51 protein-coding genes, 1 tRNA gene, 1 other RNA gene and 1 CRISPR repeat array (2 of these 54 cut by a window edge) are annotated in these 57,671 nt (G+C 46.6%); of the genes, 41 read left to right on the forward strand and 12 right to left on the reverse strand.

Annotation, left to right across the window (positions count from 1 at the left end):
- The 18 genes from tpiA to MHM93_RS02530 all read left to right on the forward strand — a co-directional run.
- Window positions 1-533, forward strand: the 3' portion of a protein-coding gene (tpiA, locus tag MHM93_RS02445) for a triose-phosphate isomerase (protein ID WP_053910336.1). Its footprint begins 211 nt before the window's first position; only the last 533 of its 744 coding nucleotides appear in the window; the start codon falls outside the window, past its left edge; the stop codon is at window positions 531-533.
- Between the two features lie 6 nt (window positions 534-539).
- A complete protein-coding gene (gene secG / locus MHM93_RS02450) occupies window positions 540-893 on the forward strand; it encodes a preprotein translocase subunit SecG (RefSeq protein ID WP_053910337.1) in 354 nt (117 codons plus the stop codon).
- An 8-nt stretch (window positions 894-901) separates the two neighbouring features.
- A tRNA-Leu gene (locus MHM93_RS02455) sits at window positions 902-987 on the forward strand.
- A 442-nt stretch (window positions 988-1,429) separates the two neighbouring features.
- Window positions 1,430-1,885 carry a ribosome maturation factor RimP gene (gene rimP, locus MHM93_RS02460; protein ID WP_022945699.1) on the forward strand — a complete coding sequence of 152 codons (456 nt, stop codon included), beginning with the start codon at window positions 1,430-1,432 and terminating at the stop codon, window positions 1,883-1,885.
- Between the two features lie 39 nt (window positions 1,886-1,924).
- The gene (gene nusA, locus MHM93_RS02465) at window positions 1,925-3,424 is read left to right on the forward strand and encodes a transcription termination factor NusA (protein ID WP_022945698.1); all 1,500 of its coding nucleotides are present in this window, start codon (window positions 1,925-1,927) and stop codon (window positions 3,422-3,424) included.
- A gap of 25 nt (window positions 3,425-3,449) precedes the next feature.
- A complete protein-coding gene (gene infB, locus MHM93_RS02470) occupies window positions 3,450-6,119 on the forward strand; it encodes a translation initiation factor IF-2 (protein ID WP_239447866.1) in 2,670 nt (889 codons plus the stop codon).
- 78 nt (window positions 6,120-6,197) lie between these two features.
- A complete protein-coding gene (gene rbfA, locus MHM93_RS02475) occupies window positions 6,198-6,587 on the forward strand; it encodes a 30S ribosome-binding factor RbfA (RefSeq protein WP_022945696.1) in 390 nt (129 codons plus the stop codon).
- Between the two features lie 5 nt (window positions 6,588-6,592).
- The gene (gene truB, locus MHM93_RS02480; RefSeq protein WP_239447868.1) at window positions 6,593-7,528 is read left to right on the forward strand and encodes a tRNA pseudouridine(55) synthase TruB; all 936 of its coding nucleotides are present in this window, start codon (window positions 6,593-6,595) and stop codon (window positions 7,526-7,528) included.
- A gap of 128 nt (window positions 7,529-7,656) precedes the next feature.
- On the forward strand, window positions 7,657-7,926 hold the full coding sequence (rpsO, locus tag MHM93_RS02485; protein WP_026111212.1) for a 30S ribosomal protein S15: 270 nt from the start codon (window positions 7,657-7,659) through the stop codon (window positions 7,924-7,926).
- Window positions 7,927-8,190: 264 nt separating this feature from the next.
- Window positions 8,191-10,320, forward strand: coding sequence for a polyribonucleotide nucleotidyltransferase (pnp, locus tag MHM93_RS02490; protein WP_053910340.1), 2,130 nt, complete (start codon window positions 8,191-8,193; stop codon window positions 10,318-10,320).
- Between the two features lie 88 nt (window positions 10,321-10,408).
- Window positions 10,409-11,287: a lipoprotein NlpI gene (nlpI, locus tag MHM93_RS02495; protein WP_022945693.1), complete on the forward strand. Its 879-nt coding sequence runs from the start codon at window positions 10,409-10,411 to the stop codon at window positions 11,285-11,287.
- Window positions 11,277-12,491, forward strand: coding sequence for a hypothetical protein (locus MHM93_RS02500; RefSeq protein WP_239447869.1), 1,215 nt, complete (start codon window positions 11,277-11,279; stop codon window positions 12,489-12,491). Before nlpI ends, MHM93_RS02500 begins: the two co-directional genes overlap by 11 nt.
- Window positions 12,492-12,725: 234 nt before the next feature.
- Window positions 12,726-15,518, forward strand: coding sequence for a monovalent cation/H+ antiporter subunit A (locus MHM93_RS02505; RefSeq protein ID WP_239447871.1), 2,793 nt, complete (start codon window positions 12,726-12,728; stop codon window positions 15,516-15,518).
- Window positions 15,518-15,856 (forward strand): Na+/H+ antiporter subunit C, encoded by a 339-nt coding sequence (locus tag MHM93_RS02510; RefSeq protein ID WP_022945690.1) that lies wholly within the window; start codon window positions 15,518-15,520, stop codon window positions 15,854-15,856. Before MHM93_RS02505 ends, MHM93_RS02510 begins: the two co-directional genes overlap by 1 nt.
- Window positions 15,857-17,383, forward strand: coding sequence for a monovalent cation/H+ antiporter subunit D (locus tag MHM93_RS02515; RefSeq protein WP_022945689.1), 1,527 nt, complete (start codon window positions 15,857-15,859; stop codon window positions 17,381-17,383).
- On the forward strand, window positions 17,384-17,920 hold the full coding sequence (locus MHM93_RS02520; RefSeq protein ID WP_022945688.1) for a Na+/H+ antiporter subunit E: 537 nt from the start codon (window positions 17,384-17,386) through the stop codon (window positions 17,918-17,920).
- Window positions 17,914-18,183 carry a K+/H+ antiporter subunit F gene (locus tag MHM93_RS02525; RefSeq protein ID WP_022945687.1) on the forward strand — a complete coding sequence of 90 codons (270 nt, stop codon included), beginning with the start codon at window positions 17,914-17,916 and terminating at the stop codon, window positions 18,181-18,183. Before MHM93_RS02520 ends, MHM93_RS02525 begins: the two co-directional genes overlap by 7 nt.
- A gap of 8 nt (window positions 18,184-18,191) precedes the next feature.
- The gene (locus MHM93_RS02530; RefSeq protein WP_022945686.1) at window positions 18,192-18,521 is read left to right on the forward strand and encodes a Na+/H+ antiporter subunit G; all 330 of its coding nucleotides are present in this window, start codon (window positions 18,192-18,194) and stop codon (window positions 18,519-18,521) included.
- 68 nt (window positions 18,522-18,589) lie between these two features.
- Here MHM93_RS02530 and MHM93_RS02535 read toward each other — a convergent pair whose 3' ends face one another.
- Both MHM93_RS02535 and MHM93_RS02540 read right to left on the reverse strand, forming a co-directional pair.
- Window positions 18,590-18,994 carry a phosphate ABC transporter substrate-binding protein gene (locus MHM93_RS02535; protein ID WP_239447873.1) on the reverse strand — a complete coding sequence of 135 codons (405 nt, stop codon included), beginning with the start codon at window positions 18,992-18,994 and terminating at the stop codon, window positions 18,590-18,592.
- A 15-nt stretch (window positions 18,995-19,009) separates the two neighbouring features.
- Window positions 19,010-20,089, reverse strand: coding sequence for a porin (locus MHM93_RS02540; RefSeq protein ID WP_239447875.1), 1,080 nt, complete (start codon window positions 20,087-20,089; stop codon window positions 19,010-19,012).
- A gap of 226 nt (window positions 20,090-20,315) precedes the next feature.
- Between MHM93_RS02540 and MHM93_RS02545 the strand changes: the two genes are divergently transcribed.
- From MHM93_RS02545 to MHM93_RS02565, 5 genes are all read left to right on the forward strand, one after another.
- Window positions 20,316-21,941 carry a HAMP domain-containing methyl-accepting chemotaxis protein gene (locus MHM93_RS02545; RefSeq protein ID WP_235419699.1) on the forward strand — a complete coding sequence of 542 codons (1,626 nt, stop codon included), beginning with the start codon at window positions 20,316-20,318 and terminating at the stop codon, window positions 21,939-21,941.
- A 293-nt stretch (window positions 21,942-22,234) separates the two neighbouring features.
- Window positions 22,235-23,128 (forward strand): alpha/beta hydrolase, encoded by an 894-nt coding sequence (locus MHM93_RS02550; protein ID WP_239447877.1) that lies wholly within the window; start codon window positions 22,235-22,237, stop codon window positions 23,126-23,128.
- Between the two features lie 468 nt (window positions 23,129-23,596).
- Entirely contained in the window at window positions 23,597-24,022 is a 426-nt protein-coding gene (locus tag MHM93_RS02555; RefSeq protein ID WP_239447879.1) for a hypothetical protein, read from the forward strand.
- A gap of 129 nt (window positions 24,023-24,151) precedes the next feature.
- Window positions 24,152-24,517, forward strand: a complete 366-nt coding sequence (locus MHM93_RS02560; RefSeq protein ID WP_239447881.1) for a hypothetical protein — start codon at window positions 24,152-24,154, stop codon at window positions 24,515-24,517.
- 127 nt (window positions 24,518-24,644) lie between these two features.
- On the forward strand, window positions 24,645-25,076 hold the full coding sequence (locus tag MHM93_RS02565) for a hypothetical protein (RefSeq protein WP_239447883.1): 432 nt from the start codon (window positions 24,645-24,647) through the stop codon (window positions 25,074-25,076).
- A 173-nt stretch (window positions 25,077-25,249) separates the two neighbouring features.
- On the opposite strand, the gene MHM93_RS02570 is transcribed toward MHM93_RS02565, so the two are convergent.
- Window positions 25,250-25,657: a substrate-binding domain-containing protein gene (locus MHM93_RS02570; RefSeq protein WP_045978152.1), complete on the reverse strand. Its 408-nt coding sequence runs from the start codon at window positions 25,655-25,657 to the stop codon at window positions 25,250-25,252.
- 10 nt (window positions 25,658-25,667) lie between these two features.
- Window positions 25,668-26,858, reverse strand: a complete 1,191-nt coding sequence (locus MHM93_RS02575; RefSeq protein WP_239447885.1) for a porin — start codon at window positions 26,856-26,858, stop codon at window positions 25,668-25,670.
- Between the two features lie 389 nt (window positions 26,859-27,247).
- Here MHM93_RS02575 and MHM93_RS02580 point away from each other — a divergent pair, with 389 nt between their 5' ends.
- From MHM93_RS02580 to MHM93_RS02610, 7 genes are read left to right on the forward strand one after another with little or no spacing between them, the layout of a single operon-like run.
- A complete protein-coding gene (locus tag MHM93_RS02580; RefSeq protein WP_053910352.1) occupies window positions 27,248-28,507 on the forward strand; it encodes an HlyD family efflux transporter periplasmic adaptor subunit in 1,260 nt (419 codons plus the stop codon).
- Window positions 28,508-28,531: 24 nt separating this feature from the next.
- Window positions 28,532-29,266 carry an ABC transporter ATP-binding protein gene (locus MHM93_RS02585; protein ID WP_138547854.1) on the forward strand — a complete coding sequence of 245 codons (735 nt, stop codon included), beginning with the start codon at window positions 28,532-28,534 and terminating at the stop codon, window positions 29,264-29,266.
- A gap of 2 nt (window positions 29,267-29,268) precedes the next feature.
- Entirely contained in the window at window positions 29,269-30,582 is a 1,314-nt protein-coding gene (locus MHM93_RS02590) for an ABC transporter permease (protein ID WP_239448001.1), read from the forward strand.
- A gap of 10 nt (window positions 30,583-30,592) precedes the next feature.
- Window positions 30,593-31,798 carry an FtsX-like permease family protein gene (locus tag MHM93_RS02595; protein WP_239447887.1) on the forward strand — a complete coding sequence of 402 codons (1,206 nt, stop codon included), beginning with the start codon at window positions 30,593-30,595 and terminating at the stop codon, window positions 31,796-31,798.
- A gap of 49 nt (window positions 31,799-31,847) precedes the next feature.
- Entirely contained in the window at window positions 31,848-33,173 is a 1,326-nt protein-coding gene (locus MHM93_RS02600) for a sigma-54 dependent transcriptional regulator (RefSeq protein WP_239448003.1), read from the forward strand.
- A complete protein-coding gene (locus MHM93_RS02605; protein ID WP_239447889.1) occupies window positions 33,173-34,486 on the forward strand; it encodes an ATP-binding protein in 1,314 nt (437 codons plus the stop codon). Before MHM93_RS02600 ends, MHM93_RS02605 begins: the two co-directional genes overlap by 1 nt.
- Window positions 34,487-34,528: 42 nt before the next feature.
- Window positions 34,529-35,251: a Sir2 family NAD-dependent protein deacetylase gene (locus MHM93_RS02610; protein WP_239447891.1), complete on the forward strand. Its 723-nt coding sequence runs from the start codon at window positions 34,529-34,531 to the stop codon at window positions 35,249-35,251.
- A gap of 50 nt (window positions 35,252-35,301) precedes the next feature.
- Here the strand turns inward: MHM93_RS02610 and MHM93_RS02615 are convergent, their stop codons facing one another.
- The 4 genes from MHM93_RS02615 to MHM93_RS02630 all read right to left on the reverse strand — a co-directional run bounded on the left by MHM93_RS02615 (window position 35,302) and on the right by MHM93_RS02630 (window position 38,354).
- Window positions 35,302-36,567, reverse strand: a complete 1,266-nt coding sequence (locus tag MHM93_RS02615) for a hypothetical protein (protein ID WP_239447893.1) — start codon at window positions 36,565-36,567, stop codon at window positions 35,302-35,304.
- Between the two features lie 10 nt (window positions 36,568-36,577).
- Window positions 36,578-37,090, reverse strand: coding sequence for an outer membrane beta-barrel protein (locus MHM93_RS02620; protein ID WP_045978143.1), 513 nt, complete (start codon window positions 37,088-37,090; stop codon window positions 36,578-36,580).
- Window positions 37,091-37,234: 144 nt separating this feature from the next.
- Window positions 37,235-37,768: a porin family protein gene (locus tag MHM93_RS02625; protein WP_239447895.1), complete on the reverse strand. Its 534-nt coding sequence runs from the start codon at window positions 37,766-37,768 to the stop codon at window positions 37,235-37,237.
- 160 nt (window positions 37,769-37,928) lie between these two features.
- Window positions 37,929-38,354 (reverse strand): hypothetical protein, encoded by a 426-nt coding sequence (locus MHM93_RS02630; RefSeq protein WP_239447896.1) that lies wholly within the window; start codon window positions 38,352-38,354, stop codon window positions 37,929-37,931.
- Between the two features lie 249 nt (window positions 38,355-38,603).
- Here MHM93_RS02630 and MHM93_RS02635 point away from each other — a divergent pair, with 249 nt between their 5' ends.
- From MHM93_RS02635 to cas6f, 8 genes are all read left to right on the forward strand, one after another.
- The gene (locus MHM93_RS02635) at window positions 38,604-39,539 is read left to right on the forward strand and encodes a general glycosylation pathway protein (RefSeq protein WP_239447898.1); all 936 of its coding nucleotides are present in this window, start codon (window positions 38,604-38,606) and stop codon (window positions 39,537-39,539) included.
- Window positions 39,540-39,595: 56 nt separating this feature from the next.
- Complete coding sequence (locus MHM93_RS02640) at window positions 39,596-40,777, forward strand: response regulator (protein ID WP_239447900.1); 1,182 nt, start codon at window positions 39,596-39,598, stop codon at window positions 40,775-40,777.
- Window positions 40,778-41,106: 329 nt separating this feature from the next.
- Window positions 41,107-42,120, forward strand: a complete 1,014-nt coding sequence (cas1f, locus tag MHM93_RS02645) for a type I-F CRISPR-associated endonuclease Cas1f (protein ID WP_239447902.1) — start codon at window positions 41,107-41,109, stop codon at window positions 42,118-42,120.
- Complete coding sequence (cas3f, locus tag MHM93_RS02650; protein WP_239447904.1) at window positions 42,117-45,506, forward strand: type I-F CRISPR-associated helicase Cas3f; 3,390 nt, start codon at window positions 42,117-42,119, stop codon at window positions 45,504-45,506. Before cas1f ends, cas3f begins: the two co-directional genes overlap by 4 nt.
- Entirely contained in the window at window positions 45,491-46,849 is a 1,359-nt protein-coding gene (gene csy1 / locus MHM93_RS02655; RefSeq protein WP_239447906.1) for a type I-F CRISPR-associated protein Csy1, read from the forward strand. The genes cas3f and csy1 overlap by 16 nt, the downstream gene beginning before the upstream one ends.
- Window position 46,850: 1 nt before the next feature.
- The gene (gene csy2, locus MHM93_RS02660) at window positions 46,851-47,843 is read left to right on the forward strand and encodes a type I-F CRISPR-associated protein Csy2 (RefSeq protein ID WP_239447908.1); all 993 of its coding nucleotides are present in this window, start codon (window positions 46,851-46,853) and stop codon (window positions 47,841-47,843) included.
- Window positions 47,844-47,861: 18 nt separating this feature from the next.
- On the forward strand, window positions 47,862-48,845 hold the full coding sequence (csy3, locus tag MHM93_RS02665) for a type I-F CRISPR-associated protein Csy3 (protein ID WP_239447910.1): 984 nt from the start codon (window positions 47,862-47,864) through the stop codon (window positions 48,843-48,845).
- A gap of 9 nt (window positions 48,846-48,854) precedes the next feature.
- Complete coding sequence (gene cas6f, locus MHM93_RS02670; RefSeq protein ID WP_239447912.1) at window positions 48,855-49,493, forward strand: type I-F CRISPR-associated endoribonuclease Cas6/Csy4; 639 nt, start codon at window positions 48,855-48,857, stop codon at window positions 49,491-49,493.
- A gap of 148 nt (window positions 49,494-49,641) precedes the next feature.
- Window positions 49,642-50,390: direct repeats of the CRISPR family, unit length 28 nt; unit sequence CTTCACTGCCGAACAGGCAGCTTAGAAA.
- Window positions 50,391-50,724: 334 nt separating this feature from the next.
- On the opposite strand, the gene ssrA is transcribed toward cas6f, so the two are convergent.
- Window positions 50,725-51,082: a transfer-messenger RNA gene (gene ssrA, locus MHM93_RS02675) on the reverse strand.
- Window positions 51,083-51,338: 256 nt separating this feature from the next.
- On the opposite strand from ssrA, the gene MHM93_RS02680 reads away from it, so the two are divergent.
- Window positions 51,339-52,964 carry a FapA family protein gene (locus tag MHM93_RS02680; RefSeq protein ID WP_239447914.1) on the forward strand — a complete coding sequence of 542 codons (1,626 nt, stop codon included), beginning with the start codon at window positions 51,339-51,341 and terminating at the stop codon, window positions 52,962-52,964.
- Between the two features lie 13 nt (window positions 52,965-52,977).
- Here MHM93_RS02680 and rnt read toward each other — a convergent pair whose 3' ends face one another.
- On the reverse strand, window positions 52,978-53,658 hold the full coding sequence (gene rnt, locus MHM93_RS02685) for a ribonuclease T (RefSeq protein WP_152440516.1): 681 nt from the start codon (window positions 53,656-53,658) through the stop codon (window positions 52,978-52,980).
- A gap of 180 nt (window positions 53,659-53,838) precedes the next feature.
- On the opposite strand from rnt, the gene MHM93_RS02690 reads away from it, so the two are divergent.
- On the forward strand, window positions 53,839-54,705 hold the full coding sequence (locus MHM93_RS02690; RefSeq protein WP_239447915.1) for an OmpA family protein: 867 nt from the start codon (window positions 53,839-53,841) through the stop codon (window positions 54,703-54,705).
- A 16-nt stretch (window positions 54,706-54,721) separates the two neighbouring features.
- Here MHM93_RS02690 and MHM93_RS02695 read toward each other — a convergent pair whose 3' ends face one another.
- Together MHM93_RS02695 and mnmC are read right to left on the reverse strand one after the other, a co-directional pair.
- The gene (locus MHM93_RS02695; RefSeq protein ID WP_022945659.1) at window positions 54,722-55,072 is read right to left on the reverse strand and encodes a hypothetical protein; all 351 of its coding nucleotides are present in this window, start codon (window positions 55,070-55,072) and stop codon (window positions 54,722-54,724) included.
- A 63-nt stretch (window positions 55,073-55,135) separates the two neighbouring features.
- Entirely contained in the window at window positions 55,136-57,112 is a 1,977-nt protein-coding gene (mnmC, locus tag MHM93_RS02700) for a bifunctional tRNA (5-methylaminomethyl-2-thiouridine)(34)-methyltransferase MnmD/FAD-dependent 5-carboxymethylaminomethyl-2-thiouridine(34) oxidoreductase MnmC (protein WP_239447916.1), read from the reverse strand.
- A 186-nt stretch (window positions 57,113-57,298) separates the two neighbouring features.
- Between mnmC and fabB the strand changes: the two genes are divergently transcribed.
- Window positions 57,299-57,671: the 5' portion of a beta-ketoacyl-ACP synthase I gene (gene fabB, locus MHM93_RS02705; RefSeq protein WP_022945657.1), read on the forward strand. It continues 842 nt past the right edge of the window; only the first 373 of its 1,215 coding nucleotides appear in the window; the start codon lies at window positions 57,299-57,301; its stop codon lies beyond the right edge, outside the window.

A 57,671-nucleotide genomic window follows, 5' to 3' on the forward strand; every position in this document is an offset into this window, starting at 1 on the left:
CCGGGGAGACCCAAGCGGCGCTGGCTAAACAGCTAGGTGTCACTTACACCTTAGTTGGGCACTCTGAGCGTCGCCATGTTTTTGGTGAGTCTGACGAGGACGTAGCAAATAAGTTTGCTATGGCGCAACAGCAGGGCCTTATCCCTGTGCTGTGTGTCGGAGAGACCGAGCAGCAACGTGAACAGGGTGAAACAGAATCAGTGATTAGTGCTCAAATTGACGCGGTAATCCAAAAATTAGGTGTGGCTGCATTATCACAATCTGTGATAGCATACGAGCCGGTTTGGGCTATAGGCACAGGTAAAACTGCATCGCCGCAGCAAGCTCAAGACATACACCAGTTTATTCGTGATAAAATTGCCCAGCAAGATCAGGGCCTATCACAAGGCTTACGCATATTGTATGGCGGTAGCGTAAACGAAAAGAATAGTGAAGAATTATTTGCACAACAAGATATAGACGGCGGCCTTATCGGCGGTGCAAGTCTAAAAACAGGCGCTTTTGTCAGCATCTGTGAAAGTGCAAAAGGATAATATTAAATGTACGAAATTCTATTAGTAATTTATTTGATTGTTGCAATTGCACTGGTTGGTTTCGTGCTAATTCAACAAGGTAAAGGCGCTGATATGGGGTCTTCATTTGGTGCAGGTGCATCGGCAACCGTTTTCGGTTCGTCAGGTGCTGGTAACTTTATGACTAAGACAACCACAGTATTAGCAACTATCTTCTTTGTGCTAAGCATCGTGCTGGGTAACTTAACTGCGGGTCAAATTAAAAAGACCGACGAGTGGGAAAACCTAGAATCAGCACCTGCTGCACAGACGGTGACTGAAGAAGCATCTGATGTACCAGTAGAAGAGCCTAAGAGCACGAATCCAGACGTGCCAAACTAAAAAATTAAGCCGTGGTGGTGGAATTGGTAGACACGCCATCTTGAGGGGGTGGTGAGCTATGCTCGTGCGGGTTCAAGTCCCGCCCACGGCACCAAATTAAAAAAGCCAAGCATTTGCTTGGCTTTTTTATTGTAAAGGCCTTGTTAATACTGGCCTTTAGTCATGCTAGGTGGTTGCTAAATATAAACCTTACCTCTATAATAGTCGCCACGAATGAGGTGATGCAGCCGTATCTCTCATGCAGCAGATTTTCAAACAAGGTTCTCTTTACGTTGGCTTTGTTTTATTTGATGTTCGCGCATTCTTAGTAATGCGCGTTTTGCGTTTAGCCAAGGCAACTTTGCTAAACGTCGCAGCGGTTTTTATCGTGCAGATATAGCCCGCAGCCAAGCTTGGCCCTAGGCCGCTCAGAAGATCAGGAGATCTTCGTACTACGAATATCTCCGGTGTGACGCCCCGCTTGGTTCGGGGCGTTGTTGTATCTGTACTTGAAAAATGGGGCTTAAGCCCTTTTTTTGTTTCTATGGAGGAGTTTCGTGACAAAGCTCGAGCAAACATTAACTGACATGTTAACACCGGCAGTTGAAGCCTTAGACTTCGAGCTACTGGGGCTTGAATTTATTCAAGCGGGTCGCCATTCCACATTACGTGTGTATATCGACCATCCAGATGGCATTACTGTGGATAATTGTGCAGATGTAAGTCGACAGGTGAGCGCGATTCTCGATGTAGAAGACCCCATTACCAACGAATACGACTTGGAAGTGTCATCGCCAGGCGTTGATCGTCCACTGTTCAAACCAGAACATTACCAACAAGCAGTGGGTGAAGAAGTACGCTTGCGTACCAAGCTTCCACAAGATGGTCGCCGTAATTTTAAGGGCGACTTAGTAGCAGTTAATGGTGATATGGTCACTATCAACGTTGATAATCAAGAGTTTATGTTGATGATCAGCAACGTTGAGCGTGCCAATATCATCGCCAAATTTTAATTTCAGTGCGAAAGGAATAGGGCAAGCGAGGCAATACCTATGGCAAAAGAAATCCTATTGGTGGCGGAAGCCGTTTCCAATGAAAAAGCGGTCCCCAAAGAGAAAATTTTTGAAGCATTAGAGTTCGCACTAGCGACCGCAACAAAGAAAAAACATGACGGTGATATCGATGTGCGTGTATCTATCGACCGCAAAACCGGTGAATACGATACGTTCCGTCGTTGGCAGGTGGCTGAGGCGCTAGAAGATGGCAGCCTAGAACACCCATACCGCGAGATTACCCTAGAAGCGGCGCAGGTAGAAGAGCCTGAAATCCAGCTTGGTGATTTTGTTGAAGAACAGATTGAATCTATTAAGTTTGACCGTATTACCACGCAAATGGCGAAGCAAGTTATCGTCCAAAAAGTGCGTGAAGCAGAACGCGCCTTAGTGGTTGAAGCGTATAAAGATCAAGAAGGTGAGTTAGTCACTGGCGTGGTGAAAAAAGCCAGCCGCGACGCCATCGTGCTTGATTTAGGCAACAATGCCGAAGCCGTTATTTATCGTGAAGATATGTTACCGCGCGAAAACTTCCGCCCGGGTGACCGTGTTCGTGGTTTACTCTATGCAGTGCGCCCCGAAGCGCGCGGCGCGCAATTGTTCGTCACTCGCTCTAAACCTGAGATGCTGATGGAACTATTCCGCATTGAGGTGCCAGAGATTGGCGAAGAAATGATTGAGCTACGCTCAGCAGCGCGTGACCCAGGTTCACGTGCCAAAATTGCAGTAAAATCGAATGATAAGCGCATTGACCCTGTGGGTGCATGTGTCGGTATGCGAGGTGCGCGTGTGCAAGCTGTCTCTACAGAGCTTGGCGGCGAGCGCGTGGACATCGTGTTATACGATGATAACCCCGCACAATTCGTTATTAATGCGATGGCACCTGCTGAGGTCGCATCCATTGTTATGGACGAAGATTCGCGCTCAATGGATATTGCTGTTGAGGCCGATAATCTCGCACAGGCCATTGGTCGTAACGGACAAAACGTACGTTTAGCGAGCCAACTTACTGGTTGGGAACTGAACGTGATGACGGTTGAAGATATGGAATCTAAAAACCGTGAAGAATCAGACAAACTTATCAACCTATTCACTGAAGGGTTGGATATTGATGATGACTTCGCTGAATTATTAATCGGCGAGGGCTTTTCAACGCTTGAAGAAGTGGCCTATGTACCTACTAGCGAGTTCCTAGAAATTGATGGTCTTGATGAAGAGACTGTTGAAGAGCTACGTAACCGCGCTAAAGATGCATTAACAACGAAAGCGTTGAAAGACGAAGAATCGCTAGAAGGTGCTGAGCCAGCGGAAGACTTATTGAATCTTGAAGGACTTGATCGCCACCTTGCCTTTGTCATGGCAAGTAAAGGGGTGATTACTTTAGAAGATCTAGCTGAGCAAGGCATTGATGAACTAGTTGAAATTACCGAGCTTTCCGAGCAGGAAGCGGGCGACCTGATTATGGCCGCGCGTAACGTTTGCTGGTTCGGTGACGAGTAATTTATTAACGGAGGTAACAAAGAATATGGCAGAAGTAAGTGTAGCAAAACTGGCCGAGGACATTGGTACAACTGTTGATAAATTGCTCCAGCAATTAGACAGTGCCGGTATTAAAAAAGGCGCTGACGACCATGTCTCTGAGTCAGAAAAAGCACAACTACTCGATCACTTGTCGAAGCAACATGGCGGTGCGGGTTCAACTGGCCCCGAGCGCATGACCCTGCAGCGTAAGAAGAAAAGTACGCTCAGCGTGACAGGTTCAACGGGTAAGGCGAAAGCCGTACAAGTAGAAGTGCGCAAAAAGCGCACCTACGTGAAAAAGAGCGCGCTAGAGGAGCAGCAGGAGCAAGCTCGTTTAGAAGCAGAGGAGCAAGCGCGTAAAGAGGCCGAGGCAAAGGCCAAAGAAGAAGCAGAGCGTAAGGCCAAAGAAGAAGCCGAACGCAAAGCAAAAGAAGAGGCTGAACGCAAAGCGAAACAAGAAGCTGAGCGTAAGGCTAAAGAAGAAGCGAAGCGTAAAGCTGAAGCACAGCGCAAAGACAGTCATGATTCTGCAAAGGACGAGGAGCAAACTCAGAAAGAACGTGAAGAAGCTGAGCGCTTACAGAAAGAAGCAGAAGAGGCAGCATTGAAGAAAGCCGAAGAAGAAGCGAAACGTCAAGCCGAAGAAGCCCGCCGTCTAGCGGAAGAAAACGAAGCGCGTTGGAAGAAAGAAGAAGAGGAACGTAAGCGCCGCGAGGAAACTGCGGACCATCACCTCACAACCTCGACCTATGCCCGTGAAGCAGAGGACGAATCAGACGCGCGCGAAGAGAAAAGTGCACGTCGTAAAAAGAAAAAGCCAAAGGGTAAAACCGAGGCTCCAGCTAAGCTTAAAGGCAAGAAAGGTAAGCTGAAAGCGCCCACGTCTTTACAGCATGGCTTTAAAAAGCCGGTAGCGGATAAAAAAGCGGAAGTACGCATTGGTGAAACCATCACCGTTGCTGAGTTAGCATCACGTATGGCGGTGAAAGGCGCTGAAGTGGTGAAAACCATGATGAAGATGGGTGACATGGTAACCATTAACCAAGTTATCGATCAGGAAACAGCTCAACTGGTGGCAGAAGAAATGGGTCACAAAGTAGTGATCACCAAAGAGAACGAGCTTGAAGAGCGCGTATTGAGCGATCGCTCTGAAGGCGGTCAGGCTGAATCGCGTGCACCGGTTGTAACAGTAATGGGTCACGTTGACCATGGTAAAACCTCGACGCTTGACTACATCCGTAAAGCCAAAGTGGCATCGGGTGAGGCTGGCGGTATTACCCAGCACATTGGTGCTTACCACGTTGACACCGACAACGGCATGATCACCTTCTTAGATACACCAGGGCACGCGGCCTTTACTTCAATGCGTGCACGGGGTGCAAAAGCAACGGATATCGTTATCCTTGTTGTTGCTGCCGACGATGGTGTAATGCCGCAAACCAAAGAAGCAGTACAGCACGCTAAAGCAGCAGAAGTACCGTTGATTGTTGCGGTGAACAAAATCGATAAAGAAGGCGCGGACCCAGATCGCGTTAAGAATGAGCTTGCCGCGTTAGATGTTATCCCAGAAGAGTGGGGCGGCGAAACGCAGTTCGTTCATATCTCAGCGAAAACGGGTGAAGGTGTTGATGAGCTTCTTGAAGCTGTCTTGATGCAGTCAGAAATCCTTGAGCTGACCGCTATTCCTGAAGGTATGGCCTCGGGTGTGGTGATTGAATCACGTCTAGATAAAGGTCGTGGTCCAGTGGCAACCGTTCTTGTTCAAGAAGGTATGCTTAAGCAAGGCGATATCGTTCTTTGTGGTCTTGAATATGGCCGTGTTCGTGCAATGCGCGATGAGAATGGTAAAGAAATCAAAGAAGCGGGCCCGTCAATTCCAGTCGAGATTTTAGGTCTCTCTGGTGTGCCTGCAGCCGGTGACGAAGCCACTGTGGTACGCGATGAGCGTAAAGCGCGTGAAGTAGCGCTTTATCGTCAAGGCAAATTCCGCGAAGTGAAGCTTGCTCGTCAGCAAAAAGCGAAACTGGAAAACATGTTTAGCAATATGTCTGAAGGTGACGTGAGCGAAGTGAATATTGTCCTTAAGGCCGACGTTCAAGGTTCTATCGAAGCTATTGCCGATTCACTGACTAAGCTTTCTACTGAAGAAGTTAAAGTGAAAATCGTGGGTAGCGGTGTTGGTGGTATCACCGAGACTGATGCATCACTTGCCGCCGCATCAAATGCGATTGTCGTTGGCTTTAACGTTCGTGCTGACGCTTCTGCACGTAAAGTGATTGAAAGCGAAAGCATTGACCTGCGTTACTACAGCGTTATCTATGACCTGATTGAAGAAGTGAAGCAAGCCATGACCGGTATGCTACAGCCTGAATTCAAGCAGGAAATCATTGGTCTTGCCGAAGTACGTGATGTATTTAAGGCACCGAAGATTGGCTCTGTCGCTGGGTGTATGGTAACCGAAGGTGTGGTTAAACGTTCTAACCCAATTCGCGTTCTTCGTGATAACGTCGTTATCTATGAAGGTGAGCTTGAGTCGCTACGTCGATTCAGAGATGACGTTCAAGAAGTCCGTAACGGTATGGAATGTGGTATCGGCGTTAAGAACTATAATGACGTTAAGGTCGGTGACCAAATTGAGGTATTCGAAGTCGTTGAAGTACAACGCTCGCTGTAAACCTCACAGTTAGTCATAAAAAGTATGGGGGCCTTGTGCCCCCATTTGTGCATTGTGTAATCAATAGAAGTGGTGGAAATGAGAGAATTTTCTCGCACAGAGCGTGTAGCGCAGCAAATCCAAAAAGAAATCGCGGTGATCATCCAGCGCGAAGTGAAAGACCCGCGTTTAGGTATGGTGACCGTGTCTGCGGTGGAAGTATCCCGTGATTTGTCCTACGCCAAAATTTTTGTCACCGTCTTTAACCAAGATGACGACACTAAAGCGAAACAAAGCATGCGTATTTTGAACGATGCCAGCGGCTACATTCGTTCTTTGTTAGGCAAGCGTATTCGTGCCCGCATTATCCCTGAATTGCGTTTCGTGATTGATAATTCGCTGCTCGAGGGGATGCGTATTTCTAACTTGGTCGACACCGTAATGCGTGAAGATCAGGATAAGCGCAACAACAGCGACGAAGAAGAGTAAGCGCTATGGCCAGACGGACAAAAGGCCGCCCGGTCGATGGCGTACTATTGGTTAATAAGCCGCAAGGGATCTCCAGTAACCGTGCGTTACAACAAGCAAAAGGTATTTTCTTTGCGCAAAAAGCAGGCCACACCGGCGCGTTAGACCCTCTTGCTACGGGGATGTTACCGGTGTGCTTCGGTGAAGCGACCAAGTTTTCACAGTTTTTACTCGACACCGACAAAACCTATGTGGTTCGGGCTAAACTAGGCGAGCGCACGACCACCTCCGACGCCGATGGTGAAATTGTGCAAACCCGAGAAGTGGATGTCTGTGAAGCGGATTTACGAGAACAGGTTGCCAGCTTTATTGGGGAGTCGGATCAGTATCCGTCGATGTACTCGGCACTGAAATACCAAGGCCAACCACTGTATAAATATGCCCGTGAAGGCATTGAAGTACCGCGTAAATGCCGCCGTATTCATGTCTACAGTTTGACTTTAGATGAGTTCGATAGTGAGCGCAACGAGATACAAATGACCGCGCACGTATCCAAAGGCACCTATATACGTACGATTGTTGATGACTTAGGTGAGCTACTGGGATGTGGTGCCCATGTGATTATGCTTCACCGCTCTAAGGTAGGTCATTATCCGGCAGAAAAAATGGTGACGTTAGAGACGTTGCAGCAGCTACTCGACGAGGCCAAAGCCAAAGACATCGCCCCAGCAGAGGTACTCGACCCCTTGCTGTTGCCCATGGATACTGTGGTGCAAGATTTACCAAGCATCGAGCTTGACGAACAACAAGCCACTGCTTTTGCCCACGGGCAAACTGTGGTTGTCGGCGAGCAGGTTGCGCCGGTATGTGCGGTGCGCTGTAAAACACGCTTTCTAGGCGTTGGTGAGCGTAACCAACACGGCCACTTAAAGGCCAAACGTGCTGTGGCAATTACCAGCTAGGGAAGCGGCGCACCCTATAAAGCGCTTGTAGTTCTCGCGTAAATTGTTAAAATAGCGCGCTCATTTGGTGGGGCTGGATTAGTGATCGGCTCTTACCGTATTAAAACACTCATTTTTTGGAGTAATTTATGTCACTAAGCAACCAAGAAAAAGCAGATATCATCGCAAAATTCGCACGCGCTGAAGGCGACACAGGTTCACCTGAAGTACAAGTAGCTTTGCTAACTCACGATATCAACAAGCTTCAAGGCCACTTTGCTAACCACAAGCAAGACAACCACTCACGTCGTGGTCTGCTTCGCAAAGTAAGCCAACGCCGTAACTTGCTTAACTACCTAAAAGGTAAAAGCATCGAGCGTTACACTGCACTAATTCAAGAACTTGGCCTACGTCGCTAATTCTTTGAAATCAGTTTACAAAAAGGGGCTATCTAGCCCCTTTTTTTGTGTGCTTTTGGCGAGTATACTAGGCCCTGTCTAAGTCGGTAGGGCAATGTATGGCCGTCGGCTAAGATGGCACCATATTGCCAATTGTAGTAAATAAAGGCATTCCAGCGTGAGTGTGGTTATTTACTGTAATTGGTAAGGTGCTTGAGAAAACCAAACTTTAGTCTGCTTAGTACGATTAAGTAGGGCTAAATGCAACTTAAAGGAAATAATTAAGTGCAACCAATTATTAAAGAATTTCAATACGGTGAACACACTGTAACGCTAGAAACGGGTGCGATTGCACGTCAAGCAGACGGTGCCGTACTTGCTAGCATTGGCGATACCTCGGTACTTGTGACTGTGGTTGGTAAGCGTGAAGCAAACCCAGGTCAAGACTTCTTTCCTCTGACTGTTAACTACATTGAAAAAATGTACGCAGCGGGTCGTATCCCTGGTGGTTTCTTGAAGCGTGAAGGTCGTCCATCAGACGGCGAGACACTGATCGCGCGCTTGATTGACCGTCCAATCCGCCCACTGTTCCCTGATGGCTTTGTGAACGAAGTGCAAGTTATCGCAACCGTTGTTTCAGTAGACCCTGAAATTCAACCAGATATCGTAGCGCTGATTGGTACTTCAGCGGCGCTTGCGCTTTCGGGTATTCCATTCAATGGTCCAATCGGTGCGTCTCGTGTAGGCTTTATCGACGGTCAATATGTCCTTAACCCAACACTTACTGAGCTAAACGAAAGTAAGCTAGACCTTGTTGTTGCTGGTACTGACAACGCGGTACTGATGGTTGAGTCGGAAGCTGAAACATTGCCAGAAGACGTGATGTTAGGCGCCGTGGTTTACGGTCATGAGCAGTCACAAGCCATTATTACTGCAATTAACGAATTTGCTAGCGAAGCGGGCAAGCCTGTATGGGATTGGACTGCACCAGCGAAAGACGAGTCGCTAGCGGAAAAAGTGGCTGCCATCGCGGAGGCGAAAATCGGTGAAGCGTATCACATCACTGACAAAGTAGCGCGTAAAGATGCGCTAAGCGCAGCGAAAGCGGAAGTAATCGAGAAGCTTAGCGCTGAGCTGGGTGAAGACGAAAGCTTAGATGAGCAAGAAGTATCGGGTGTATTCGGTTCACTTGAGAAGAAAATCGTACGTGGGCGCATCATTGCCGGTGAAAAACGTATTGATGGCCGTACTCCTGAGATGATCCGTGCCCTAGATGTTAAAACCGGTGTGCTTGCACGTACGCACGGCAGCGCTATTTTCACCCGTGGTGAAACTCAGGCACTTGTTACTGCAACTCTGGGTACAGAACGTGACGCACAGATGATTGATGCCATTACGGGTACCTCAACTAACCGCTTCATGTTGCACTACAACTTCCCTCCATTCTGTGTTGGCGAAACAGGCTTTGTAGGCTCACCTAAGCGTCGTGAAATTGGTCATGGTAACCTTGCGAAGCGTGGTATTGCGGCTGTTCTTCCTACGCTTGAAGAATTCCCTTACTCAATCCGTGTGGTATCAGAGATCACTGAATCGAACGGTTCATCTTCAATGGCCTCGGTATGTGGTACTTCGCTGGCGCTAATGAATGCCGGTGTACCAACTAAGGCGTCTGTAGCGGGTATTGCTATGGGTCTTGTTAAAGAAGGCGACAACTTTGTTGTTCTTTCTGACATCTTAGGTGACGAAGACCACCTAGGCGACATGGACTTTAAAGTAGCCGGTACTTCTGAAGGTATCACTGCATTGCAAATGGATATCAAGATTGAAGGTATCACTAAAGAAATCATGCAAATTGCGCTTAACCAAGCACAAGCTGCCCGTTTGCATATTCTTGGAGTGATGGATGAAGCCATTTCTTCACCAGCGGCTGAGCTTTCAGATTACGCACCACGCATTTACACGGTGAACATTCCACCGAAGAAAATTGCTGACGTAATTGGTAAAGGCGGTGCAACAATCCGTGCGTTAACTGAAGAAACTGGCACTACTATCGAAATCGATGATGACGGTACGGTTAAGATCGCAGCCACCGATGGTGAAAGCGCACGCGCTGCAATCGCTCGCGTAGAGCAGTTAACTGCAGAGCTTGAAGTAGGCACTATCTACGAAGGCAAAGTAGTTCGTATCGTAGACTTCGGTGCGTTTGTTAATGTATTGCCAGGCAAAGATGGTTTGGTACACATTTCACAAATCAGCGAAGAGCGTGTGAATAACGTGACTGATCACCTTAGCGTTGGTCAAGAAGTTAAAGTTAAGGTACTAGAAGTAGACCGCCAAGGCCGCGTTCGCTTGAGTATCAAAGAAGCGCAAGAAAAACCAGCTGCAAACGCAGAAGAGTCAAAAAGCGCTGAATAAGCATTAATCTGATGTAAAAGGGGGCTGTTTAGCCCCCTTTTTTGTGGTTTAATGAAAATCTATAGCCGTTGAATATAGGTGCAGGACGTTGAGAAAACCCATTTCGCTCATTATTGCAGGCGCACTAGCCGCTGTGTTGGCTGGTTGCCAATCCACTTCCCAAGAGCCTCAGTATTTAGTTGCAGTGCCATTTACAGCGCCTCTGCCCAGTGATTTTCGCAGCGAAATTGCCATTGCTCGTTATACCGAGCTCATTGAGCAAGCTGAACTTCCTAATGAGCAACAAGCGCAGCTTTATTATGACCGAGGCGTACTGTTTGATAGCTTAGGGCTTAGTACCTTGGCGCGCATTGACTTTAACCGCGCGGTAAAACTTAAGCCTGATTTAGCCGAGGTCTATAACTTTTTAGGCATTCATCACACCCTAATGCAGCAATACGGCAAAGCTTACGAAATGTTCGACTCGGTGTTGGAGCTTAACGCTGAGCATGAATATGCATACTTAAACCGAGGCATCGCTCTCTATTATGGAGAGCGCCCTAAACTGGCCAGTGACGACTTACAAGCCTTTTTAGATTTTGCACCAGACGATCCCTACCGTGTGCTGTGGCTTTATTTAGCGCAAAGTGCGAACGACGCTCAACAAGCAAAAGCCAATTTAGCTAAGATGGCGCAAGCGTTAGACCCACAGAATTGGGCCTATCAGTTGGTCGCCTATTACAATGGCGATATTGATGAAAAGGCTCTGTTAAACACCTTGAGCGAGGGCGTTGAATCGCACCAGGAGTATGCTGAGCGATTGTGTGAGGCGTATTTCTATATCGCCAAGCGTCACCAAGCTGAAGGCAATACAGCCTTGGCCAGTGACTACTTTAAATTGGCGTTATCGACTAATGTTTACGAGTTTGTTGAATATAAGTACGCCCGTTTGGAGCTGAGCTTAATGGCAGGCGAGGGTGCGCACTAGTGTAATTATACTGCTGGCACTACTACTTTGTGCCAGCAGCAGTTTCTCCCCTCATTTAGCTTCCCATCTAGCGGCAAACTCTGCCAGTTACCTTGGTTATTGGCATCGCTATCAGTCACATAGTATCGACTATCAATCACTTAATCAGGCACAGCTGCGAGTGTTGGCAGGGCAGAGTGTGGCGCCAGCGCAACTGGCCCTAGCCGTCAAGCTACTCAATGACCACCGTATAGAGGATGCCACGCCGTATTGGCAGGCGGCGTTATCACGTCAAAACGACACCCAAGCTGTGCAGTGGCAGCAACTTACCAAGCAGCTACTTCTTAATGAGCAATGGCACTCGCTCACGACCATCTCACAACATCGTGCGCTCAGTGATGAGGTTGCTCAGCCTCTACTGATGCACCAAGGTGTGCCGCCAAGTCGAATTACCACTGACTATGCGCAGCATCATGATTTTGAAGTGCGCTTAGGATCAATTGAGGCACGCCAATGTGATTACAATATTTTATTATTGGCAGATCACGCGCAAGGCATCGAGAGGTTAAAACAATTGCGTGAACGATACCTTGTAAAAGCAGAGCCACAACCGGGACTGATGTGTTTATCTAAGCCTGTTTATATGGGTAGTCAGCTTGCTTGCACGTCGAGTAGGGTGGGCTATGCGCGCTGCAATTGGCAGCCTTTGGCAGAGCAGCCATCACGACTGCCCCCGGGGTTTGATTTCATTGTTATGATGACCAAGCAGGGGCGCGCCAATGTCCAAGCAGGAGTCATGCAATTAAGCACAGAGGCACCTTATCATGTGTTTTTACACGAACTCATGCACTTTGCCGGGTTCACGGACGAATATCCGGGGCCTAAAGCACAACAACACGCATGCACAGACAAAGGGCAAATCTATGCTAACCTTTATGTCGATGATACAAGGCCTTCTGGTTGGTATAAAAGCGATTTTTGCAACAATGGACGTGGCTATAAACCCACTAAGCAAATCAGCATTATGCAACACTCAGAGGTTGGCTTATCGCCTTTGTATCGTCGCCTTTGGGTGAAACAATTGCGCCAACACAGCGATGAATTACTGCGCTATCAAGATTACTTTCATCGCCTAAGTGCGCTACCAATCTGGCTACAACGCCACCCACTTGCCACACATGGAGCAGGTGAAGGCCGTACAACTATTAACCAAGCTAACAACTAGATTTGTAAGCAAGGTTAGTGAGGTGTTAATCTCAGCCCAAGTTTTAGGCGAATAGCCGCATCTAGGCTAGACAAAGAGTGAGCACAACAGTATAACTGACTAATTATTAATGTTTAATTGGCGCTATACTAACCCTAGTTGAGGAACTTAGCACACGGAAGCAAACCCGATGCTGGAGTTGATTATAAGAAGGTTGTTTGAAGGTTCAGCAACCATAATAAAGGTTCACAAACTATGACTTTGCTGTGGATACCCCTGTTATCCCTTATAGGCAGTTTACTTGCGAGTTTTACTGGTAAATTATCGCGCAATCAAAGTGCGATTATCACCGCAATAATGCCCATTTTAGGCTTAGCCCTAGTACTGAGTTTAGCCCCCGATGTGTTGGCGGGTGAGACCCTCTATTCCAGCCTACCCTGGATACCTGAATTAGGCGTGAACTTGTCTTTCCGTCTGGACGGGTTAGCCCTGCTATTTTGCTTGCTGATCCTATGTATCGGTTTGCTGGTTATTCTTTATGCTCGCTACTACCTTAGTGAGAATGACTCCATGCCTAAGCTTTATGCCTACTTAATGCTGTTTATGACAGCCATGCTAGGTATCGTCACGGCGAATAATATTATTCAAATGTGGTTCTTCTGGGAGCTCACCAGTATTAGCTCATTTTTATTGATCAGCTACTGGTCCCATAAACCTGAAGCACGTAAAGGCGCACGTATGGCATTGGCTATTACCGGCGCTGGCGGTCTGGCCCTGTTGGCGGGCTTAGTGCTCATTGGCCAGTTAGTGGGCAGCTACGAGCTTGACGTTATTCTACAAAGTGCCGAGGTGATCAAGTCATCGTCTTGGTATCCGGTTATTTTGGTGTTGGTGTTGCTTGGGGCGTTTACCAAATCTGCGCAGTTTCCCTTTCACTTTTGGTTGCCGCACGCGATGGCGGCACCTACGCCAGTCAGCGCTTACTTACATTCGGCAACGATGGTTAAAGCCGGAATTTTCCTGTTAGCCCGCTTTTATCCCGCACTGGCAGGCACCGAGCTATGGTTCATTATTGTTGGCGTAACCGGCCTGACAACCTTGTTAGTCGGTGCTTACATTGCTTTATTCAAGCACGACTTAAAGGGCTTGTTGGCATACTCGACCATCAGTCATCTGGGTCTTATTACCTTGCTCCTGGGCCTAGATACGCAGCTGGCGACAGTTGCGGCGATTTTCCACATTATTAATCACGCTATTTTTAAAGCGTCACTGTTTATGGCCACCGGGATTATCGATCATGAAACCGGCACCCGAGATATGCGTAAACTAAACGGTATGTGGCGCTATATGCCCTATACCGCGACCTTAGCGATGGTGGCGGCGGCGTCCATGGCCGGTGTGCCGCTTCTGAACGGCTTCTTATCAAAAGAGATGTTCTTTGCTGAGACCTTACACCAGCAAATGCTGGGGTCTATGTCATGGTTAATTCCAGTGTTGGCGACGGTAGCCGGGGCGTTGTCAGTGGCTTATTCGGCGCGTTTTATTCACGATGTATTTTTCAATGGTGAGCCCAAAGACCTGCCTAAGGATCCCCATGAAGCGCCGCGTTATATGCGCGTGCCCATTGAAGTGTTGGTTGCGATGTGTGTGCTCGTCGGTTTGTTCCCAGCCTTTGTGGTTGACCCTATTTTATCGGTCGCTTCCAATGCAGTTTTAGCCGGTGATGCACCGGATTACAAACTGGCTATTTGGCACGGTTTTAACCTACCGCTATTTATGAGTGCGGTGGCAGTGGCCGGTGGTTTATTTATCTATTCTCAACGCAAATATTTATTCCAGTTCCAAGCCTCGCTACCCAGTGTTAATGCAAAAAGGGCATTCGACGCCGGTATCCAACAGGTGATGACTTGGTCACGTGAGCAAGTTCTGCGTATAGAGAACGGCTCTTTGCAGCGCTATGTCTTTATTTTATTGCTCTCAGCACTGGTTCTTGCCGGTCTGCCATTATTTGAAATGCATACGCTGGCTGGGTCTAAAGGCCTGAGCGATATCGATGCTCATAATGCCATTGGCGCAGCCTTACTCATGATTGGCGCGCTTGCCACCTTGGTATGGCACCGCTCGCGTATGGTGGCCCTCATCATGATTTCGGTGGTGGGGTTGATGACCTCAGTGGCCTTCAGTCGTTTTTCTGCGCCTGACTTGGCGCTCACTCAGCTTACTGTGGAAGTAGTCACGGTGATGCTATTGATGTTAGCGCTGTTTTTCTTACCGCAACGTACGCCAAAGGAATCAAGCTCAATTCGAATTCTGCGAGATTTAGGGATCAGTAGTGCCATTGGTATCGTTGTCGGCAGTATTTGTTATGCGGTGCTCACACGCCCCCACGAGAGCATCTCGCAATTCTTTGTTGCCAATGCCAAAACTGGTGGCGGCGGTACCAACGTTGTAAACGTTATTCTCGTAGACTTCCGTGGCTTTGATACTCTTGGTGAAATTACTGTACTGGGTATCGCAGCGCTGGGTATCTACAAGTTATTACTTAATCTGCCACTGTTTATGCCAGCATCAGACAGTGAAGGGCGCCCTTGGGCTCGCGAACGTCACCCGCTATTGCTGGCGAGTATCTCGCAAAGTTTGCTGCCGCTGGCCATTATGGTGTCCGTGTATATTTTCTTGCGTGGTCACAACTTACCGGGTGGTGGCTTCATCGCTGGCTTGGTCACTTCTATCGCCTTTATCTTGCAGTACATGGCCAATGGTTCGAACTGGATACGTGCGCGCATGGATATCAATTACCGCAAGGTGATAGCCTCAGGGTTAGCCATTGCCACACTGACAGGCATGGGAAGCTGGCTGTTTGGGCGTAACTTCTTAACCAGCTGGTTTGATTATTTTGATATTCCGTTGGTGGGCAAAACAGAGCTTGCCAGCGCAATGATTTTCGACCTAGGGGTCTATCTCACTGTGGTAGGTGCCACTTTGATGATTTTGGCAAGCCTAGGTAAATTGACAGCAGAAACACCGAAAGAAAAGGTCAACCTCTAATGGAACTCTTATATGCAAGCTGTGTAGGTCTATTAGTGGCCTGCGGAGTGTATCTTATTTTACGAGCGCGCACCTTCCCAGTGGTGCTCGGGCTTACCATGCTCTCTTACGCGGTGAACCTATTTTTGTTCTCCTCAGGGCGTTTACAAATCAATAAGGCGCCGGTGTTGGGTCAGTCTGCAGGGTATGCCGATCCGCTACCTCAGGCGTTAGTATTGACCGCCATCGTGATTGGTTTTGCGATGACCGCGTTTGTGGTGATCTTGGCTATTCGTGGTCGCGCGGATTTAGGTAATGACCACGTGGATGGTCAACCGCGCTCGAAAAAGGGGTCATAGTTGATGCAGCATTTGATCACTTTACCTATCCTACTGCCTTTACTTGCGGGGATCATTTTACTGCTCCCGCCTTGTGGTAAAAACCTCATTATTCGCCGCTGGACAGCGATGTTTATGGCATTGCTTACGTTAATAGCGAGCACGGTATTATTGCAGCAACTGCTGCAAGGCGGACCGATTGTGTATGCGATTGGTACTTGGCAGCCACCCTTTGGTATCGTTTTATACGCCGATCCGTTGGCGGTGCTACTGACTATCCTAACAAGTTTCCTAACCTTGGTTACCACCATTTACGCCAGTCGCGGTGATGACAAAAAAGGCAGCTTCTATCATCCCCTTACGCACTTCTTGCTTATGGGTGTGAATGGTGCCTTCTTAACCGGGGATTTATTTAACCTGTTCGTCTTTTTTGAAGTGCTACTGATTGCTTCCTATGCATTGCTAATGCATAAAACGGATAAACAGACCACCAAAGCCGCGCTTCACTATGTGGTGCTTAACTTAGTGGGCTCGAGTATCTTCCTCATTGCCTTGGGGATTCTTTATGGAGTACTCGGTACGCTGAATATGGCGGACTTAGCCACTAAAGTAGCTCAGCTACAGGGCGATGATATTTACTTGGCTAAAATAGGTGGTTTGTTGCTGCTTATTGTCTTTGCCCTGAAGGCAGCCTTATTGCCATTACATTTGTGGTTAGCGGCAACTTATAGCCGTGCAATGCCTGCGGTAGCAGCGCAATTTGCGGTTATGACCAAGGTCGGTATTTACGCCATGATGCGCGTGTTCACCATGATCTTCGGTGATAATGCTGGCGAGCTCAGCGGTATGGCCACCACTTGGTTATGGCCTCTAGCGCTGGTCACCTTAGTGGTTGGTGCTGTTGGCGTGTTAGCTTCGGAAGATTTACGTCGGCTAACGGCAAATTTAGTCATTGTTTCGGTGGGCACCTTAGTGGCCATGGTGGCTCTGAATAATGAGCAGGCCACGGCTGTGGCAATCTATTATTTACTGCACTCAACAGTGGGCTGTGCGGCAATGTTCTTAGTCGCGGACTTGATTGGCTTACAGCGCGGTAAAGTGCAAGATAGGCTGGTGAATAGCCGCAGTGTTGCCGAGCCTAAGCTTCTCGGTATCTGCTTTGTGCTGTGCGCCATTGCCTTGGCCGGTTTGCCACCACTTTCTGGCTTTATCGCTAAATTATGGTTACTGGATGCGGCTTGGGAAAGCAAAGTTGCCTGGGTGTTCTGGCCCATATACCTGATTGTCAGTTTGGCAACCCTTGTGGCTTTGTCGCGAGCTGGAACGAGCCTATTTTGGCATGACAACCCACAGCAAGATGAACAATTTGAAGATGCCGTATACGCTGGCAAACGCCGAAGCTTCGCGGTGCTATTGATGCTTGCAGTGCCAGTATTAATGACAGTATTCGCTGCACCACTGACCGAAGTGAGCCAGCATGCAGCAGCGACACTGCATAATACTCAAGTCGCGGTTGATACTGTTTTTGCGTTGGCTAAGGGGCAATAAATGCGTTTACAAGCAAAATATAAGTGGTTACCCACCCCGTTTCGCACCATACTATTGTTTGCGGTTTGGCTGTTGCTTAACAACAGCGTATCGCCGGGCCATTTAATTTTAGGGGCGGTACTGGCTATTGTTATTCCGCTGTCTATAGCGCCATTTCGCAAGCCTCAGCCGTTAATATTGCGCCCCGGCTTGGCATTTAAACAGCTGCTTATCGTGCTGTGGGACATTATCACTGCGAATGTTGAAGTAGCGATAAAAATACTGGGGCCAAGCAAACGTTTGCGTCCTGGGTTTATTAAAGTGCCGTTAGATTTGAAACATGATTTACCTATCACCATGCTTGCGAGCACTGTGTCGTTAACTCCCGGCACGGTCAGTGCTGAGGTGTATCCGATTCCAGAGTCTCTGCCACAAGGACAAGAGCCAGAACAACGCTTCTTGTTGATCCATGTGCTTGATATGGGAGACGAACAGGAGCTGATTAACTCCATTAAAAGCCGTTACGAAGCGCCGTTGAAGGAGATTTTTCAATGTTAGAACATGTTTTACTTATCGTGTTTGCGATGATTGGCGTGTCACTGGTGCTCAATTTGTGGCGCTTAATTGTCGGCCCTTCTATCCCTGATCGTATCTTGGCACTCGATACCATGTACATTAATACCATCGCGTTGATTATTTTGTATGGTATCGGTATGCAAACACAAATTTATTTTGAAGCTGCGCTGCTTATTGCCATGCTTGGTTTTGTCAGCACTGTCGCAGTATGTAAATATTTACTACGTGGCGATATCATTGAGTAGGAGAGGGTATGTTTGAGTGGATAATTGCCGCGTTCTTACTTGCAGGCGGCGCGTTTATTTTAATTGGTTCTATTGGTCTGGTAAAAATGCCGGATTTCTTTATGCGTTTACATGGCCCAACGAAGGCGACCACCTTAGGGATGGCATCGCTACTTATTGCCGCCAATGTTTACTTTAGTGTTACTAATGGTGAAGTGAACATCAAAGAGATTCTGATTTCTATATTCTTGCTGATCACCGCCCCCATCACAGGTTATATGCTTATCAAATCGGCCATTCACCACGATTTAAAAGCGCGAGAAGATACCAAAGGGTTGGATAAAATAGAAGACGACTAAGTAGCAATATGAGCAATGAAAACGGGGCGAAAAACGCCCCGTTGTTATATCTACCGCTTAAGTATCCGTTAGAAAGTGGTGACTACTTTAACGGCATCTGTGACGCTGCCAGCATCAACAAAGCCGATAGTATCGGGGTTTGAGCTAACTAACTGAATCACTTCAGCATCGTTATCCACCTCTTTAGGCGGTGTGCCTTTTCCTGTAAACACGAGCTTTGACCAATAAGCCTTAAGTTGTCCCGAGGATTTATTCAGTGCTTTTTGGTTAAATTCATCGGCGGTGGCTCCGCTGGTTTGGCTAATGGGAATTGCTTTATTGCCATTGGAGAACGATTTCTCTTTGCCAATAAAGATGCGCTCCACCGTGTCTTTATTGATATCACTGCCATTACTGGGGTGAACGATAACGGCCACATCAGCCAGAGCGACTGATGAGCTCAATAGCGTGAACAAAAATGCGATCTTATACATAATTGTGCTCCTCATTTAGAATACCGCGTCAACACCGATGGTGATCGACTCACTGTCACCCGCAACCGCTAATTCAAAAGAATCATCTTCAACTTTATCGAATTGCACTTTAAATGCAGCGGACGGGTGGAAGTCCCACCTTACACCCACCGATGTGGTGTTATGCTGCTCGGTATCGCCATCGCCTTCTTGATCAAATTCAGAGTAACTCACATAGGGTGTGATGCCATCAAAGCGGTAGCCCGCGCTGACCATGTAGGTATCGAGGTTGCCATCGAGGTCGAGGCGGTTAAGCTCTGTTAATACAAAGGCATCGCCAAAGTCGAGGTTCAAGGCGAGACCATAAAACTTACCGTCGCGTTCGGTATCGCCATCTTCCCATACTACGATATTGCCACTGCGATAACGCTCATTGGTATAGCGCATGTGGGTAGCCCGTATTTCAAACCAGTCGTTACTCGCTTGAATTACGCCGCCAATGATATCTTTCCATATTTCTCTGGTTGGCTCTTGGAAGAAAAATTCGCTGAGCAGCTTGTTGCTCTCATCGTCTTCACGGCCGCCATAAATATTACCGCTGATGGACCAATCACCAACATAGCCGTTGTATAGCAAGTTAAGGCCGTTGTAATTGAATATTTGCCAGGTGTAATTGTCGGCGGGGGGGCGCATCCAAACATAGGCATAGCCAACATCATAGAAATCCGAGTAGTAGAATAGCGGTAGGCGCTTCTTACCCCCTTGCAAAGTCCAATTCTCATTGAGCTCATAAGACAAGTAGGCCCACTCGAACTCAGCGTCAAAATCATTAGCACCGCGAGCCACTATTTGCCCTGTTGCGCTAAGACCATCCATCAAGTCGGCGCTCACTTGAAGGCCGAATAGCGACTCGGGTTCGAAAGATATTTCATCGGTGTAAGCACTAACAATGGGGTAGTCGGCTAAAAAAGTCGGCTCTACACCATATTGTGGAACACCATCACCACTGAGCACTTTACCAGCATTTATGCTGACAAAGCCCGATACGTTGACATCCGCAAAACTTTGCGAGCTGAACGACAACGCCACTGCAATTAACGATAGTTTGAGTTTCATACCTGTTTCCTAAGTTGTGTGCTTAGTGCTCCTTGAGTATAGACAAATATAAGGTTTGTAAATTTTTTGTTGTATATTCAGCAGGCAACCACCGCCGTGGCGTTTTTTGCACGAGCCAATAAAAATGAGAGAAAAAGCAAAAAAAGTTAGAATTTTCTTAAATTTGGTTAACACTTAGAGGTAGCTGGCCGATACCTAATAAGCATTACTTTCTGAGGTGTACACTATGAATACGGGTTTCTCGTTCGCAAACCTAAGCATTACTAAAAAAATCCACGCGATTACTTGCGTCGCGGTGGTGGCTTTTGTGGTGATTGTGTTAGTCAACTATTCTGCCATGAGCTCAAATCAGCAATCACTCAACGAGCTTGAGACTTCCACCTACAACTTGCTCAACATCACCGCAGAAAACGCCACTGCGCTGAACAGCGTTGATGAGCTTTATACCCAGGCAGTCACCTTTGGTGATGCAGAGTTGCTGGATAAAGCCGAAGAAGTCTATCAAACCATCACGGATAATTTAGAAAAGCTAAATAACATCCAAAGCGGTTTTATGCCTGCGAACACCTCTAAGCGGCTACAAGATTATAAAAACATAGCCGCTAGCATTGCCAAGGGGATGATCGATGGCACGGCGGACTTTAGTAAAATTCAACAAAACGCAAAGCAGAAAACCGACATTTTCAATTCCCTCACGACTGACTTTAACAATGCCGAAGAGCGTGCCAATGCGCGCTTTTTACAGCTGATAAACGAAACTGAAAGCCGCTCAGGCACGGCAATGACAACCATGTTAATTGTCGCTGTGGTCTCTGTGATTTTTGTGGTGCTACTTGCGGTGGTGATCGCCCGAGGTATAGGTAACTCGGCAAAAGATGCCGCGCAAAATTTGCATTTGTTGGCACAGGGGCAGGGGTCGTTGTCGACCACGCTCAATGTGCGTTCTCATGATGAAATTGGCCAAGTCTCCATCAATTTTAATGAGTTTATTGCTCTGCTAAAAAAAGCGGTGGTTGAAGTGATGAATGTGGTTGAACCGCTGATGGAAAATTCTACACGCTTGGTGCAAGGCATGGAAAAAGCAGAGTCTGCGACCAACCAGCAAACCAGTGATGCAGAAATTGTCCGCCAGTCGATGGAAGAGATGCGCCAGAGTGTGGGCGATATTTCTCATTCTGCTTCGCAAGCATCCGACGCAGCGCAACTTGCCGAGCAAGAGGTGGCACAGAGCAAGGACCAAATTCGTGTATCCGTGAGTGAATCACAAACCTTGAGTGAGGAAATAAACCGCGCCGCAGGTACTATTAATAAGTTGGCGGATGATACTCAAAACGTAACCCAGATTCTGAATGTTATTACCTCAATTGCAGAGCAAACTAACTTATTGGCATTGAATGCAGCAATCGAGGCTGCCCGTGCTGGCGAACAAGGCCGAGGCTTTGCGGTTGTCGCCGATGAGGTTCGAGAGCTGGCCTCACGCACCGCCAAATCCACCAATGAAATTCGCGAGTTGCTTACCGTTTTAACTGAAGCAGCCAATGATGCTGTTAAGGCAATGACATCAGCGCGGGATATGGCCAGTAATAATGCTCAAGCCGCCGAGCAAACAGGGCAATCGATTGAGCAAATCTCCGAACAGATTTTGTCTATTAACACCATGAACGGGCAAATTGCCGCCGCCACCGAGGAACAAACCTCAGTGGCCACTATGGTCGTTGATAATGTCACCTCAATGCACCGCTCTTTTGAAGATACGATGCAAGCGCTTAGTGAAGTGCGCGATGTCGCTAAAAACCTACACTATCTGTCTGACAACCTGTTGGACGCCACTGCCAAATTTAAAGTGGAATAATTGAATCAAGGGTGAGTAAGGGCGCTACTAAATAGCGCCCTTTTTTTAGGCCTTTACTGAGATGTCTTTGCGCATTGCTAGTCTCACAGCGAAAAGAAACACTCAAAACGGGTGAATTTTCCAGCATTGAGCAACCCATGAGGGTGGTCAATAAATGGTTAAAACATCCAATTAGCGAACATTTAGACTAATCCAGCTGAGAGCAGAATCTTTAACCATCTGAAATTAAATCACTTTTATTTGGCACCAAGTTTGCTCTGTAAAGGTTGGTTCAATTTCATTAAGGATAAAAAGTGAAAAACGTTGGATATCTTTTAGTTTTACTCATTTTTGCGTCAGGTTGTGCAACAAACAGTAGAAATCTAAGCCAGGCTCTTGGTGAAGAAAATTCTCATTCGCGTGACCTTATCACTGTTGAAGAGGTGGTTTTTGATAGCGAAGGGGTACCACTATCAGGGAGCATATATATTCCTAAAAACGCACAAGCAGCGGTCGTTCTGGTACACGGCTCAGACCCTGTTCCACGTATGTCGAAGCTAGCAGAGTCACTGGCCAAGCATGACTTGTTGGTTTTGACCTATGACAAGCGTGGGGTGGGTGAGTCTGGTGGGGTTTACGTTGGGCCTCAAGTTGGAACTAATAATATCAGTGTTGATAATTTAACGTTGCTTGCCAAAGATGCCAGTGCTGCGGTAGATGTGGTTCATGAATATGACAATAGTTTATCCATAGGCCTTCTAGGTGCCAGTCAAGCTGGCTGGATTATTCCAATTACCGCACTTAATAATCAATCGGTCGAGTTTATGGTTCTCTTTAGTAGTCCTACTATCACGACTTTGGAACAACTGAGGTTCCAGTTCTACACAAATGGGAGAGAAGATTTTTGGCAAACACAGAGCAATGAAGAGGCCCGTGAACACACCCTAAACGATCCTGATAAATACGAGTTTAACGCAACGGATCCGAAAGTTTATCTAGACTCTCTATCAATACCTGGGCTGTGGCTCTTTGGAGAGCAGGATATACAGGTCCCGGTCAAAATGTGTGTGGAGCAACTAAATGAGCTAAAAGCTCAAGGCAAGCCTTTTGAATATGTCTTATTTCCATCGCTTGGACACAATACGAACGAAGCTGAGCCTCTCGCTATTGCGATACATTGGATAGAGCAAAAATATGCCTCCAATTAACCCGCTATTCGTGTTTCGGCTAAGTTGGAAAAGCCCAAGGTCATGGCTAATTAACGGCTCAAATGCGACAGCAGATTGCAGCGCGGCGCAGAGCATTATTAATCTATTATGGCGCTTGGCCGACTTTTGGGGCCCAAGAAATGAATGGTCGCTTTTGACAGCAGCCAAAAGTCATTAAACTTAACAATGATTGAGCGAAAGCAGATATTCACTTGCTAGCGAGTCTTGGAGTGCCTGTTAAATGCTGGTAAGAACATTACCCTAGTTAAAAGAACCCTCCCAAAACTTACTTTCGACAATAACTGCTTAGCAGTCGATACCGCTTTGCATTCCTTTTGCTCTGCGGCAATATTTACTTTAATGTTTGGTTTACGATAATTTTTTCAGTAATACTTATGAGTCTACAGGTGCTTGGCATCTTACCTTGCAAGGCCTCCTAATAAGTTGTTATACACCAAAGGAAAATCTATGACATCGGAAGCTATTTTTGTAACAATCTTTGCATCACTTCTTTCAGGCTTATTCGGCATACTTATTTCTTTTAAGTTCTATGAGCGTCTTGAGAAAAGAAAACTTCGAATTGAGACTGCAAAGAAGCTAATTGGAGGAAGATTTAATCTTGCCTCTAATGAGTTCAACATTGCTATGAATGAAATATTTGTTGTCTATGCCGATTGCCCTGAGGTAATGACAGCAATGACGAACTTTTGGGAAATTCTCCAAGTTCCACGTGGCCAGCGCTCTGATAAAGTTGTTGATGATAAGCTACTTACTCTTTTGAAAACGGTATGCAAAAATTCTGGCATTACTCATTCGAAAGATATCAATGATGACTTCTTCTTAAGAACTTTTAACAGTAACGGCAATCCTGTATCTGCCAAGCAAGGCGTATAACAAAAAAATTAAGTCTCTCGCGGGCTTGCTGGGAAGAAACATGGCGTCAGTGTCACTTCGTTCCGATTATAGCCGCCATGTTTGTGCCTTTTATTTGGGTGTTACTTTAACAGGGAAATTTGAATTAGAATGAAGTTTTTAGTTTCCGCACTTCCTATTTTTTTGCTCATTGGTTGCACGACAGGCAGGTTGGAATATGTCACCCCGGAAGGCGAAACGAAGTACGGATGCGAAACTGAATACACGTGGCAACCCAGCGTAGACAAATACGCAGTAGAGTACATTCTAAGTTACTGTGCCAAACAGGCTGCTCAACTTGGAAATACAGTCGTCAATACGAATCTGCTAAATCTAGACTTATCTATTCCTGCGCCACCGGCTGGTCAAAACTGGAGCTTTGACCTAGCGAAATCAATGTACAAAAAAGGGCAGCTCACCGATAAACAATACGGTTACCTAATCGCTTATATGGATTTGGGGCATGATAAAGGTTGATGTTTCGGCAAGTTCACATAATAAAGAGTTTACCTCACTCACTTCGGTCTCTGGTGCAGTAATGCAGCCGTGCTTCGCGATGATGTCACTAGTTCAATGTCCGTTAGCTTTGTGATTTAGGAGCAGGATGGCCGTGAGAATATTCCTAATTTTGATGACTTCTTTATTGAGTTCAGCCTCTCTAGCCAATGACGTCGAGTTTTCATCGTTTAGAATAGGAACAGACTCTTACGATACTCGTAGTGGACTCTTTAAACGTTTACTGTGTCTGGAAAGCCAAGACAGTATAGAAGTCGTTTTATCGCTTACTACAAGTGAAAAACTGCAACTTTTTCGTTTAGCCCAACAGGATATTTTTGAGGGCAATGCAGATTTGGGTGAACTAGAAGGTGTATGTGTTAGCAGTTACCCATACGAAGTTATATATGGTGACAGCACGGGGGAAATTAAAACGACTTGTTATTCGCCTTTACAAAATGATGAAGCTCATTTATTAAAGTTTGTTTACTCTATTGATACTGTTCAAAATTTGCCAAAATCACATTGCAGGCTTTATTAGTACTTGCACGTGGCAAGTAATTCACCTGAAATAAGAAGTAGTGGGATGAGCTCACCCTATATACTTTTATTCTGTTAATTAGGCTTAGCACTCGCCATAAACACCTAAAAACTGCCAGGTTGGACTAGGTTCCACTTATCCAATCTGGCAGGCTTGGTTTAGGTTTATTTAATTTAGAAGGTGGCCACCACTTTCACCTTGTCGCTGGCACTTGCGGCACTAACGTACCCTATTGCCCCTGGGTTGGCTGCTACAAAATCAATCACCGCTTGGTCGTTCGCTAACTTGTCCGGTGGTGTTCCTTTACCTGTGAACACCAGCTTAGACCAGTAGGCGTTAAGTTGTGAGCTCGATTTGCCTACCACCTTATCGTTAAACTCATCAAAGGCGGGTGTGCCATCTTGATTCACCGCCGTGGCACTATTGCCATCAGGGAAAGACTTAGATTTACCGAGGTAAAGCTTCTTGATCGCATTTTGATCTAGACTTGCACCATTACTGGGATGAACGACTACGGCAATATCAGCCCACACCCCTTGTGCGAATACTAAAAGCGAAACTGCTGCTACTTTTTTTAACATGTTTTTCCCCTTAGAACACTAAGTCTACACCCATAGATACAAGATCTACTTCGGTATTGGTAATATCGTCTTCGAATCGACTCACATCAATTTTAAATGCCGCCGATGGATGGAAATTATAGCGTGCGCCTATAGTGTAGGTATTGGATTCTGCCCGCTGAGAGAGTAGTACGAAGTTAGTAGCATCTCGCAGCAACGGCGCATTTGGGTCACTCGGGTTAGTCGACACATTGATAGGGCCGTTAGGTGTTTGAATCTGTGCGGGTATCGTGTTCAACTCGGAACTGTCATTTTCGTCGTCGTTGTTTTCATAGGTAAAATGCACTGTCCAGTCATCGATACGATAACCCACCGAGGCATAGTACTGGCGCTGTTTTGCCAATATGCTGTCTTCTACCTCAAACTGGGTATACTCAGCATCAAATAAGAAGTTATTGTAATCAACACCAAAGCCAATGGCCGCGAAGTAGGCATCATCCTCTTCAATTTCTAGGTCTTGGCGTTGCTCACTCAGTCCATAACCATCTAAGCCATTTAGTAGCGAAGTTAATTGTGCACTGTTGCTTACATCAATGCTGGCTTCACTCATAAAGTACGCAACCCGCGCGGTGAACCAATCTCTCGATAGTGTCCAGTTTACGCCCAAAGTATCGTTAAGTTCAGCTGCATCGTTATTGGTAACGGCGACAATATCGTCATTTACGGCACCGTACATCAACTGCAACGCACTGTCCCAGTCACCTAGCGTGCTGTTATGGAGGTAACTTAACCCTTCGTAGGTGGTGAAACTGAGGTTATAAACAGACTGTGGCGGGCGCACCCAACGATAGGCGTAACCCACATCTAAAAAGTCTGAATAGCGATAAAAAGGAATGCGCATTTTCCCGGCGCTAAGCTGTGAATTGTCAGATATTTCGTAGGTGAGATAGGCCCATTCAAACTCAGCATCAAAGTCGTTCTCTCCACGCGCAATAACCTGTGCGGTGGCGCTTAGGCGCTCTTGCAAATCGGCCGACACCTGCAAGGCGAACTTGCTCTCTTGCTCCATATTAAAGTCGTTATCATATCCATAGAGCGTATCGTCATCATCCAGAGTTTGACCACCGACAATAGAGGCGAAACCATTTATTCTTACCTCAGCAAAGCTGGGCAAGCTAACCAGTGCGGCTGCAATAGACAGCCCTAGTAACGTTTTCTTCATGTTGATTTCCTTACTGTTACCGATTAAGGGTGCCTTTTGAGCATAGAATAAAATACCTAGTTAACAAGGTAGGTGACTGATACTTAAGCAGTAGTTCAGGCAAGCGTATTGCTAATGAAGTGAAGAAAGTGTCCGCAGCGGACACTTTTATTGTCCGCGGACACCATGTACATCTCAATGATTTTAATAAAAAGCAATATAAAACAATGGTTTAATTATCATTTTTAAGTTGGCATGGTTTTCGTAACCCTGTACTCATACGTACTAAGGGAAGTTGTTATGCTATTAACTTTATTTGCTTTTTTTACCTCTCCGTTATTGGTGCTTGCGGCGGCACTTATCAGCACCTGGTTACACAGTAACTGCCTGTTGGTCGGGGAGGCGCAGTCATGATCCGTGATACCCAAGCACAGGACACTGTTGTGAAAGAGCGCCAGCGCTCATACAAACCCTTATTGATTGGTCTTATCAGCATATTAGTCATCGCTGCAGCGCTCTATACCTTTGCTAGTCCCCAGTCTAATACCAGCCATTCCATTGCCCGTGAGAGTGTCAAAATTGCCACCGTTGAGCGGGGTAACTTGGTTCGCGATATCGCTACCACAGGGTTTATCGTCGCGGCCAATGCCCCGCAAGTATATAGCCCAACACAGGGCTATGTTGAACTGCTGGTCAACCCCGGCGATACCATTGCCGTGGGGCAGGTCGTGGCGCGAGTTAAAAGCCCCGAGCTGGCCAACAACTTAAAACAACAGCAGTCTGAGCTTCAGCGTTTAGAAGATGAGCTTTCGCGCAAAGAGTTACAGGTGCGCCGCGATAAACTCGCACTTATGCGCACGCTGGATATGGCCAAAGTGACGTTAGATGCGGCTAAACGTGAGCATCGTCGAGCGCTTATCTCTATTAAAGACAATCTTATTAGCCAAATTGATATGGAGCAGGCACAAGATGAATTAGCGCGTGCCAAATTGGCCTATAAACATGCTCAGCAAGAAGTACAAATTGGCGAAGACACCTTAGCATTCGAATTAAAGTCAGCACACAGCGATGTCACCAGGCAGCAGCTTGTTGTTGATGACATCAGTCGCAAAGTGCGCGAGTTAGCGATTGTCGCGCCGGTCAGCGGGGTGGTGGGTAACCACTTTGTCCAACAGCAAGCAGCTGTGGCTCCGAGCCAGGCACTGATGACGTTAGTTGATTTAAGCGCTTTTGAGGCCGAATTACAGGTACCTGAAAGCTACGCCAATGAGCTGGGCTTAGGCCTTGAGGTCGAACTCAGTATTGGCTCTGAGCAGCTGGTGGGTGAGCTGGTGTCTATCTCTCCTGAAGTGAAAGATCGCCAAGTGAGCGCCCGAGTGCGTTTTACCCAGCGTGAGGGCTTGCGCATTCGTCAAAACCAACGGATATCGGCACGCATTCTCCTAGAAAACCGTGAAGATGTATTGATGGTACGCCGTGGGGCATTTATGAATCAAGGCGGCTTTGTGGCCTATCGCGTCAATGGCGACGTGGCTGAACGAATTCAAATTCAAACTGGGGCGAGCAGTATGGCGGCGGTCGAGCTCACCGCAGGGGCACAGCAAGGCGATGAACTCGTGGTGTCCAGCTACGATGTATTTAACCAAGCGCAACGAGTATTGCTACGTTAAGCATTTATAAAAAAGGATATAAAAATGATTAAAATGAATAATATTAACAAGGTATACCAAACGGATATGGTGCAAACCCACGCCCTACGGGATTTCAACCTTAATGTTGAGCAGGGTGAATTTATAGCTGTCACTGGGCCGAGCGGCAGCGGTAAAACCACGTTTTTAAACATCGCCGGGATGTTAGAGCCGTTCTCTAGCGGTCAGTATCAGCTCGACGGTGTGGATGTGGGTGGTTTGAACGACAATCAACGAGCTGATTTACGAAACCAAAAAATTGGCTTTATTTTCCAAGGATTTAACCTTATCCCAGATTTGAACTTGTATGAAAATGTGGAAGTGCCATTGCGATATCGCGGTATCAAAGCCGCAGAGCGTAAAAAGCGCATTGAGCGATGTCTTGAGCTGGTAGGCCTCGGTGCTCGCGCCAAACACCTACCCCAACAGCTCTCTGGGGGACAACAACAGCGTGTCGCGATCGCTCGGGCGTTGGCCGGCGAACCGCGCTTTCTACTTGCCGATGAACCAACCGGAAACCTCGATAGTTTAATGGCGCGTCAGGTCATGGAAATTCTTGAAGATATTAACCGTGAAGGGGCGACCATTGTCATGGTTACTCATGATCCGGAGTTGGCACGCCGAGCGCCGCGTAATATTCAGGTCGTCGATGGCCAACTTGCTGATTTTAGTCTGTATCAAGGCCGACCCAGTAGCGCAAGCAGTGCCGGCGATATTGCTCAACAGGCTGTAGGGGGCTAATGATGTTTTGGCACTATATTGATTTAAGTTGGCGCTCGCTCAAGCGTACCCCCATGGTGAGCACCTTGATGGTGTTGGCTATCGCCATTGGCATTGGTGTAACGATGACGACTTTATCGGTGTATCACATGATGAGCGCCGACCCTATTCCGGCAAAAAGCAAGCAACTGTTTGCCGTGCAATTGCAGTCTATGGACGATGGCGACGGCTGGTGGACCAGCGATGATTTGCCTTATCAACTGTCTTTCCCAGATGCAGAAAATCTATACCAAGACCGTGCAGCGAAAGCGCAAGCGCCAATGTTGCGCACAGGTTTTGCCGTACATCTTGGAGATGCGCGTACCAAGCCACAACTGATGGGGGCAAGAGCAACGAGTCGCGACTTTTTCAGCATGTTTAACGCCCAGTTTGTGCATGGTGGAGCATGGCGCGAGCAGGCGGACAAAGACGCAATGAAACAGGTGGTCATAGAGCGTAGCTTGAGCGAAGAACTTTATGGCCAGCAAAGTCCAGTGGGAAAAACCTTATACCTCGACAATCATGTGTTTGAAGTGGTGGGGGTCGTTGCGCCAGTCACCCGTCATATCAAATTTTACGATTTGAATAATGGCGCGTTTCGCAAGCCAGAACGCATTTTTGTGCCGTTCTCTTTAATTCGTGAGCTGGAATTGCCCTCATGGGGGAACTCCAACGGTTGGAAACGCGAAGAGATCAAAAGCTATCAAGATAAATTGAATTCGGAGATTTATTGGCTGCAATATTGGATCGAGCTCGATAATGATGAGCAAAAGCAGCAATACAGCGACTATTTGCGCAATTATATCGACCAGCAAAAGCAACTGGGGCGGTTCACGCGAGAGCATCCGAAGTTTTCCTTGCGCGATGTTAATCAGTGGATGACGTACAACAAGGTCGTCAGCGAAGACAATAAAATTTTAGTGTTATTAAGCTTTATGTTCTTGGCTGTTTGCTTGGCGAATATCCTCGGTCTACTGCTCGCTAAGTTTATGCGTAGGGCACCCGAAGTGGGTGTGCGCCGAGCCTTGGGGGCGAGCAAAACACAAGTATTTATGCAGCATTTGGTCGAGGTTGCCTTGCTTGGCAGCTTAGGCGGTGTGCTCGGTATTTTTCTGGCACAGTTGAGCCTCTGGGGCGTGCGAGAAAGTTACAGCGCCTACAGTGACTTGGCTACCATGGACGCGTTCATGCTTATTAGTGCGCCAGTCATTGCCATTATCGCGTGTGTCGTCGCTGGCTTGTTACCGGCTTGGCAGGTGTGTCGAACCAACCCCGCTTATTATCTGAAAACGCAGTAGGAGCTAGAGCATGTCAGAATTAAAACCCATGATAAACGCATTACTGCGCTCAAAAATTGGTGCTGTGTTACTACTGGTACAGGTAGCCATCACCTTGGCTATCGTCAGTAACGCGGCGTTTATGATAAGCGACCGTCTCGCCTATTTGAATCAACCTACTGGCTATGACGAGTCGGCTATTTTTAGTTTTCGAGTGAATAACTTTGACCCTGATATCAACCTGGTTCAGCAATACGCCTTGGATGAACAGGCGATCCGCTCTCTCGATGGGGTGGTTGATGTGGCGATGACTAACTGGGTGCCACTGTCCGGCAGTGGTGACTCGAGCAGTATGCACACTTCGCCACCGCCAGAGATGGGCCGTGGTGTGCGTGCAGCGTATCAGCTTACCAGCGACAGCGCCCTTAATACCCTAGGCGCCACCTTGATTGCTGGGCGTAACTTCCGTGCTGATGAAGTCGTGCACAGTGATAATCGCGACAATTTGCCAACCACAGCCATTGTCACCAAAGATTTGGCCGAGGAGATGTTTCCCGATGAGTCAGCGCTTGGGAAAACCGTTTATCAAGGGCAAGGCGCACTGAAAATAATCGGTGTTATCGATACCATTAAAGGCCCGTGGCTTGATGATAGTCGCCCGGCCAATGTGATTTTCTTCCCGTTTAATTATGCCGACTCGCGAGCCGAGTTTATAGTTCGCACCGAGCCCCATAAGCGTGCACAGATAATGGCACAAATCGAAGAGCTGTTACTTAACAACGAATCTCAGCGCGTGATCTATCGTATTGAGGGATTAGATGAAAGCAAAGCCGGTTATATGGCACGTGATAGGCTGGTCATGCGTATGCTGATCGTGTTAATTGTGGTCTTAGTACTGGTTACTGCGCTAGGTATTTTTGGCTTGACGCTGTTTAATATCTCCAAACGCACTAAACAAATTGGTACGCGTCGCGCCTTAGGTGCAAGACGCTCGGCCATTGTTCGTTACTTCTTGGTCGAGAATGCATTGGTTGCCAGTGTCGGTATTGTTCTTGGAGCGGGTCTGGCCATGTTATTAGGGCAGCAGCTTATGACGGTCTTTTCTTTGCCCAGTCTATCGTGGACTTTTGTCTTGGCGAGTGCCACTTTTATGCTCATAATGAGTTTGATTGCCGCTTGGGCGCCGGCTCAGCGGGCCGCCAATATCGAACCCAGCATCGCTACGCGGTCTATATAATTACAATAACAAGCGGCGCCGATAGGTGCGCCGCCACATTATGGATAATATGAAAAAGATACTCATCGTTGACGATAACACTGCAGTGTTGGAAGCATTGTCGCTGCTACTGGAGATTCATGGTTATCATCCCGTGGTCTGTGAAACGCCCACCGAGGCGCTGCATATCGTTCGCTATCAACGCATTGCTTTAGTTTTACAGGATATGAACTTCAGTGCCGACACCACCTCAGGTGAGGAGGGCAGAGCGCTGTTTTATCAGTTACGAGAAATCAACCCACACCTTCCGGTGGTCTTGATCACCGCTTGGACCGAGCTCAGTACCGCAGTGGAATTAGTCAAAGCCGGCGCAGCCGACTACATTGGTAAGCCTTGGGATGACCAAAAGCTGTTAACGACCATCGAAAATCTTGTCGCGCTGGGCGAAGCCGCCAGTGAGAATGCAACCTTTAAACGCCAAGCCCAAGAGCGCAGCCAAGCTCATGCTAGCGCTGATTTAGCCGGGTTGGTATTTGCCAGTGCTGCAATGCAGCGGGTTGTGGATATGGCGTTGCAGGTGGCCCATGCTGATGTGCCTGTGCTTATCACGGGAGCGAATGGCAGTGGTAAAGAAGGCATCGCTGAGATTGTGCACCGTAATTCTGTACTCAAAGCACAGCCCTTTATTAAAGTGAATGCAGGAGCACTACCTAGCGACTTAATTGAAGCGGAATTATTTGGCGCTGAAGCCGGCGCATTTACCGGAGCCAAAACCACACGCATAGGACGCTTTGAAGCCGCAGATGGGGGCACCTTGTTCCTTGATGAAATAGGTAACCTATCACTCGATGGGCAAATGAAATTGTTGCGTGTGCTGCAAAGTGGTGAATTTGAACGCGTTGGCTCCACGCAAACCCGTAAGGTCTCGGTGCGGGTGATCTCTGCGACCAATGCAGACCTGCGCAGTGATATTCAACAAGGACGTTTTCGCGAAGACTTATATTATCGTCTCAATGTCATTGAATTAGCGGTGCCACCTTTGTGCCAACGCCAAGATGATATCCCAGCTTTAATTGCGCACTTTTTGCCCGGACGAGAGCTGAATCCTCATGCCGAGCAGGCGCTGCGTCATCATAGTTGGCCAGGAAACGTACGCGAGTTGGAAAACGCTTGCAAGCGTATAGCGGTGCTTAAGCCGCAAGGTGAATTACAGGCAGATGATTTTGCTTTGCAAAGTGCTGAGCAAGCACAGATGCAAAAACATGAGCCCTCGAAGCAGGACATTGAGCACTCTATGCGTCTACATCAAGGCGTGGTGGCCAAAGTGGCACGGGATTTTGGTTTATCGCGACAAGCGCTGTATCGGCGTATGCAGAAATTTGGTATTGAATACTAATGGCCCTGTTAACTTCACCCACCAGTCGCCTTACCTGGCAGCTGAGCTCATGGCTGAGCTTGTTTGTTTGTGCGCCAGTTGTAGCTGGGGTATTGCTAGGGTTGTTATCGGTGTTGCAGGCGTTGCTCTTAGCCGTCGTGCTTGGGGCGCTGCAAGCCATGTTTATACATTATGTGGTCACACCCAGAGTGAAGGGGCTCCAGGCTATAGAGTCGGGGTTGTTGAACTTTAAGGACGGAGATTTTTCCACCTCTTTGGCTTATAACAAAAATGATGAGCTGGGCGATTTGTGTCGGCTTTACAATGAAACCGCGAGCAAATTACATCAAGAGCGGCAATGGATATACCAACGAGAATTGATGCTCGATAAGGTTCTGCATAGCTCGCCGCAAGCGCTGTTATTAGTGAATGACAAACAGCAAGTGGTGTACAGTAACCACAGTGCTAGGAGCTTGTTGTTTGCCGATTTACGCGTTGAGGGTGAGCAATTGTCGGTATTGTTTGCGCGCATGCCAAACGGGTTAGCGCAAGCTTTGCAGGCAGGGAAAGAGGGCTTATTTAGTGTTGAGCAGCAACATGAGCAGCGGCAAACATGGCACTTAGCCACCGGGCACTTCTTGCTCAACAATCAAGCTCATACCTTGTATATACTTAAGCCCATGACACGGGAGATCTCACGCCAAGAAGTGCAGGTGTGGAAAAAGGTGATCCGAGTCATTAGCCACGAACTCAATAACTCCCTCGCGCCGGTATCATCCATGTTGCACTCTGGGCAGTTGTTGGCACAAGGCATTGAAGACACCCGTTTAGCGCGAGTATTTACAACGATTGACGAGCGAATCGGTAAACTCAGTGAGTTTGTTCAAGGGTATGGGCGGTTCGCTAAATTACCACAACCGCAAATGAAACATTTCAGCTGGCACAATATGATGCAAGGGCTTACGCAGCAATGGGCTTTTACACTGCTTGGAGAATTGCCAGAGCAGGGCTATGGCGATGATACTCAGCTTGAGCAATTGCTTATTAACCTGCTCAAAAATGCCCATGAATCAGGCTCTCCAGAGGCAGATATCAGTGTTGAGGTGAATTGTAACGAGGCGCAGCAGGAAATACTGGTTCGCGATCGCGGTAAAGGCATGTCTGAAGCCGTGATGGCCAGTGCGTTGGTGCCCTTTTATTCTACTAAAAGTACGGGCTCAGGGCTAGGCTTAGCGCTGTGTCGTGAAATTTGCGAGGCGCATCATGGTGACATCAGTTTACACAATCGCCACCATGGTGGCTTAGTGGTGCGTGTGCACCTGCCCCTTGCTTAGTCGGTTGTGCCAAGCAAAAACAAAAGCGAACGTAAAATCAGCATGAGTAACACTTTATACATCACCGGCGCCGGGGTTAGCGCCGCCAGCGGTATTCCCACCTTTCGTGGTGAGGATGGGTTCTGGCGCATCGGCAGCGCACACTACACGCCTATGGAAATGGCAACTCGGGCCATGTACCAACATAATCCCAAGGAGTTTTTAGCCTGGTATTATCATCGTTTTGCTACGTACCGCCATCATGGCCCGAATGATGTGCATCACTGGCTCAGCGATAAAAATCTGATCACCCAAAATATAGATGGCTTAGATGCCAAGGCGGGGAATAACAATTATATCGCTATTCATGGTCGCTTAGATTTAATGACCGAATTTCATAACCAAGGAGAGGCGGTGACGACACACCCAGCGCCTTGGGAGAGCATTGATGAGGAGAACCTTCATGCTTCGTTGCTGGCGGCCTTTGCCATTGACGGTGAAAAGCCCCAGTTATACCACTCTTACAAACCTTTGGTATTGCTCTTTGATGAGTATTACACCGACCTGTATGGTATTACCGAGGCTCAGCAACGCATGCTATCAGCGGATAGAATCGTGTTTATTGGTACCTCGCTCAGCGTCAATATTACGCAAATGGCATTGGAGATTGCCCGAAGTAGAAGCATTGATGTTGAGGTTGTTGACCCTGAACCGGTGCAAGTAGCACATGCACAGGTGACTTATCACCGCATGACGGCGTTGGAATATGTGCAACGTATGGGTTAGCAGGGAATAAAAAAGCGCCCAACTGGGCGCCTTTAGTTAACGACTAGGAGTTAGTTGCTAATTTCAAAAATAACGCTTTGTTCTTGTTCAAGAAACCCGAATGTCATGAGCGCATCACCGCTGACATCCGCCTTCGCTGTGACATTCAAATACACTTCGTCACTTGCGCGCTTATTTAAGGTAGCGGTGACCAAGCTGTTATTAATAATCCACGTACTGGCATCGGTGACGTTAATGTTGTCGCTAAAATCAGTGTAATCCGCATACACACGTATTTCGGTGCTTTCACCTGCATTTAAGCTGATGGTTTCGCTATTGTCGTTTATAAAAATAGCAGATAACTCACCTTCTTGCGCGGAGGTGACTGACAGGCTGATGGAGTCTTGTACAGAGTCTGAGCAGCTCGCATACACCAATCCATCCCCTTTTTCTGTTGCCAATACGGCGCCGCTGAATCTTGGATTTGTTTCGATATAGGCGATAGCGTTGTTATTTTCAGCCCAGTTCACACCCGGCGTAACATCAACACTTTGCTCGTTAAGCGTACCACGCACTTGCAAGGTTTCGCGCTCACCCAAATCAAGGTCTAAAGACTCATAGCTCTGCTCGTCGCTATCGACAAAACGAATGCTGGTGACTTGTGTCGGCGCGGTCGTGAAACTGAGCTGGTTACTGTTTGCTTGTGCGTAGGAGGCGCGTACTTGGAGGTCATCACCACTGCTATCTGAGGTATATAAAACACCAAAATCATTGATGTAAGCCGAGGCGCTGCCTGCCACTTCCCAAGTCAGCTTGTTGTTATCCACGGTGCCTTGATACCCATCATCATAGGTGACGGCGGTGGTAATTGTGTTTGGTTGACAGGCATAAGCACGGGCACTGTTTGCGCTCAAGGTCAGGCTCGCTACTTGAATGTCTTTAATAGATACTTCGATGCTTTCGCTAACGTCATTGATGGTTGTCGCAGTGAAGGTGACTAGGCCTTGTTCTGTGTCGCTTTGCGCTTTAGCCGTGATTTTACCCAGGTCATTAATGCTCGCAAAATCAGGGTGTGAGGATTGCCATGTCACCTCTTTGGTAATGTCGCGAGAGTCGCCTTTTGAGTCCACCCCAGTGGCCTTGAGTTGCAGCTCATCACCGGGCTCAATACGAATGCCACCGCCAGTAATGGAAATGCTTTCAATAAGTTCACCAGATTGTCTTTGGCGCTCTTTCTCGAATGCGGTGTTAATGCTGTTGGCGTTGTCATTGTCACTGCAGCCACTGAGCATGCCTAAACTTAAAAGCAGGCTGCTTGCCAATAGAGTTTTATTCATTGCTTTATCCTTAAAAAACATAACTTAGACCAACGCCCCACGCGTCAATGAGGATATCGTCTTTGTTATAACGCTGCTGGTAATCGGCATTAATACGAAAATTATAGGGAAGGTCATAATTTACTCTGCCTCCCCAAGCAAAGCCTGAGAATTCTTCTAAGCCATCATAGACGCTGGGCTTACCACTGAAGAGCACTTCGGTACGTGCATAACCTAAGGCTAAGTCGACGCTAAAACCATCGTAGTTCGGTGAGCGAAAGCGAAAAAATGCGCTGTAATTTTGGTCGATGTCTGTGGTGACACCTAGAAGATCGTCGTCGCTGCTACTCACTCCGCCTTGAAGCTCAAGGAAAATACCATTGTAAAGTTCAGCACCTAGCTTAATATTGTTCACCGTGGGGGAGGCGCTATTGCCATCAAAATCGGTGCTTAGTTGCAGGTAATCTGCACCGATATAATATTCATTGGCGTGAGCGTAATTGCACGCGAGCGCCAAGCCTAAGCACAGCAGTTGCTTTTTCATTGTGTCTTCCTTCTCGAGATGATCCACAGCAGTGTATCAAAATTGTATCTAAAGTGGGTAACAAGATGTAACCTAAATTTTGCCAACAGGCTATGCTAGAAACGCAGCGCCCATGGCATGATAGTGCGGCCTTTATACAAGGGGTTAAAAGTGATAACTCACGCCTAAACCGTAGCTGTCGAGCTCAACTTCGTTACCTAAATCACGTGATGTGTAATCAAGCGCAATATGCCAGTTAGGGTTCACGGCGTAGTCAATGCGTGCAGAATAGGCAAAGCCATCGTCAGAGATACTTTGGTTAAGTGCTTGATTAGTTAGATCTACTTCGGTGTGGGCATAGCCTAATCCTAAATCAAAGGCAAAACCACGATGGCGAGGGGTGAGCAAACGCACAAACAATGCGCGGTTAGCGCTTAACTCATAAGTGGTACCCTCAACCATGTCATCATTGTCGTAGACACCCAGCTGTGCCTCCAACGCAATTTGTTTAAAGATAAATACACCACCGCGCAAATTAATGTGGCTAAAATCTGCTTGTCCGGGCGTGCCGACAGTCTTTAAATCCATTAATTGATAATCGCTACCAAGATAAAAATCCATTGGGTGTTCAAAAGGGCGATTGTCGGCATGGGCATTCAGGCAGGTAGCGCCAAGCAAGGCACACAGAAGCTTATTCATAACGTTTTCCCTGTCGTAGTGAGCAAAAAATTGGATGCAAAATCCTAACTTAATGATTTAGCGAAGTAAATGGATGTACTCTATGGTGCTAACACAGCAAACAATAAAAAACCCAGCGCTAGGCTGGGTTTTGGTGCATCACAATGTTGAACTGTGGCTGTTATTGATTCGCTTCTAACTCTTCGCGTTTAGCGCGAATTTTTTCTTTCAGCTCTTCAATCTTTTCTTTTGTTTCTTCTGATAATTCACCGGCACCTTCTTTTGACTCTTCCCAAGCTTGCTGGGCTAGATCTTTAGAATCGGCAACTAAATTATCTAAATGTGTTTTACCTTCTTCAGTGGCTACGGCAACAAGTGCTTGTGTTTCGTTAACAAGCTCATCAAGTTGCTCACCGAAAGACTCATCGTGCAATTGCGCGCTAAGATCTTTAGCATCTGCAACAGCAGAGTCCCATGCTTGGCTGATCTCTTCTTTTGCTTCGACCGCACTGTCTTTCGCTTGCTCTTTTGCTTCATTAGCATCTTCACAAGCACTCAGTACCAAGGCACTGGCTAGAACGGTAATAACAGCTAATAATTGCTTCATTGTGTCTTCCTCTTTGACAAAACCTGGGCTCAGTATAGCGGTAAAAATATAAATAGAGCATGAATTTGCTACTTTTATCTGAGCAGTTGTGACCGTGCACTATTTCGAAGCAGCGCTGTGCACTGTTGGCGCAATAACAGCACCGGATTATGCGAATAAAAATTTAAGGTATTGAACACGAAAAGAAAAATAGAGTTGGCACTAATTCTGCGGCGGTCTTTGCCAAGCAAGAGGTTGAGGAGCGCCGACATGGGCATTAGTTACCTGAGCGTGATTGAACGCTATCAAGAGCATCATAGCGTCATCACACCCTTACTCGATGCACTTATTCAGTCTTTGCAAGCCCACCCGCAGTGGCAAAACCAGCCACACCTTGCTTTTGCAAAGCTATGCCAACATTACCATTTTGCTGAGCTGTGTTATTTACTTGATAGCAACGCGGTGCAACTGAGTGCCAATATCGATAGCAAAGGGAATACCCTGCACGGGCAGGGGTGTAGCCGAGCCTCTCGGCCTTACTTCACGGCGCAGCAGCAGGGCCAATTTACACTCAGCGAACCTTACATCTCTTTAGCCACCGGCAACCTGTGTGTGTCGGTGATGGCCCCTTGCCACCAAGGTAGCGACAACAAAGGCTATGTCGTGGTTGATATTCACCTCGCTCAGCTGGTGGAGTATGTGATGGGGGACCGTTCTCGAAGCCGTTTTAGTGGCGTATTTAAAGCCGGCTACAGTGTCATTGTTATGAGCTTATTTACGCTGGTATTAGTGCTTATGTACACCGTTAGCATGGAAATTTGGCACTTACTGCTTAGCCTAAATGGTGATAGCGACCCGCTGCAGCCTTTTGGCATTATTATCTTTATTACCTTAGCGTTATCCGTATTTGACTTAGGTAAAACCATTCTCGAGGAAGAAATTTTAATGCACAAAGATATCTTCCGTCACAGTTCTACACGACGAACAATTACGCGATTTATTTCCACCATCCTTATTGCCATCTCCATTGAAGCGTTATTAACCATGTTCAAGACTTCTTTGGGTCAGACAGAGTACTCCACCGCCGCGCTGCTGATGATGCTGAGTGTGATGGGATTGCTGATAGGGCTAGGCGTGTACGTTTATCTAGGTGCTAAGGCGGAGCTGCTGTTAATACAAGCTCAGCGAGCTAAAAAAGGCATTTGAGGGCGTCTCTACTATACTTGTGGCAACGTTTGCGCGGGCCTTGGGAGTGGTGAGCTATGTATGACAACTTAAAGAATCATCAGCACTATACGGTGATTCTTTACACCCCAGATAAAGACATCGATCAGCATGCGATTGATGTGCTTAGCAGACACTTTGACCATATTTTGGTTACCAGCGATAAGCAGCAATTACTAACTGCTGTGAGCCAATCTCCCGCTGTAGTTGTGTTTATGTCTTTTGAACATTTTGCCGACGCGCTGCAATTTTATTACACCCATTTAGAGCCAATACAGCGCACGCCGCCCACCTTTAAGGTTGCCTACCTGATTGCTCGTAAAGACGAAGCGGACGCCTATCATGCGTTTGCCATCGACGCTATTGATGACTACGTGGTGGTGCGCCCGCTCTACGAGGTACATCGGCCGATATTAGTTGCAACCACCTTAATGCGCCAATTGGGTGTGGTGGCAGCGTCAAAGCAAGCTAAAAAGGCCCATTTTCAACAGCTTCATTTGAGCGCCAAGGTAGAGCAGCAAATGCTTGAAGGGCTGCGACATAAAAAAGCGCTGAAAGAGGCATTTACTCACTCTATAAATGAATTACAAGCGCACATTGCGGATCAGTCCCAGCACCTGGGTGATGACGGTGAACAGGTTGATGTTAAAGAGGTAAAGGCACTGCTTTCGCGGCTATGTTCCAATGAGTTACGGCCTATGCTGCTACATTTACAACAGCAAGCTTTAGATCTTCTGGAGCAATGCTTGTACTGCAGCAGTCAGCAAAGCGGTGGCACTGTTGATACGTCGAAAGCGACAAACGAGTCGATGCAGCCCTGTGTCAAAGATGCGCAAGTCAATAATGTTTTACTTGTGGATCACGATGAAGTGTCGTTGCAATTAAGCGCCCGCTGCTTAGCGCATTATCAGTGTCAGGTGGTTGAAGTACTTAATGGCCGCGAGGCGTTGAAACTATTACAACAACACGCATTTGATTTAATCGTGCTGGACATTAACCTCGATGACTCTGATGGTATAAACATCGCTTATCAAATTCAGCATAACCAAGGCACTAATCAGCAAACGCCCTTGATATTAATGGTTAAGCAGTTGTGCAGTGTAACTAAGCAGCGCGCAAAAGACGCGGGCTTTGAGGTACTACTGGAAAAACCTCTGACCATGAAAAGCTTAGATGCAGCGCTTACTCAGCTGCAGCGCCGTCTAGCGCTAAAAGAATGAGCGCTTTTCTAAATAAACACACAGCCTGCTATTTCCATGAATGTCGATGTTTTAGCTGTGGATCACAAAAATGTTAAAACATATCCACGATAGTGTGGTTGAAGTAACCCTACTTCTACTAAAAGCAACTTTTCATACAAGACTATTAGATTTTTCTATTAATATTAGTTACCTAGTATGATAAAAATCTAAGAAGAATAAATTTCTAAAAAACTTTCACAGAATCTAGTCAAACATCCTCTAAGCATATTTTGACGAATGATGGCTAGTATCCTAACTTAGTGCAATGCATTAATATTTTCTACTAAACCCTTCTAAAAAGACCTTTCATGGATGACTTAGCCCCCTCAGATTTAAAAGCAATCTTACACTCAAAACGTGCCAACTTGTATTACCTCGAATATTGTCGAGTAATGCAAAAAGATGGTCGTGTGCTGTATTTAACTGAAGCCACCAAAGAAAATCTGTATTTCAATATTCCAATCGCAAACACTACCGTATTGTTGCTAGGTAACGGCACATCCATCACACAAGCAGCAATGCGTATGCTTGCTCAAGCAGGCGTGCTGGTGGGCTTTTGTGGAGGCGGAGGTACACCTCTTTACATGGCTTGTGAAATAGAGTGGTTTACACCACAAAATGAATACCGCCCAACCGAATACTTGCAAGGTTGGATGGGCTTTTGGTTTGATGACAGCAAACGCTTAGGTGCGGCTAAAACCTTCCAACAAGCGCGCATCGATCTTTTAAATCAAGTTTGGCAAAAAGACCGAGACTTAAAAGCAGAAGGTTTTAACTTTGATGATAAACCCATTCAGAGTGCACTCGACACCTTCTTTACGCGCACAGAAAAAGCCAGTAACTCTCAAGAGCTATTGCTAACAGAAGCACAACTTACAAAGGTGCTTTACAAGTATGCAGCCAATACTACTGACACAGCGGGCTTTAAACGTCAGCATCAATCAACACGTAAAGTTGATATAGGCAAAGCCAATGACTTTTTAAACCATGGTAACTATTTAGCCTACGGCTTAGCCGCATGTACGCTCTGGGTGCTGGGCATTCCCCATGGATTTGCGGTAATGCATGGAAAAACAAGGCGTGGTGCACTGGTATTTGATATTGCAGACTTAATAAAAGACGCGCTCGTGCTGCCATGGGCATTTATATGTGCCAAAGAAAATGCCACCGAGCAAGAGTTTCGCCAGCAAATTTTGCAAGCCTTTACCGATCATAAAGCGCTCGATTATATGTTTGAGCAAGTTAAAAAGGTCGCATTACAAGATTTAACACCAGAACAAATCGACGAAATCGAAAATAACCCTAATGGTGACCCATTATGATGGTTACTTTTGTATCTCAATGCGAAAAAAACGCCCTCAAAAAAACTTGGCGCGTACTCGATGCCTTTGCCAATCGGATTGACGACAACACGTGGCAAACCGTGATCACCCAAGACGGGCTAGATACAGTTAAAAAAATGCTGCGAAAGACTGCCAGTCGCAGTACCGCAGTGAGCTGCCATTGGATTCGAAGCCGCGCCCGAAGCCAATTTTTATGGGTGGTTGGCAATAAGAATAAGTTTAATTTGGAAGGTGTAGTGCCGGTTAACAGAACTTTACTCAATCTTGAACATAAAGAATGGGAGCAAGGCTGGCACCTAAATGAAACTATTTTACTTGCAACAAGTCTTGCTGGGTTATTCCACGATTTTGGTAAAGCTAATGCCTTATTTCAGGCCAAATTGGCGGGTAGAACTAAACAAATGAGTGAGCCTTATCGCCATGAGTGGGTATCGCTTAGGTTGTTTGAAGCACTTGTAAAACATAAATCAGATGAAGGTTGGCTTACAGAGCTTGCAGCGCTCACCCCAGATAAAGCAAGTGAATTAGAGCAATTCATGCTCACTAACATATGCAAAGATAATGAAAAACAACAGCGCGTGTTTGAGCATTTATCGCCACTTGCTAAGCTCGTCGCTTGGTTAGTGGTGTCGCATCACAGGCTGCCATTGGATCACAGCAAAGTGGCAAGGATTGATCAAATGGAACAATGGTTAAATACTTGTGCTGCAAGTCATTGGAACTCTGCCAATGCGCTAGATCTAAGCGCCTATGGTGAAGATGCTATTACCCAAAACTGGCAGTTTGAATTTGGTACGCCTTTAATAAGTCAAACTTGGCAAAACAAAGCACGAAAGCTTGCAGCAAGGGCCTTAAAGAACCCAGCTATCAGTGCAATGAATATGGATTGGCTCGGGCAAACCTTTGTCGCGCATATTGCGCGAATGAGCCTTATGTTGGCGGATCACTATTATTCATCATTGCCCGTTGACAAGTGCAAATCAACCTGGCGCGATTCAAATTACCAACCTATTGCCAATACAGATAAAACTGCAAATTCAAATAAAGCACAAGCCAAGCAGCACCTTGATGAACACAACATTGGTGTTGCTGCAAACGCTCAGCGTTTTATTCAAAACCTACCCGCGCTCAAATTTACGTTGCCTGCGATTACGCAACATTGGTTGTTTACTAAAAATACTGCACAGGCCAAGTACCGCTGGCAAGACAAAGCGTTTAGAGAAATTAAAACAATTGCCAAAACAACCGAGAAACAAGGTTTTTTTGGAGTGAACATGGCATCAACAGGCTGCGGTAAAACCATTGCAAACGCCCGTATTATGTACGCACTTGCAGATGAGCGAGAAGGCTGCCGATTTTCAGTCGCGCTTGGGTTAAGAACGCTTACGCTGCAAACAGGTGATGCATACAAATCGCTATTAAAGTTAGGCGATGATGAATTAGGCGTACTGGTTGGCTCTCAAGCAGTGAAAACACTATACCAGTTAAGCAAAGAACAGGAAGTTATGGGTTCTGGCAGTGAATCTGCTGAAGATTTATTGGCTGATTTATACGTCAGTTACCAAGGTCAAATTTACGATGGACGGCTAAAGCATTGGTTAAGTAGCAGCCCTAAATTAGAGCAGTTAGTCAGTGCTCCTGTGGTTGTAAGTACCATCGACCATTTAATGCCAGCCACAGAAAGTAAGCGTGGAGGCAAGCAAATCGCACCCATGTTGCGTCTACTCACCTCAGACTTGGTACTCGATGAGCCTGATGATTTTGGCTTAGAAGATTTACCGGCATTATGCCGTTTGGTGAACTGGGCAGGTATGCTGGGCTCTCGCGTGTTACTGTCGTCGGCCACTTTGCCACCGGCGCTGGTTAAAACGTTATTTGACGCTTATCAAAGTGGTAGAGAGGACTTTAATCAAGCGCAGTTTGGTGATAATCAAAATAGTACTGTGGTGTGTGCGTGGGTCGACGAGTTTTCGAGTGTCACTAAAGAAATTAGCAATAAAGAGCATTACCTAGAACAACACAACGCCTATGTTAAAAAGCGAATTACAAAATTACAAAAACAACAGCAAGTATTGAGAAAAGGCCAAATTGCGCCAATCGAGTTAGAGCAAGCAGAAACCGTTTATGAGCAAGTTGCTGACACAGTTTACACAAATATGTTTAAGCTTCATGGCAAGCATCACAATCAAAGCCCTTGTGGTAAAAAAGTGTCGCTTGGTGTGGTGAGAATGGCGAATATTAATCCCATGGTGGCTGTAGCAAAGGCACTGTTTGACATAAAAGCTATGCCAGACCATGAAGTGTTTTACTGTGTATATCACTCACAATACCCATTGGCGCTGCGCTCTTACAAAGAAACTCGCCTCGACAATATACTATCAAGGCATGATGAAAACGCCCTTTGGCAACAGCCAGAAATTAAACAAGCGTTAAAAACCAGTAAGGCTAATAACTTAATTTTTGTTGTAATAGGCACATCGGTCGTTGAAGTTGGTCGCGATCATGATTACGACTGGGCGATTGCTGAACCGAGTTCCATGCGTTCATTGATCCAACTAGCTGGTCGTATTCAGCGTCATCGCCAGCAAGCGCCAAGCGACAGTAATTTGCATGTGTTAGAGCAGAATACTCGAGCACTCAAAGGTGAAAATTCGGCATATTGTAAACCTGGCTTTGAAAGTAAAGCATTACCACTAAGCGACCATAATCTTAAAAATTTGCTCAGCACTGAGCTTGACAATATTTCTGCGATATCTCGAATTGTCGAGCCAGAATTTAAGGGGAGCGACTTTATGTTCGATCCCCAAAGTAACGAAACACATGCGAACAAAACAACGAGTTTTTTAGTACAAGAGCATCGTGCCCTGCGTTTTACGTTAGAAAAAACAATGGGCGAAAAGTACAAGTTGCCTCTATACCGTAACTACAAAGAAGCCAACCTATGGTGGCGTTCAGTCCACCCGCATGATGCTAATTGGAACGCCGAGTTTATTCGCCAAACCGAGTTTAGGCAGTCGCAACCACAAGAAGCATTTATTTTACGCGTTGAAGACGAAACACTTTTCTGGGGCCAACTCGATACCAGCAGGAAACCTTATTGTTACGTCAGTAAACAAACTCGTTTTTCGCAAGATGACACAGCTTTGGCAGCTGGTTGCCATTGGTGGTTTTCACACAGTGTTATTGGCGTTTATCAGCATTATGCCGATGCACTTAATTTAACCTTACAAAAAGCCAGCGAACAATTAGGCGAAGTCCGATTACGGGCTGAGCAGAATGAGCAATCCATTATTTGGAATTGGCATCCCCAGCTGGGAATTTATCAGAATATAACAACGAAGGAAGACGAATGGACAACACCTTGAGCGATGCCATTGCTGATTATATCGAGCAGCGCAAGCAAACCAAGCTCGAGCCACTTTTAAAAGCCTTAAATAAAGTGCTCGATAAAAGCGACGAACCTGCTGCCATAGCAAAGGCCAAAGCGGATTATGCAGAGCAAGCAGCGCCAATAGAAGCTGCGTTTAAACCAGTTATTTGGTTAACTGATGCAGCAAAACGCGCAAAGCAAATTAGCTTGGCAACCCATGCGCCTAAGTATACTCATAGTGATGCCAAAGCCAGCAGCATGCTAGTTACTCAGCATAAAATAAACAGCAGCTATGTGACAACAGCTAGTTTAAAAGCAAAGGCTATTGATGCGGTTGGTAATGCAGCAGTGCATGATGTGGCTAAATTGCTAAAAATTGAAGTGGCAGGCGTAAGTTTAATAACGCAACTTCAAGCAGGTAATATAAATGCACTCAAGGCCTTTACAGATGATGAGCAGGTGTTAAATGAGTGGCAAGCAGGCTTCAAAGAAGCTTTAGGAGATGCCAAGCTCGCGGGGCATACCCTAACCAAACAGCTTTATTACCCAGTGGCGCAAGACAGTAGTGAAGATCAAGCCTATCACCTATTAATACCACTCACATCATCAGCACTGGCGCATAAACTCCATAACGCGGTAACTCAAACTCGTTTTAGTGAAGAAGCAAAAGCTATAAAAGAGGCGCGTAAAAAAGGGCGTTATCACTCGCAAAAATCAGTAAGTTTTGTAGAAACCGCGATACAAAACTTTGGTGGTTCACAGCCACAAAATATTTCACTTTTAAACAGTAAAAGTGAGCGTGGGAGTAAGTGCTTTTTGCTCAATTGTGCGCCGCCGAGTTATCAAGCGCACGTTAAAGCACCTTCAAAGCAGACTAGCTTTTTTAATCGTGAATTTAGTTATTTAACAGCACAAAATATCAAAGAATTTAAGGCGTTTTTAGCAAGCTTAAAAGGTAGAGACTGTAATTTTAAAACCCGTTACAAGCGCGACTTTTGGTATACACAACCTATCTTAGATACTTTATTTGAGCGAGCTTCGTTATTACAAAACCAAACTGAATTAACTGGCTGGGCAACAGAGCCAGACGTCAAAATGAAAAAAGCACATTGCCTATGGCTTGATGCTTTTAATGGTAACGCTGCGTTTCAAGCCGAGCGCGAAAAACACGAATGGCAAGAGGAAGTAGCTCACGACTTCGCTACTTGGCTACTAAGAAAGCTAGAAAATAAAGACGTTTATTTTTTAGGTGATAACGAGCACGGCTACTTTAAAAAGCTCTGTTTGCAGCAACTCAAAGCGTTTGAGCGGCACACGCCAAAATTAGGAGGTCTGTAAAATGAGCCAATATGTATTAATTAAAAAACTTAATGTACAAAATGCCAACGCTATAGCGGGCCTTACATACGGTTTTCCTGCAATTACTAACTTTTTAGGGTTTGTACATGCACTTTCAAGGAAATTACCAGCAAGCTTAAATGTTAATTTAGGTGGCGTGGCGGTTATCAGTCACAAAAATCAGGTGCATGCTCGCCAACCTAAAGGGTGGGGCGATTATGTGTTTGCATTAACTCGTAACCCACTTACACACCAAGGTAAAACAGCCCCAATTAATGAAGAAGCTCGCATGAATATGCAAATATCTTTATTAGTTGAATTAAAAGGGCTGGTAGCAGGTGACACACTGACAGAAACAGATCTTAAAGCGCATTTAAAGCGGTTGATCCCAACGTTAAGACTGGCTGGTGGCCAAATACTCGGGTTTGAAGCGTGCGAACTGTTAAATACCGAAGAGCAACAAGCTTATGCATTGCGCCGTTTAATGCCGGGCTTTGTACTTATGGATCGTCACGAATATCTTGCAGCGCACTTTGAACAGCTAAAAGCTGAGCAAGACGATGTGTGTTTATTCGATGCATGGTGTGACTTTGCAACATTAATTTATCGTGCAAACCCAAATGAAGACCAACAAACAGAAGATAATATTGAGACAGAACAGGCAATAGTCAAAGCCAATTGGGAATACGAACCCAAGCCGAATGCTGGTTATTTAGTACCGATTGCCACAGGCTTTTGTGCAATTTCACCTTTGTACGAAGCTGGTGAGGTTGCCAATGTGCGAGACAACACCGTTCCAGTGGCCTTTGCCGAAACAGCATACAGTGTGGGGGAGTGGCAAAGTGTGCACCGCCTTCATGAAATCGAAATCACGCTTTGGCGCTATACCGATAATCACCCTTGGTACATCGCGACCACAAACGAATTTATACAACCCATTATTGAACCTGACTTCATCGACAGCGAAGCAGTATTTAAACCAGATAATTTTTAAGAATATGGAGATTTAACCATGGCAGACGTAAAACTAAAAACCCCTTCAGTTTTGGCTTTCGAGGCAAAACTAATTCCTTCAGATGCGCTAATGTTTGCAGGTAATTTAGAAGCAGATACTTGGCAACCGATCTTAGTTGGTGAAAAGGCGGTTAGAGGTACTATTTCAAACAGATTAAAAGCCGCAACGGCGAATGACCCAGCGAAACTAGATGCTGAAGTATCGAAGGCGAACTTACAAACTGTAGATGTAGCCGCGTTACCCCATGATTGCGACACACTAAAACTCGTATTTACATTAAGAATATTGAGCGACTTGCATGTACCGTCAACTTGTAATGACCCGGCTTATCAAACTGCTCTGGGCGAGATTGTAAAACAGTATCAAATAGACACTGAGTTCAAAGAGCTAGCTAAGCGCTATGCTCATAACATTGCAAATGGCCGTTTTTTATGGCGCAACCGTGTTGGCGCAGAGCAAGTTAAAGTAGTTGTAAGTGTTGGCGAAAAACAGTTTAGTTTCGATAGTTACGAGTTTAGCTTAAAAGCCTTTGATGATAGTGACAAACTTAACGAGCTAGCGGCAGTTATTCAGCAAGGTTTAACCGAGCAACATGCTTTTATCAAAGTAGAGGCTTATAGCCAACTGGGCCAGGGGCAAGCCGTTTTCCCATCACAAGAGCTAGTAATGGGTGGTGGCAAAGGGGATAAGAGTAAGTTTTTGTATCAACTTGATGGGCAAGCGGCAATGCACTCACAAAAAATTGGCAATGCCCTACGTACGATTGATACTTGGCACCCACAAGCCGATGAAATTGGCGCGATTGCGGTTGAACCTTATGGTTCGGTAACCAACCGTGGTGCGGCATATCGCCAGCCAAAAGAAAAAACCGACTTTTACAACTTATTAGATGCTTGGTTACTGAAAGGTAAAACCCCTGCATTAGAACAACAACATTACGTAATGGCCATGCTGATCCGTGGTGGAGTGTTTGGTGAATAAGGAGTTGCGATGAATTACTACCAAGAAATCACCTTGCTACCAGAGGCTGAAATACCGCTCGGGTTTATTTGGCAAAACGTATTTCAACAAGTGCATATTGCGCTTGTTGAGCACAAAGCTGGGCCTAACCAGTCTGACGTCGCCGTTGGCTTTCCTCACTATGGCCAAAAAGGCTTTCCGCTCGGCAATAAGCTGCGATTGTTTGCAAAAGAGCAGATACACTTAGAAAAGTTATCCATAAATAAATGGTTAACTCGTCTTGAAGACTACTGTCATATAAAAGCCATAAAACCAGTGCCAGAAGCTGTAACATGGGTGAGTTTTACTCGTCAGCATGTTAAATCACCTGAGCGTATTGACCGTGATATGCAAGAAAAGGCTGAACGGTGGTCAGTAAAAAGTGGTAAGCCTTTAGTTGAATGCTTAGCAGAGCTAGAAAACACCAAACCTTCTTCAAAATGTGACTTACCTTTTGTTTATTTGCATAGTCAACGAACAAAGCAACGTTCACCAGACATTAATAGTAAATACCCTCTGTTTATTGCGTTAGCAAAAGTTGAAACTGACCAACAAGGAGTTTTTGATTGTTATGGTCTTAGCGCAAAATCAAATGGAGATAGAGAGTTGGGCTGTGTGCCGCAGTTCTAACAAATAAAGGATTTTTTTACCCTTTATTTTTGTTCTTTAAAAATTTGCTTAAAATACAGTGTGTTGCAACATCCTGTGAAAGTAAGGTAAAAATTGGTGTTTTATCTTAATAGCTTGTTGCAACTTACTTTTTTTCATTTACTCTATACTTCACTGCCGAACAGGCAGCTTAGAAAATCACGCTCCAATGCGATAACAACGCCATCAGCTTCACTGCCGAACAGGCAGCTTAGAAATTCTACGTTCATAATTTAGGTTTCCTATGGTTCTTCACTGCCGAACAGGCAGCTTAGAAAGGTGGCCATCGCACCCCCGTTGAAGTGGTGAACTTCACTGCCGAACAGGCAGCTTAGAAACCGCCGAAGCCGAAAAAGCCGAAAAGAAGCCCTTCACTGCCGAACAGGCAGCTTAGAAAAGTGTAAAGGGCGCTTTGCTATCGTTAAATTCCTTCACTGCCGAACAGGCAGCTTAGAAAGTCGACCACATCAATGATAAAGAGCTGCGTTTCTTCACTGCCGAACAGGCAGCTTAGAAATTGGAGCACTGAAAATAACTGTAACTCACCGCCTTCACTGCCGAACAGGCAGCTTAGAAACGTTACAAGGATAACCAAGACTTTATCGTCCGCTTCACTGCCGAACAGGCAGCTTAGAAATGTCCGGGGCTGGTGCTTACCCATGCTTTTCTCTTCACTGCCGAACAGGCAGCTTAGAAAATCGATGTTTTTGGCGATGTACTTTGCGATATCTTCACTGCCGAACAGGCAGCTCTTAGAAAATATGCAGCATCTGAATACTTGATTACTGTACCTTCACTGCCGAACAGGCAGCTTAGAAAAGTTGTGAGCGTAATGCACTTCTTATCTGGGACTTCACTGCCGAACAGGTAGCTTAGAAATTTATAATTTATAATTTGTGAGGCGTGATTGTCTCTAATCTTTACTGCTGAATAGGCTCCTTATCAGTGGGCTTGATGCTTTTGAGTTGCGTGTCGTTGAGTGGTTTAACCGTTTTTGCCATATGTACTATTCCCTGAAGGCCTTTAAATTTAAGGCTTTGGCGCAGCGATGTACTACGAAATCGGGCACCATGTACTAACTTAGTACATGAAATAGTACATAAACAACTGAATTTCAGCAAATGTGGGCGAACATTACAGGCATTAAAAAACCCGCTAAGTCTTTATTCTCAGCGGGTTTTTAAACGTTTTCGAACTTAATCGAACAGTGAAGTGGTGGAGCTGGGGGGATTTGAACCCCCGTCCGGAAAACCTCGACCATCGGTCCTACATGTTTAGTGTCGTCTTTTGGTTAACCTTTGAGTCTCGGACGCACACGATAAACAAAGGCGAGGCCGCTTAGTTTTAACCCTTCAACCCCGGCCAGGGTTTCCGTAGCGAGTCTGTGTAGGGTGACACTTCAAAACCGGGTCCACAGACATACACCGGAGAAGTGCTAGCGGGCTATTATGCCGCTAGAGCGTAGTTATCGTCGTTTGCGATTACTTTAAAATGCGGCTTTTTTACGAGGCCAACCGCACCTCGACATGCACCTCAGGCGTCTTGAATCCCGTCGAATCCTAATCAGCCCCTGAAATACGTTTCAGTATCCATAAGTATAACTGAGAGCATGACCCTACTACAAGCGAAAGCAACTGAATTTCTTATAAATCAGACGTGTTTGCCTATTCCCTGTGCAAAAACAACGCATTTGCTATAACAACTGCGAAAAGAGTATGAACAATTACTTAACAATTAAGTATGAGTATGGTCAAATAGCGCTCGATGCAAAAACACTAATAATAAAATCGTGCTCACTTGCTGGGCGCTTCTTGGAAGTAAAATAACGTGTCCCTATTTGCCTTTGATAAGCTCAGTGGCGAGGTGAGCTTAATTGATCACCCCATGAATGGCTCAGTACCTGCCAGCGCTACTCAGCTTATGGAATTACTGGCGCAATCGCCTTACGCCGACTGCGAAATCCTTGATGCCAATATCGCGGCATTATTTAATCCGTCTAAGTCTAGCCAATCACGTGTTGTAGCGCGGGCAGTCAATGCTCGTCTGAATGTTAATATCGATGAACCACTGATGATGGCAGAGGGTGAGCTCATCTGCGCTCGTGGTGGTGAAATTTTAGATTTAGACAACGCTGTGCGCCAACTTCGTGAAGCTGGAATCAAAAAAGGTATTAGTCGTAAAGCGCTTGAGTTATTGCTAGCAAAGCAGTTTGAGCTGCCACCAGGGGGGCGTGCCACGGCAATTGTTGCTGTTGGGCGTAAAGCCAAAAGTGGTGAAGATGCACGTTTTATTCGTCTATGCGCCACCGCTCAAGATCGCGTTTTATGTCCTAAAGAAGCTGAAAATGGCAAGGTGGATATGCGCGACCTTGGCGATATTATTACTGTCAAGCCGGGTAGCCCGTTAATGCAAAGAGTGCCAGCAACGGGAGGGGAACCTGGGTACAATTTATTTGGTGAGCAACTTGCGCCTAAACCTGGTCGTCAGTTCCCGCTTGAGGTCATGGAAGGCACGCGTCTAGATAGTGACAATGAGAACCTCTTGGTGGCCGATGCTGTCGGGGTGCCGGTTGCACTTGCTCGGGGTGTGCGAGTGGACGACGTGCTGTGCTATGACTTCGTTGATGCAACAACGGGGCATATTCGCTTCGAGGGCAGTGTGATTGTCAGCGGTGATGTAAAAGATGCGATGCAAATTGTCGCCACTGGTGATATCACCGTCTTGGGCTTTGTCGAATCGGCAACGCTACAAAGCGACAATGAAATCACCGTCGTTAAGGGCGTGATCGGACGCAAACGAGACGAGTCTGAGCCCTGTAGTTGCCGTATTCAAGCTAAACGCAGTGTCTCTATTGGCTATGCTCAATACAGTGATATTCAATCGCAGCAAGATATCTTTATCGACCGCCAAGCACTGCACTGTGAGCTAAGCGCTCGGCGCTTAATTCGTGTTGGTCGGGGCAAAACCCCCCGAGGCAAGCTAATTGGTGGCTTTGTCAGCAATGCTTTGCGCATAGAGACTGGCGAGTTAGGTGCGCCATCGGGTACACGCACTAAAGTGTATCTGGGTCAGTATTACTACGAACTAAAACAAAAGCGTAAAACCTTGGCTGAACAGCAAAAACGCATTAACGAGAAGTTTGCTGCCTTACAGGTGCTTCGTAAAAAGGCCTTAAAAGAGGTGGATAATGACAAACGCAAACGTCAGTGCGCACATTTGGATAAGCATGAAGCTCAGTGGGTGGCCATCAAGCAAGGGTTAGAGAAGAAAAAACGACTCGTGCAACAGCGCATTAATATGTTGTTGGGCACGAGCCGTGTGCGGGTAAATGACTTAATGCACCCTGGAGTGGAGCTGAAAATTGCCCATGATACCACGCAGATATCGCGTATCTATCCGCCGCATTCGGCGCTATTGAGTGAAGGCAAAATCACTCAACAATTTCCACTTTAAGGCACATGCGGCCTTAGACGCCTTCGGTATTTTCCGGCGGTGTAGGCTCTTCGCTAGTCTCGGTACTAGCGAGCGGCCAGCCTCCCAAGCTTTGCCATTTGTTCACGATAAAGCAGAACAGCTCAGCGGTACGCTCTGTATCATACAAGGCGCTGTGTGCCTGGGCATTGTCAAACTCGATTCCCGCAGTGCGACACGCTTTCGCCAGTACCGTTTGTCCTAACGCTAATCCGGCCAGCGACGTGGTGTCAAAGCTTACAAAGGGGTGAAATGGCGTGCGTTTAATTTTGCAGCGCTCAATGGCGGCATTTAAAAAGCCATGATCAAAGGCGGCATTATGAGCAACCACCACGGAGCGTTGGCAACCAGCGTCTTTTTGCGCTTTGCGTACAAATTTACAGATACTTTTCATTGCTTCGCTTTCATCCACCGCGCCACGCAATGGCGAGAAAGGGTCGATACCATTAAACTCAATAGCCGATTGCTCGATATTTGCCCCTTCAAAAGGGTCAACATGAAAGTGTTGCGTTTGGTCTAGGTGCAAGTAGCCTTGCTCATCCATTTTTAATGTGGTGACAGCAATTTCAAGCAATGCGTCGGTATTTTTATTAAAGCCAGCGGTTTCCACGTCGATAACTACAGGAAAGAAGCCGCGAAAGCGCTGTGCAAAGCGTGTTGGTTCTGTGTCTGCCATAATACTGCCCAAAGCCAATAAAGGCCGGCTATTATGGCAAAAACTGCGCCATGCCAACAGGGGCTAAGGTAAAATTAATCACGCCATAGTGCCATCATGTTCGTTTTCTGTGGTACAAGTATTGCATTGCGTTTCGTACACGGTAAAAGCGTCAATGGTTCGACGAGGTATGTTCACATCATGATTAGGTTTTCATTAATTGCATTGAGTGTGTTGTTAAGCGCCCAGGCGCAGGCGGCGATGCGCAGCTATGAGGCATCAGCACAGTCCTCGCATTGGACCTTGGTAGAAAACTCGCGCTTACAGTGCCAACTTAATCATGAAGTTCCCTATTATGGCGAAGCCATATTCCGCGCTCATGCCAGCAAAAATAAAGCCTTAAACTTTAATTTGGACATGGTTGTTCGCCCCAATAATTATGACTTAGCCGCATTGGAAGCGGTGCCGCCAAGCTGGCGCCCAGGCACCCATGCGAAACCGCTCGCGTCTATGGAATTACTGCGGCAATTCGATGGCGAGCTCGGTGACAGCACGGCCTGGGAGATGCTCTCAGAGCTAGAGAAGGGCAATCACCCCACTTTTTACTACCAAGACTGGCGTAACACCCGTGATCAGGTTTCGGTGGGCTTATCGTCAGTAAATTTCAAGCAAGCGTATTGGGCGTTTTTACAATGTCGTGACGGATTATTGCCTTTTAGTTTTGAAGATATCGCGTTTACGGTGATGAACTACAAGAAAAACTCCAGCGAGTTGACCAAATCATCGAAAAAGCGCCTCGCACAGATAGGTGAGTACCTCAAGCATGACAAAGAAATAGAGTCGGTGATGATCTCGGCCTATACCGATAGCTATGGTGGACGTTGGAATAACCTCGAACTTTCTAAACGCCGTGCGGCGGCGATTGCCGAGTATATTAAAGAGTTAGGCGTAGATGAAGGTAAGTTGGTGACTACCGGGTTTGGCGAGAAGCGCCATGTAGCTCCAAACGAGACGGTGATTGGTCGCGGCAAAAACCGTCGCGTAGTGATTCAAATAGCTAAACCATAAGGCTCATCAGCGTAGCTTATTCGTTAGCGGCGCTGACCATGGCACTGATTTCTGTCCACTCATCACGTTGATACACACTAATGCGTACCGGGTGGCCGTTTACATCATAAAACAAGGTAAAGCGGCCAATATCACTGGTAATATTCAACGGCTCCCCCAGCTTACTCTGATAAAAATCAGTGACTTCGTTGTCACTGAGTCGAGTGAAACCATCAAGCACCATGGGGTATTTCTTTTCCACGGTCATGCGGGTGGTAAAATCTTCTGGCAAAGGTAGCAAAGACAAGTCCGCATAGGCTAGGTTGCTCGCCGCTACCAAAACACTTCCTGCAAGGGTGGTAGCTAGTCGGCGAAAAGCGTTATTCATGGTTTCACTCCGATTATAAACACATCTTTATATTATAAAATTTAACCTATATTTAACCAAAAATCACTTTATTTGTCCGCGCTTTAGGTCGCGAATAATAAAACGGGCAGGGTGCAGGGCCTGATCGACACGATTTGAAATCGGCAATGGCTCATCACATAAGCTGGCCACTAAGCTCTCGGCGCACAGGGGAGCCGTGCATAAGCCCCGTGCCCCTAAGCCAGTAAACAAGTGTAGACCAGGGTTTTGATGACGCAGCGGTTGCTGGCCTTGCCACTGTCCTTTAGGTAGCAATGGGAAGGCCGCCATATAATCGTCTTGTTGCGCATATTGACCGATAATAGGCAAATGATCGGCGAGGGTCGCGCGAATAGCGGCTTTGGCACCGTTGATATTTTGCAACTCTTGAGTCCAGTCGCAATCACCATAAAACCCGGCAAATTGTTGCCAATTAGTGCGATCATCAACATCGCGAATATCCCGCGCTTGGGTGTCTTTTTCAAAGGTCGCGCCCATGCAATGGCTGCCATCGTGAGCCGGTGTAAAATACCCTTTGTGGCAAAGCACAGTGTTGAGTTTGCGCGAGTTATCGCTGGCGCTCAGGTGTGACACTTGACCGCGCACACTTTGTAGCGCCAACTCGTTCTCTGGCAAAAGCTCAGTGGAGTGCTCCCCCATACAAATAAATACATCGCTAAAATCGTCATAGCCCTTGTTTTTGCACAGCAACTGCCACCGCTCACCCATGCGATTAACAGCCGTAACCTGAGTGGCAAAGTGAATGTCGAGCTGTGCCTGCTGCTTGGCGTGAGTGACCAGTGCCTGCACCAGTTCCACTGGGCTAACCCAGCCCGCATCAGGGATGAATAAACCACCATAGGGAGTATCAATGCCGGCAATATCGCTGGCTTGCTCCGCATCGACACCCTGTATCAACCACTGCGGCCAATTGTTCTTACTGAGCAAGTTGGCATGGCGTTTTTTTCCTTCCTCTTTAACGCCTTGTAGCAGCACGCCACACCATTGGTGGGCAAAATCAACATCGTTTGCCAGTTGCTCGTACAAGCGCTTGGCATACAAAAAGCTGTGCGCGAAGAGCTCACTGGAGGGCGATACATCTGCTTGCAAGTGCGGATATACTGCGCCCTGTTTGTTGTGTGACGCACCTTGAGCCAGTTCGTCGTCAGCGCAAAAGAGGGTGCAAGGAATATTGCGTGCCGTTAACCGATGAGCTAACGTCGCCGCAGCAATGCCACCACCAATAATGGCAACCTTATCTAAGGGGCGGGTATGGCGAACAAATGGCGCCGGAACATTGGTGGTCGCGGTGGTATGTTCAAGCTCACCCACTATCATCTCGCGCTTGCGGCCATAGCCTTTCACTTTATTCACCTTGAACCCGGCTTGCTGCAGCCCTCGGCGTACAAAGCCTGCAGCGGTGAAGGTGGCAAAGGTGGCGGCTTCGCGACCAAGATGTGCCATGGCATCGAACAAAGACTGCTGCCACATATCAGGGTTTTTACTTGGGGCGAAGCCATCTAAAAACCACGCATCGACAAGACCATGCTGATTGAAGTTCATCTGCTCGATGCTATCAAGCACATCGCCAATCCATAAATCCAAGGTCACATCACCAAAGTGCAGGCGATGGCAACCAGGCAAGGCCTCGGGGTACTGTGCCACCAGTTGCTCACTGTAATGGCTCAGCTGCGGCCAAGCTGCTAGAGCTCGAGCTAAATCCTGACGCTGGATAGGAAATTTTTCAAAGGAGATAAAATGCAGCCGGGTGGCTTTTTTCTCTGTTTGGGTGGCAAAGCGGTGCCATGCGTTCAAAAAGTTTAAACCCGTACCAAACCCTGTTTCGGCAATAACAAATTGCTCACGCGGATGACTGCGTAGTCGCTCACTGATGTGGTTGTGCTGATAAAATACATAATCTGATTCTGCCAGGCCGTCCTCATTAGAGAAGTAAACATCGTCAAAATCATCGGCGACGGGGGTGCCACAGTCATTAAAATGGATTTTAGCGTGGGTAATCATTTTGGCTCTTTGCGTAAGTCTTTGCCCACTATTTTAGCGACTTTACAGCGGTGCGTATATTGTCACTAAAAGATCATCTCAGGCGCTTGAAAATTTCAGTGTACATATGTACGCTGGAATGACCACTTCGGAATCAGTTTCCGCGTAAACTATACGCAATTTAGATCTAAGCTAAGGTAAATTCTCATGAGAAGAGCCGTCATTACGGGTATCGGTGTTGTCTCTAGCATCGGTAATAATAAAGAAGAAGTACTGGAATCTCTAAAAACGGGTAAAAGTGGTATTGCCTTTAACCCTGAATTTGCAGAATACAATTTGCGTAGCCAGGTCTCTGGCCACATTGATATTAATGTTAAAGATCACGTTGACCGCAAAGCCCACCGCTTTATGGGTGATGCAGCAGCCTATTCTTATATCTCAATGGCTCAGGCCATTGCTGACGCTAAACTCACCGACGAGCAAGTGTCTAATGAGCGCACCGGATTGGTTGTTGGCTCTGGTGGTGGCTCATCGAAGTATCAGGTGGAAGCCGCCGATATTCTTCGCGAGAAAGGAGTTA

Source organism: Pseudoalteromonas sp. MM17-2 (assembly GCF_022347945.1).
GTDB lineage: Bacteria > Pseudomonadota > Gammaproteobacteria > Enterobacterales > Alteromonadaceae > Pseudoalteromonas > Pseudoalteromonas ruthenica.

Bases quoted from the DNA above. Each gene is read 5' to 3' on its own strand.
- mnmC (WP_239447916.1), bottom strand. From the start codon at position 57,112: ATGATTACCCACGCTAAAATCCATTTTAATGACTGTGGCACCCCCGTC.
- MHM93_RS02580 (WP_053910352.1), top strand. From the start codon at position 27,248: ATGATCCGTGATACCCAAGCACAGGACACTGTTGTGAAAGAGCGCCAG.
- csy2 (WP_239447908.1), top strand. From the start codon at position 46,851: ATGAGCCAATATGTATTAATTAAAAAACTTAATGTACAAAATGCCAAC.
- rbfA (WP_022945696.1), top strand. From the start codon at position 6,198: ATGAGAGAATTTTCTCGCACAGAGCGTGTAGCGCAGCAAATCCAAAAA.
- MHM93_RS02640 (WP_239447900.1), top strand. From the start codon at position 39,596: ATGTATGACAACTTAAAGAATCATCAGCACTATACGGTGATTCTTTAC.
- MHM93_RS02505 (WP_239447871.1), top strand. From the start codon at position 12,726: ATGACTTTGCTGTGGATACCCCTGTTATCCCTTATAGGCAGTTTACTT.
- MHM93_RS02555 (WP_239447879.1), top strand. From the start codon at position 23,597: ATGACATCGGAAGCTATTTTTGTAACAATCTTTGCATCACTTCTTTCA.
- MHM93_RS02690 (WP_239447915.1), top strand. From the start codon at position 53,839: ATGATTAGGTTTTCATTAATTGCATTGAGTGTGTTGTTAAGCGCCCAG.
- csy1 (WP_239447906.1), top strand. From the start codon at position 45,491: ATGGACAACACCTTGAGCGATGCCATTGCTGATTATATCGAGCAGCGC.
- MHM93_RS02605 (WP_239447889.1), top strand. From the start codon at position 33,173: ATGGCCCTGTTAACTTCACCCACCAGTCGCCTTACCTGGCAGCTGAGC.
- MHM93_RS02525 (WP_022945687.1), top strand. From the start codon at position 17,914: ATGTTAGAACATGTTTTACTTATCGTGTTTGCGATGATTGGCGTGTCA.
- csy3 (WP_239447910.1), top strand. From the start codon at position 47,862: ATGGCAGACGTAAAACTAAAAACCCCTTCAGTTTTGGCTTTCGAGGCA.
- MHM93_RS02570 (WP_045978152.1), bottom strand. From the start codon at position 25,657: ATGTTAAAAAAAGTAGCAGCAGTTTCGCTTTTAGTATTCGCACAAGGG.
- MHM93_RS02600 (WP_239448003.1), top strand. From the start codon at position 31,848: ATGAAAAAGATACTCATCGTTGACGATAACACTGCAGTGTTGGAAGCA.
- cas6f (WP_239447912.1), top strand. From the start codon at position 48,855: ATGAATTACTACCAAGAAATCACCTTGCTACCAGAGGCTGAAATACCG.
- MHM93_RS02630 (WP_239447896.1), bottom strand. From the start codon at position 38,354: ATGAAGCAATTATTAGCTGTTATTACCGTTCTAGCCAGTGCCTTGGTA.
- MHM93_RS02545 (WP_235419699.1), top strand. From the start codon at position 20,316: ATGAATACGGGTTTCTCGTTCGCAAACCTAAGCATTACTAAAAAAATC.
- nusA (WP_022945698.1), top strand. From the start codon at position 1,925: ATGGCAAAAGAAATCCTATTGGTGGCGGAAGCCGTTTCCAATGAAAAA.
- MHM93_RS02620 (WP_045978143.1), bottom strand. From the start codon at position 37,090: ATGAAAAAGCAACTGCTGTGCTTAGGCTTGGCGCTCGCGTGCAATTAC.
- MHM93_RS02610 (WP_239447891.1), top strand. From the start codon at position 34,529: ATGAGTAACACTTTATACATCACCGGCGCCGGGGTTAGCGCCGCCAGC.
- cas3f (WP_239447904.1), top strand. From the start codon at position 42,117: ATGATGGTTACTTTTGTATCTCAATGCGAAAAAAACGCCCTCAAAAAA.
- truB (WP_239447868.1), top strand. From the start codon at position 6,593: ATGGCCAGACGGACAAAAGGCCGCCCGGTCGATGGCGTACTATTGGTT.
- MHM93_RS02540 (WP_239447875.1), bottom strand. From the start codon at position 20,089: ATGAAACTCAAACTATCGTTAATTGCAGTGGCGTTGTCGTTCAGCTCG.
- MHM93_RS02585 (WP_138547854.1), top strand. From the start codon at position 28,532: ATGATTAAAATGAATAATATTAACAAGGTATACCAAACGGATATGGTG.
- cas1f (WP_239447902.1), top strand. From the start codon at position 41,107: ATGGATGACTTAGCCCCCTCAGATTTAAAAGCAATCTTACACTCAAAA.
- MHM93_RS02575 (WP_239447885.1), bottom strand. From the start codon at position 26,858: ATGAAGAAAACGTTACTAGGGCTGTCTATTGCAGCCGCACTGGTTAGC.
- rnt (WP_152440516.1), bottom strand. From the start codon at position 53,658: ATGGCAGACACAGAACCAACACGCTTTGCACAGCGCTTTCGCGGCTTC.
- MHM93_RS02535 (WP_239447873.1), bottom strand. From the start codon at position 18,994: ATGTATAAGATCGCATTTTTGTTCACGCTATTGAGCTCATCAGTCGCT.
- MHM93_RS02625 (WP_239447895.1), bottom strand. From the start codon at position 37,768: ATGAATAAGCTTCTGTGTGCCTTGCTTGGCGCTACCTGCCTGAATGCC.
- MHM93_RS02635 (WP_239447898.1), top strand. From the start codon at position 38,604: ATGGGCATTAGTTACCTGAGCGTGATTGAACGCTATCAAGAGCATCAT.
- MHM93_RS02565 (WP_239447883.1), top strand. From the start codon at position 24,645: ATGGCCGTGAGAATATTCCTAATTTTGATGACTTCTTTATTGAGTTCA.
- MHM93_RS02595 (WP_239447887.1), top strand. From the start codon at position 30,593: ATGTCAGAATTAAAACCCATGATAAACGCATTACTGCGCTCAAAAATT.
- infB (WP_239447866.1), top strand. From the start codon at position 3,450: ATGGCAGAAGTAAGTGTAGCAAAACTGGCCGAGGACATTGGTACAACT.
- MHM93_RS02695 (WP_022945659.1), bottom strand. From the start codon at position 55,072: ATGAATAACGCTTTTCGCCGACTAGCTACCACCCTTGCAGGAAGTGTT.
- MHM93_RS02520 (WP_022945688.1), top strand. From the start codon at position 17,384: ATGCGTTTACAAGCAAAATATAAGTGGTTACCCACCCCGTTTCGCACC.
- rpsO (WP_026111212.1), top strand. From the start codon at position 7,657: ATGTCACTAAGCAACCAAGAAAAAGCAGATATCATCGCAAAATTCGCA.
- MHM93_RS02530 (WP_022945686.1), top strand. From the start codon at position 18,192: ATGTTTGAGTGGATAATTGCCGCGTTCTTACTTGCAGGCGGCGCGTTT.
- MHM93_RS02560 (WP_239447881.1), top strand. From the start codon at position 24,152: ATGAAGTTTTTAGTTTCCGCACTTCCTATTTTTTTGCTCATTGGTTGC.
- MHM93_RS02590 (WP_239448001.1), top strand. From the start codon at position 29,269: ATGTTTTGGCACTATATTGATTTAAGTTGGCGCTCGCTCAAGCGTACC.
- secG (WP_053910337.1), top strand. From the start codon at position 540: ATGTACGAAATTCTATTAGTAATTTATTTGATTGTTGCAATTGCACTG.
- MHM93_RS02510 (WP_022945690.1), top strand. From the start codon at position 15,518: ATGGAACTCTTATATGCAAGCTGTGTAGGTCTATTAGTGGCCTGCGGA.
- MHM93_RS02615 (WP_239447893.1), bottom strand. From the start codon at position 36,567: ATGAATAAAACTCTATTGGCAAGCAGCCTGCTTTTAAGTTTAGGCATG.